Annotated in this window: 52 protein-coding genes, 5 pseudogenes and 1 riboswitch (1 of these 58 cut by a window edge); of the genes and pseudogenes, 29 read left to right on the forward strand and 28 right to left on the reverse strand. The window is 61.4% G+C overall.

Annotated elements, in window-relative coordinates; all coding sequences use genetic code 11:
• Positions 1-451: 451 nt before the first annotated feature.
• The 5 genes from XW59_RS23080 to XW59_RS23100 are packed head-to-tail and all read right to left on the reverse strand — an operon-like array spanning position 452 to position 5,251.
• Positions 452-1,561 carry a PatB family C-S lyase gene (locus tag XW59_RS23080; protein WP_047148076.1) on the reverse strand — a complete coding sequence of 370 codons (1,110 nt, stop codon included), beginning with the start codon at positions 1,559-1,561 and terminating at the stop codon, positions 452-454.
• Positions 1,562-1,563: 2 nt separating this feature from the next.
• Positions 1,564-2,292 (reverse strand): SDR family oxidoreductase, encoded by a 729-nt coding sequence (locus XW59_RS23085; RefSeq protein ID WP_047148077.1) that lies wholly within the window; start codon positions 2,290-2,292, stop codon positions 1,564-1,566.
• Positions 2,292-3,218: a dihydrodipicolinate synthase family protein gene (locus XW59_RS23090; RefSeq protein WP_047148078.1), complete on the reverse strand. Its 927-nt coding sequence runs from the start codon at positions 3,216-3,218 to the stop codon at positions 2,292-2,294. The genes XW59_RS23085 and XW59_RS23090 overlap by 1 nt, the downstream gene beginning before the upstream one ends.
• A 13-nt stretch (positions 3,219-3,231) precedes the next feature.
• Entirely contained in the window at positions 3,232-4,587 is a 1,356-nt protein-coding gene (locus tag XW59_RS23095) for a dihydroorotase family protein (protein ID WP_047148079.1), read from the reverse strand.
• A gap of 1 nt (position 4,588) precedes the next feature.
• A complete protein-coding gene (locus XW59_RS23100; protein ID WP_052958411.1) occupies positions 4,589-5,251 on the reverse strand; it encodes an aspartate/glutamate racemase family protein in 663 nt (220 codons plus the stop codon).
• A gap of 154 nt (positions 5,252-5,405) precedes the next feature.
• On the opposite strand from XW59_RS23100, the gene XW59_RS23105 reads away from it, so the two are divergent.
• The gene (locus XW59_RS23105) at positions 5,406-6,095 is read left to right on the forward strand and encodes a GntR family transcriptional regulator (protein ID WP_047148080.1); all 690 of its coding nucleotides are present in this window, start codon (positions 5,406-5,408) and stop codon (positions 6,093-6,095) included.
• Between the two features lies 1 nt (position 6,096).
• On the opposite strand, the gene XW59_RS23110 is transcribed toward XW59_RS23105, so the two are convergent.
• Complete coding sequence (locus tag XW59_RS23110) at positions 6,097-7,941, reverse strand: ABC transporter ATP-binding protein (protein WP_047148081.1); 1,845 nt, start codon at positions 7,939-7,941, stop codon at positions 6,097-6,099.
• A 68-nt stretch (positions 7,942-8,009) separates the two neighbouring features.
• On the opposite strand from XW59_RS23110, the gene XW59_RS23115 reads away from it, so the two are divergent.
• The 7 genes from XW59_RS23115 (at position 8,010) to XW59_RS23145 (ending at position 16,118) form a co-directional block, all read left to right on the forward strand.
• Complete coding sequence (locus XW59_RS23115; RefSeq protein WP_047148082.1) at positions 8,010-8,867, forward strand: rhodanese-like domain-containing protein; 858 nt, start codon at positions 8,010-8,012, stop codon at positions 8,865-8,867.
• A 265-nt stretch (positions 8,868-9,132) separates the two neighbouring features.
• A complete protein-coding gene (locus XW59_RS23120; RefSeq protein ID WP_246666185.1) occupies positions 9,133-10,677 on the forward strand; it encodes an ABC transporter substrate-binding protein in 1,545 nt (514 codons plus the stop codon).
• Positions 10,678-10,749: 72 nt separating this feature from the next.
• A complete protein-coding gene (locus tag XW59_RS23125) occupies positions 10,750-11,760 on the forward strand; it encodes an ABC transporter permease (RefSeq protein WP_047148083.1) in 1,011 nt (336 codons plus the stop codon).
• Positions 11,760-12,596, forward strand: coding sequence for an ABC transporter permease (locus tag XW59_RS23130; protein WP_246666186.1), 837 nt, complete (start codon positions 11,760-11,762; stop codon positions 12,594-12,596). Before XW59_RS23125 ends, XW59_RS23130 begins: the two co-directional genes overlap by 1 nt.
• Positions 12,596-13,960 carry an ABC transporter substrate-binding protein gene (locus tag XW59_RS23135; RefSeq protein ID WP_052958415.1) on the forward strand — a complete coding sequence of 455 codons (1,365 nt, stop codon included), beginning with the start codon at positions 12,596-12,598 and terminating at the stop codon, positions 13,958-13,960. The genes XW59_RS23130 and XW59_RS23135 overlap by 1 nt, the downstream gene beginning before the upstream one ends.
• A gap of 8 nt (positions 13,961-13,968) precedes the next feature.
• Entirely contained in the window at positions 13,969-14,352 is a 384-nt protein-coding gene (locus XW59_RS23140) for a VOC family protein (protein ID WP_047148247.1), read from the forward strand.
• Positions 14,349-16,118, forward strand: a complete 1,770-nt coding sequence (locus XW59_RS23145) for an SUMF1/EgtB/PvdO family nonheme iron enzyme (RefSeq protein ID WP_052958416.1) — start codon at positions 14,349-14,351, stop codon at positions 16,116-16,118. The genes XW59_RS23140 and XW59_RS23145 overlap by 4 nt, the downstream gene beginning before the upstream one ends.
• 267 nt (positions 16,119-16,385) lie before the next feature.
• Here XW59_RS23145 and XW59_RS29820 read toward each other — a convergent pair whose 3' ends face one another.
• Together XW59_RS29820 and XW59_RS23160 are read right to left on the reverse strand one after the other, a co-directional pair.
• Positions 16,386-16,679, reverse strand: coding sequence for a GTP-binding protein (locus XW59_RS29820; protein WP_082137765.1), 294 nt, complete (start codon positions 16,677-16,679; stop codon positions 16,386-16,388).
• Entirely contained in the window at positions 16,672-17,097 is a 426-nt protein-coding gene (locus XW59_RS23160) for a Fur family transcriptional regulator (protein ID WP_047148085.1), read from the reverse strand. The genes XW59_RS29820 and XW59_RS23160 overlap by 8 nt, the downstream gene beginning before the upstream one ends.
• 97 nt (positions 17,098-17,194) lie before the next feature.
• On the opposite strand from XW59_RS23160, the gene aztA reads away from it, so the two are divergent.
• The 10 genes and pseudogenes from aztA (at position 17,195) to XW59_RS23210 (ending at position 27,283) form a co-directional block, all read left to right on the forward strand.
• A complete protein-coding gene (gene aztA, locus XW59_RS23165; protein ID WP_137327081.1) occupies positions 17,195-18,004 on the forward strand; it encodes a zinc ABC transporter ATP-binding protein AztA in 810 nt (269 codons plus the stop codon).
• A complete protein-coding gene (aztB, locus tag XW59_RS23170; RefSeq protein WP_047148087.1) occupies positions 18,004-18,879 on the forward strand; it encodes a zinc ABC transporter permease AztB in 876 nt (291 codons plus the stop codon). Before aztA ends, aztB begins: the two co-directional genes overlap by 1 nt.
• 26 nt (positions 18,880-18,905) lie before the next feature.
• Positions 18,906-19,838, forward strand: a complete 933-nt coding sequence (gene aztC / locus XW59_RS23175) for a zinc ABC transporter substrate-binding protein AztC (protein ID WP_052958470.1) — start codon at positions 18,906-18,908, stop codon at positions 19,836-19,838.
• A 1,325-nt stretch (positions 19,839-21,163) separates the two neighbouring features.
• Positions 21,164-21,718 (forward strand): annotated as a pseudogene (locus XW59_RS29895) (metal-binding protein ZinT); the annotation flags it as partial.
• Between the two features lie 284 nt (positions 21,719-22,002).
• Positions 22,003-22,200, forward strand: a riboswitch (cobalamin riboswitch).
• A 152-nt stretch (positions 22,201-22,352) separates the two neighbouring features.
• A complete protein-coding gene (locus XW59_RS23185; protein WP_047148089.1) occupies positions 22,353-23,369 on the forward strand; it encodes an ABC transporter substrate-binding protein in 1,017 nt (338 codons plus the stop codon).
• A gap of 47 nt (positions 23,370-23,416) precedes the next feature.
• Positions 23,417-24,418: an iron ABC transporter permease gene (locus XW59_RS23190; RefSeq protein WP_206077743.1), complete on the forward strand. Its 1,002-nt coding sequence runs from the start codon at positions 23,417-23,419 to the stop codon at positions 24,416-24,418.
• Positions 24,415-25,179 (forward strand): ABC transporter ATP-binding protein, encoded by a 765-nt coding sequence (locus XW59_RS23195; RefSeq protein WP_047148090.1) that lies wholly within the window; start codon positions 24,415-24,417, stop codon positions 25,177-25,179. The genes XW59_RS23190 and XW59_RS23195 overlap by 4 nt, the downstream gene beginning before the upstream one ends.
• A 114-nt stretch (positions 25,180-25,293) precedes the next feature.
• Positions 25,294-25,422: a hypothetical protein gene (locus tag XW59_RS29825; protein ID WP_281406247.1), complete on the forward strand. Its 129-nt coding sequence runs from the start codon at positions 25,294-25,296 to the stop codon at positions 25,420-25,422.
• A gap of 45 nt (positions 25,423-25,467) precedes the next feature.
• The gene (locus XW59_RS23205; RefSeq protein WP_170990211.1) at positions 25,468-26,244 is read left to right on the forward strand and encodes a class I SAM-dependent methyltransferase; all 777 of its coding nucleotides are present in this window, start codon (positions 25,468-25,470) and stop codon (positions 26,242-26,244) included.
• Positions 26,245-26,272: 28 nt separating this feature from the next.
• A complete protein-coding gene (locus tag XW59_RS23210) occupies positions 26,273-27,283 on the forward strand; it encodes an ABC transporter substrate-binding protein (RefSeq protein ID WP_052958419.1) in 1,011 nt (336 codons plus the stop codon).
• Positions 27,284-27,473: 190 nt separating this feature from the next.
• On the opposite strand, the gene nadC is transcribed toward XW59_RS23210, so the two are convergent.
• The 9 genes and pseudogenes from nadC to XW59_RS23255 all read right to left on the reverse strand — a co-directional run bounded on the left by nadC (position 27,474) and on the right by XW59_RS23255 (position 35,878).
• The gene (gene nadC / locus XW59_RS23215; RefSeq protein WP_047148252.1) at positions 27,474-28,331 is read right to left on the reverse strand and encodes a carboxylating nicotinate-nucleotide diphosphorylase; all 858 of its coding nucleotides are present in this window, start codon (positions 28,329-28,331) and stop codon (positions 27,474-27,476) included.
• 1 nt (position 28,332) lies between these two features.
• Entirely contained in the window at positions 28,333-29,883 is a 1,551-nt protein-coding gene (locus XW59_RS23220) for an L-aspartate oxidase (protein WP_047148092.1), read from the reverse strand.
• Positions 29,880-30,854: a quinolinate synthase NadA gene (nadA, locus tag XW59_RS23225; protein ID WP_047148093.1), complete on the reverse strand. Its 975-nt coding sequence runs from the start codon at positions 30,852-30,854 to the stop codon at positions 29,880-29,882. Before nadA ends, XW59_RS23220 begins: the two co-directional genes overlap by 4 nt.
• A gap of 66 nt (positions 30,855-30,920) precedes the next feature.
• Positions 30,921-31,865 (reverse strand): hypothetical protein, encoded by a 945-nt coding sequence (locus XW59_RS23230; RefSeq protein WP_137327082.1) that lies wholly within the window; start codon positions 31,863-31,865, stop codon positions 30,921-30,923.
• A pseudogene (locus tag XW59_RS23235) lies at positions 31,862-32,717 on the reverse strand (DUF899 domain-containing protein). Before XW59_RS23235 ends, XW59_RS23230 begins: the two are co-directional and overlap by 4 nt.
• A gap of 98 nt (positions 32,718-32,815) precedes the next feature.
• The gene (locus XW59_RS23240; RefSeq protein WP_047148096.1) at positions 32,816-33,544 is read right to left on the reverse strand and encodes a DUF899 family protein; all 729 of its coding nucleotides are present in this window, start codon (positions 33,542-33,544) and stop codon (positions 32,816-32,818) included.
• 66 nt (positions 33,545-33,610) lie between these two features.
• The gene (locus tag XW59_RS23245) at positions 33,611-34,828 is read right to left on the reverse strand and encodes an MFS transporter (protein ID WP_047148097.1); all 1,218 of its coding nucleotides are present in this window, start codon (positions 34,826-34,828) and stop codon (positions 33,611-33,613) included.
• Between the two features lie 46 nt (positions 34,829-34,874).
• Positions 34,875-35,582, reverse strand: coding sequence for a thioredoxin family protein (locus XW59_RS23250; RefSeq protein ID WP_047148098.1), 708 nt, complete (start codon positions 35,580-35,582; stop codon positions 34,875-34,877).
• A gap of 2 nt (positions 35,583-35,584) precedes the next feature.
• Positions 35,585-35,878, reverse strand: a complete 294-nt coding sequence (locus tag XW59_RS23255) for a hypothetical protein (RefSeq protein ID WP_047148099.1) — start codon at positions 35,876-35,878, stop codon at positions 35,585-35,587.
• A gap of 106 nt (positions 35,879-35,984) precedes the next feature.
• On the opposite strand from XW59_RS23255, the gene XW59_RS23260 reads away from it, so the two are divergent.
• Both XW59_RS23260 and XW59_RS23265 read left to right on the forward strand, forming a co-directional pair.
• Positions 35,985-37,205: an HTH domain-containing protein gene (locus tag XW59_RS23260; protein ID WP_047148100.1), complete on the forward strand. Its 1,221-nt coding sequence runs from the start codon at positions 35,985-35,987 to the stop codon at positions 37,203-37,205.
• A 9-nt stretch (positions 37,206-37,214) separates the two neighbouring features.
• The gene (locus XW59_RS23265; protein WP_047148101.1) at positions 37,215-37,853 is read left to right on the forward strand and encodes a PQQ-binding-like beta-propeller repeat protein; all 639 of its coding nucleotides are present in this window, start codon (positions 37,215-37,217) and stop codon (positions 37,851-37,853) included.
• Between the two features lie 108 nt (positions 37,854-37,961).
• On the opposite strand, the pseudogene XW59_RS29700 reads toward XW59_RS23265, so the two are convergent.
• Positions 37,962-38,079, reverse strand: a pseudogene (locus XW59_RS29700) (VapC toxin family PIN domain ribonuclease); the annotation flags it as partial.
• A gap of 233 nt (positions 38,080-38,312) precedes the next feature.
• Between XW59_RS29700 and XW59_RS23275 the strand changes: the two are divergent.
• Both XW59_RS23275 and XW59_RS23280 read left to right on the forward strand, forming a co-directional pair.
• Positions 38,313-38,732, forward strand: coding sequence for a DUF2231 domain-containing protein (locus XW59_RS23275; protein WP_047148102.1), 420 nt, complete (start codon positions 38,313-38,315; stop codon positions 38,730-38,732).
• A complete protein-coding gene (locus XW59_RS23280; protein ID WP_047148103.1) occupies positions 38,725-40,230 on the forward strand; it encodes a sorbosone dehydrogenase family protein in 1,506 nt (501 codons plus the stop codon). The genes XW59_RS23275 and XW59_RS23280 overlap by 8 nt, the downstream gene beginning before the upstream one ends.
• Positions 40,231-40,241: 11 nt before the next feature.
• Here XW59_RS23280 and XW59_RS23285 read toward each other — a convergent pair.
• Positions 40,242-40,502: pseudogene (locus XW59_RS23285) on the reverse strand (transposase); the annotation flags it as partial.
• Between the two features lie 75 nt (positions 40,503-40,577).
• On the opposite strand from XW59_RS23285, the gene XW59_RS23290 reads away from it, so the two are divergent.
• Positions 40,578-41,603, forward strand: coding sequence for an IS110 family transposase (locus XW59_RS23290; RefSeq protein ID WP_047148105.1), 1,026 nt, complete (start codon positions 40,578-40,580; stop codon positions 41,601-41,603).
• A 333-nt stretch (positions 41,604-41,936) separates the two neighbouring features.
• Here the strand turns inward: XW59_RS23290 and XW59_RS23295 are convergent.
• Both XW59_RS23295 and XW59_RS23305 read right to left on the reverse strand, forming a co-directional pair.
• Positions 41,937-42,624: pseudogene (locus XW59_RS23295) on the reverse strand (IS630 family transposase); the annotation flags it as partial.
• 428 nt (positions 42,625-43,052) lie between these two features.
• Positions 43,053-43,730, reverse strand: a complete 678-nt coding sequence (locus tag XW59_RS23305; RefSeq protein ID WP_047148107.1) for a GntR family transcriptional regulator — start codon at positions 43,728-43,730, stop codon at positions 43,053-43,055.
• A 151-nt stretch (positions 43,731-43,881) separates the two neighbouring features.
• On the opposite strand from XW59_RS23305, the gene dctP reads away from it, so the two are divergent.
• The 5 genes from dctP to XW59_RS23330 all read left to right on the forward strand — a co-directional run bounded on the left by dctP (position 43,882) and on the right by XW59_RS23330 (position 49,682).
• Entirely contained in the window at positions 43,882-44,862 is a 981-nt protein-coding gene (gene dctP, locus XW59_RS23310; RefSeq protein WP_047148108.1) for a TRAP transporter substrate-binding protein DctP, read from the forward strand.
• Between the two features lie 67 nt (positions 44,863-44,929).
• Complete coding sequence (locus XW59_RS23315) at positions 44,930-45,478, forward strand: TRAP transporter small permease (protein WP_047148109.1); 549 nt, start codon at positions 44,930-44,932, stop codon at positions 45,476-45,478.
• The gene (locus XW59_RS23320) at positions 45,478-46,794 is read left to right on the forward strand and encodes a TRAP transporter large permease (protein WP_047148110.1); all 1,317 of its coding nucleotides are present in this window, start codon (positions 45,478-45,480) and stop codon (positions 46,792-46,794) included. Before XW59_RS23315 ends, XW59_RS23320 begins: the two co-directional genes overlap by 1 nt.
• A gap of 67 nt (positions 46,795-46,861) precedes the next feature.
• The gene (locus XW59_RS23325; protein WP_047148111.1) at positions 46,862-48,178 is read left to right on the forward strand and encodes a malonyl-CoA decarboxylase; all 1,317 of its coding nucleotides are present in this window, start codon (positions 46,862-46,864) and stop codon (positions 48,176-48,178) included.
• Positions 48,171-49,682, forward strand: a complete 1,512-nt coding sequence (locus tag XW59_RS23330) for a malonyl-CoA synthase (protein WP_047148112.1) — start codon at positions 48,171-48,173, stop codon at positions 49,680-49,682. Before XW59_RS23325 ends, XW59_RS23330 begins: the two co-directional genes overlap by 8 nt.
• Before the next feature lie 49 nt (positions 49,683-49,731).
• Here XW59_RS23330 and XW59_RS23335 read toward each other — a convergent pair whose 3' ends face one another.
• From XW59_RS23335 to XW59_RS23365, 7 genes are all read right to left on the reverse strand, one after another.
• On the reverse strand, positions 49,732-50,235 hold the full coding sequence (locus XW59_RS23335; RefSeq protein ID WP_082137767.1) for an RES family NAD+ phosphorylase: 504 nt from the start codon (positions 50,233-50,235) through the stop codon (positions 49,732-49,734).
• Positions 50,236-50,237: 2 nt separating this feature from the next.
• Complete coding sequence (locus tag XW59_RS23340) at positions 50,238-50,588, reverse strand: MbcA/ParS/Xre antitoxin family protein (RefSeq protein ID WP_047148113.1); 351 nt, start codon at positions 50,586-50,588, stop codon at positions 50,238-50,240.
• 117 nt (positions 50,589-50,705) lie between these two features.
• Positions 50,706-52,310, reverse strand: a complete 1,605-nt coding sequence (locus XW59_RS23345) for a gamma-glutamyltransferase family protein (RefSeq protein ID WP_047148114.1) — start codon at positions 52,308-52,310, stop codon at positions 50,706-50,708.
• Positions 52,307-53,038, reverse strand: coding sequence for a GntR family transcriptional regulator (locus tag XW59_RS23350; protein WP_047148115.1), 732 nt, complete (start codon positions 53,036-53,038; stop codon positions 52,307-52,309). The genes XW59_RS23345 and XW59_RS23350 overlap by 4 nt, the downstream gene beginning before the upstream one ends.
• Positions 53,039-53,062: 24 nt before the next feature.
• Positions 53,063-53,935 carry an ABC transporter permease gene (locus XW59_RS23355; RefSeq protein WP_047148116.1) on the reverse strand — a complete coding sequence of 291 codons (873 nt, stop codon included), beginning with the start codon at positions 53,933-53,935 and terminating at the stop codon, positions 53,063-53,065.
• Positions 53,932-54,732: an ABC transporter ATP-binding protein gene (locus tag XW59_RS23360; RefSeq protein WP_047148117.1), complete on the reverse strand. Its 801-nt coding sequence runs from the start codon at positions 54,730-54,732 to the stop codon at positions 53,932-53,934. The genes XW59_RS23355 and XW59_RS23360 overlap by 4 nt, the downstream gene beginning before the upstream one ends.
• Positions 54,732-55,745, reverse strand: a complete 1,014-nt coding sequence (locus XW59_RS23365) for an ABC transporter substrate-binding protein (protein ID WP_246666187.1) — start codon at positions 55,743-55,745, stop codon at positions 54,732-54,734. Before XW59_RS23365 ends, XW59_RS23360 begins: the two co-directional genes overlap by 1 nt.
• A 168-nt stretch (positions 55,746-55,913) precedes the next feature.
• Between XW59_RS23365 and XW59_RS23370 the strand changes: the two genes are divergently transcribed.
• Positions 55,914-56,446, forward strand: the 5' portion of a protein-coding gene (locus tag XW59_RS23370; RefSeq protein ID WP_137327083.1) for a fumarylacetoacetate hydrolase family protein. The gene runs 187 nt beyond the window's last position; only the first 533 of its 720 coding nucleotides appear in the window; the start codon lies at positions 55,914-55,916; its stop codon lies off the right edge, out of view.

Raw genomic sequence — 56,446 nt, forward strand, 5'->3', positions numbered from 1 at the left:
CCTCGGCAGGAGGCCCGCCCCCAATGCTCCCTCGCACAATGGCGGCTCACTTCCTCCAAACGAAAAAATCGCGCCTGCCTTTCGGCTGTGGGGCGATAGCTAAAGGGGCTCTCGATATGACAGGGATCGATCTTTCGGCAATTGAAGACGCCTTTACGTCTCCCCGGAAGCTTGCCACTCCTAAGGTTTAAGGTAGTTCCCGATGGTGGCGCGCTTGCCTGTTAATGCAGCTTGAGGAAACCTTCGTCCAACTCATGAAGCTATTTAGCCCGCCAACGCGTTATTTAGCGAAAAGCGATGGCCGATAAGAAACGTTTTGTTGATCTCGCCTCGCCGATGCGACGCAGCAGGTCCGCCATATGTTTCTGCGCATGGATCTGGCCCTATCAGGTGAGCGCAAGCTTAGCCGTGCCCACCGACGTTTGAATGCACACGGAAGGATGGCAGAGCTTCATAAACTGCTCGCCATGCGATCGACTGCCTCGATCAGAGTGGCGCGGGTGCAGCCGAAGTTGAGGCGGATGAACTGGCCGTAGGCGGTGCCGAAATCGGTGCCGGCGCTGAAGGCGGCCTTGGCGTGGTTGAGGAAATGCTCTGCGGGGTTGTCGAGGCCTAGACCCGAGCAATCAAGCCAGGCGAGATAGGTCGCCTCGGGTAGTTGCATGGTGACGCCGGGGAGGCGTTCCGACACGGCACTGGCAAGATAGTTGCGATTACCCTCCAGGTAAGTCACTACACCGTCGCGCCAATCCGTAGCGTCGCGGAAGGCGGCCAGCGTGGCTTCGAGGCCCAATATGTTGACGCTATCCACCATCCCGAGGCGCGAGCCTTCGAAACGCTGGCGCAGTTCCGGGTTCTGCACGATAGCAAAGGCCGTCTTGAGACCGGGAATGTTGTAGGTCTTGGCGGCCGACATAAGCGTGATGCAGCGGTCGGCTATGGTCGGATGCAGGCTGGCAATGGGGATGTGGCGCCGGCCATCATAGACCAGCTCGCAGTGGATTTCGTCGGAAATGATCGGCCTGTCGTTCGTCGCCTCGGCCAGCGCCAAGAGATCGCTGCGATCATAGACCTTGCCGGTGGGGTTATGCGGATTGCACAGCAACATGGCATCGGCGCGATCCAGCAGGCCCTGCTGTTCGGCGATGGGGCGATCGACCCGGATGTCGATCGCTTCGAGCGACCATTGCCGGGGCGTATTGAGAATAGGACGATAGATCGGGGTTTGGATGGCGAGACGCTGCCCGGGCTCGAGCAGTGCCTTGATGGCCATGTTAAAGCCGGGCTCCACCCCGGGCAGGAAGACCACGTCCTCCGCCCGGATCGACCAGCCATATTTTGTCGCCATGTCCGAAACGATCTGGTCGCGCAGTTCGGGACTGGCCGAGCAATAGCCGAATACCGGATGCTGGAGCCGTCGGGTGATGGCTTCGACGATGGCGGGCGCCGCGGCAAAATCCATGTCCGCCACCCACATTGGCAGCACGCCGGGAGGATATTTGCTCCACTTGTTGCTGCCGGTGTTGCGGCGATCGATGCTGGCGTCGAAATCGAAAGACACGGCTAAAGTCCCCGGATCAGGCCGCCATCGACGCGGAGCATGCTGCCGGTGACATAGCTGGCCTGCCGGCTGGCGAGAAAGGCCACGACGGCGCCGAATTCCTCGGGGCGGCCATAGCGGCCGGTCGGGATCTCTTGGCGCGACGCCTCTTGCACGGCTTCGATTGTGCTGCCGGTTCGGCTGGCCTTGCCGCTATCGAGTTCGCGCACCCGATCGGTGTCGATACGGCCGGGAAGCACCATGTTGACAGTGATGCCGTGCCTGGCGACCTCGCCGGCCAGGGTCTTGGACCAGCCGGCAATGGCACCGCGGACCGTATTGGAGAGGGCTAGGCCCGGAATGGGTGCGACGACGCCGGAGGATCCAATCGTGATGATACGGCCCGATTGGCGCTCGATCATCTGCGGCAGCAGCGCATCGGTGATGGCAAAGAGCGACATAGCCATGGCCTGGAAAGCCGCGAGCCAGTCGGCGTTGGTCTGTCCCTGGGCCGGGCCGGCCTTGGGGCCGCCGCTGTTGTTGACCAGGATGTCGACGCCACCCTCAGCGCGCACCCGTTCGATCAGGGCGGCGACCGAGGCGGTGTCGGTCAGGTCGACCTTGTAGGCGCCTGAGCGCGAGGCCGCCAGCACCGTTGCGCCTTCGGCTTCGAGCGCCGAAGCGATTGCGGCGCCGAGGCCGCGGCTGCCGCCGAGAACCAGGGCGCGCTTGCCCCCAAGACCCAAATCCATCAGCCGAGATCCTTCAATTTGCTTTCCTGTCGGGCAATAAGCCGGTCGACATCGGCCACTGCCTTCGGTGCCAGGGGCGCGCCGGGGCGGCGTTGCGCCGGGCTGGTGATGGCTCCGCGCTTGTGCAGCGTGTGCTTGCGGACCGCAAGGCCCAGGCCCGGCTGCTGTTCATAGCGCACCAGCGGCAGGTAGGCGTCGAAAATATCCTGCGCCCGCTCCATGTCGCCGGCCCCGGCAAGACGAACCACATCGACCATCATTTCGGGGAAGGCGAAGCCGGTCATGGCGCCATCGGCGCCGCGTTCCATCTCCTCGGGCAGGAAGACCCCGCCATTGCCGCAGAGGACGGATAGCCGGCGACGCCCCTTTGCCTCGGCGGCGCGAATGTCAGAAATCTTGGCGAGGCCGGGCCAGTCCTCATGTTTCAGCATGACGATGGAAGGCATGGCTTCGACGATCCTACCCAGCAGCGACGAGCTGATGTGAATTCCGGTGACAAGTGGGAAATCCTGCAGCACGACCGGCACGTCGGTTCCGATGGTGTCGATGACGGTCTGGTAATAGGAAAAGATCTGGTCGTCGGTCTTGAGCGTGCCAGGCGGGGCAACCATCACGCCAGCAGCGCCCAGATCCATCACCGCCTTGGTCAATTCGTCGATGGCGGCAAGACCGGGCGCGGAGACGCCGACGACGATCGGCTTGCCATTGGCGCGGGCCAAGGTGCGTCGGGTGATATCCAGCGCCTCGGTTTGGGTCAGCTTGGGCGCTTCGCCCATCATGCCTAGTATGGTCAGGCCATCGGCCCCTTTGTCGAAATAGAAATCGGTGGCGCTATCCACGCTCGCCATATCCACCGCCAAGGTGTCAGTGAACGGAGTGACGGCAATGACGAAAACGCCCTTGCTCTGGGGGGTGATCAACGGCATGGCACAGTCCTGTTCAGGCAAACCAGTGGGAATTGCGGCGCGGAGCATATTTGCCGTCGCCGGGTTTATTGACGATTTCGATGCCGTCCCAGGCGAGCTTACCGCCCACATAGGTGCGGGCTACCCGGCACTCGAAATACCGCCCATTGAAGGGGCTCCAGTTAAGCTCGTCATGCGCCCTGGTTTCGTCCCAGACCATCGGTTCGGGTGAAATCACGGCGATGTCGGCATCGGCCCCAGGTTGCAGAACGCCTTTTTCCGGCCAGAGCCCGAAGAAGCGGGCAGGGCGTTCGCAAAGCTGCTGCACCGTCAGTGTCAAGGCATCGAGATTGCGCTGCATGGCGCCGGTATAGAATGCGGGAAGCAGCGTTTCGAGGCCTGGGACACCGGCCCCAGCATCGAAAATCGAGGGAGTGAGCTTGTTGTCGATCGGCCAGCTGGAATGGTCGGAACTGACGAAGGCGACACGGCCTGACGCCACATCGTCCCAGAGTTTTTCGATCTGGCCGGGGCGGATGGGCGGATTGACCTTCATACGCGCGCCCAGGTCGCCATCCACGTCCGGATCAAACCAGAGATAGTGTACGCAGAGCTCGCCGGTTGAGCGGAAGCCGTCGCGGCGATAGTTTTCAACCAGATGGAAACCGCGTGTCGATGTCAGGTGCACGATATGGGCGTGGGCACCCGACAAGGCTCCGAGCTCGAGGAAATGCGCGGTGGAAGCTTGCTCGGCCGAGAGCGGCCGGCTCGATGAATGCGCCTCGATACCGTTGTAGCCGGCGGCACGAGCGCGTGCGATGCGGGCGCGGACGATTTCCTGGTCTTCGTTGTGAATTCCCAACGGCACGTCGGTCGGCGCCAGGGCTTCGAACAGGTCGAGCAATTGATCGGCGGCGATACGCGGGAATCGGGTAGGGCTCGATTCGAAGCCGGAAATTTTGAAGGCCACGACGCCACCTTCGATCAGTGGCAGGACGGAGGACATGTCCTGGCCCGGCATGACCGTGCCATAGAGGGCGACATTGGCGTGGGCATGTTCGGCAATGGCGCGCGTCTTGTCGTCTAGCCGTTCTGTGGTGTTGAGCGGCGCCGGGTAATCGTAGGGCATGTCGATGATGGTGGTGACGCCGCCGGCAACGGCGGAGCGCGTGGTCGAGGCGATGCCCGGAAGGCCGCCATAGCTGCCCGCATGGGTCTGGCCGTCGATGACGCCGGGGATGATATAGGCACCCTTGGCGTCGAACGTAATGGCGGCATCGGGCACCTGGCCGTTGCCGATCGCGGCGATCCTGTCCCCTTTGATTGCAATCCAGCCATCGGAAATCGGGCCGGTCGGCGTTACCACCGTCCCCAGGATCACCTCATCCATGTCAGTGCGCCTTCATGCGGTATTGAAGATCAAGGGTGGTGCAGGCAAGGGCGACGCCTGCCTGCACCGGATCGACGATGGGCAGCCCAAGGGCTTCTTCCATGGCCGCGCGATAGCTGCCGAGGCCGGCGCAGCCGAGAATGACGACGTCGGCGCCGTCTTCGTCACGCAGCTTGCGGCCCGTGCGGACCACGGTTTCGACCACGTCTGTCGCCATAAGTTGGGGAATAGTCATGTCGATGGAACGGTCACCGGCGAGCCGGCCATCGATCCTGAGCGTCTTGAGATAGTGCAAGTGTCGCTCAATCGAGGAGGGGCCGAGCGAGACGATGCCGAAATGCTGTCCAAGGCCGAGGGCGGCCAGATAGGCAGCTTCGGCGATGCCGATCACCGGGCGCGATGTTGCGGCGCGCACCTGTTCGATTCCGGGGTCGGAAAAACAGCTCAGCACATAGGCATCGGCCTGGTGCTCGCCAATCCGCTCGATGATGTTGGGGATGACCATTTCAACATGCGCATTGGTCTCGATGCCCGGCGGGGACTTGGCCAGCTCGGTTAGCTTGATGTCATGACGGCTGTTGCCGGTGACAATCGACAGACAGTCCTGCATGGACCGCGTCACCGATGGCGAACTGTTGGGATTGATGACAAGGATGGATGCCACAGCCGGAGTCTCGCATTGAATATTCCACGTAATATACTACAGTTCAGGGGGCGTCAAAGCAGTTTGCAGCCCTGATAGCCAAACCGTGATGCTTGCCTTATGTTGAGGCAATCACAGAAGAATCGGGCCTTTCCGGCCTTTTGAGGACGTTTCCGTGTCAATCACTGGTTCGCCGGATAAGCCCAAGAAGTCACTGACCGATCAAGCCTATGGAGCATTGCGGCAACGGATCATTACCGGGGTCCTGCCGCCCGGCCGGGAGATGAGCGAGCTGGAGCTGGCCGACGAATTGTCGATGAGCAAGACACCGGTGCGCGAGGCTCTGTCGCGGCTGGGCGTCGAAGGTCTGGTCGAAGCTTTTCCGCGCCGTGGCTATCGCGTCACCAGCGTGACGGTCAAGGACATGAACGACCTTTTCGCAGTGCGCGCCATGCTAGAGGGCACGGCCGGCGCACTGGCTGCCGTCAACCTCACCGAAGCGGAACTTGAGCGACTCGATGCCCTGGCCGATGCCAGCTATATCCGCGGCGAGAACATCAGCACTCAATCATTCGTCAAGGCCAACGAGGATTTTCACTCGGCCATTGCCCAGGCAACGCGCAATCCGCGCCTGCACAATCTAGTGGTTAGCCATCTTGAGGAATGCGGGCGGTTCTTTTACATGGGCGCCCAGGCGCGCGACGTGAATCCGGAAACGACCAACGATCATCATCGCATCGTCGCCGTGTTGCGCGAGCGCGATCCGGAGCGGGCCCGCACCGCCATGATCGAACACAACGAAAATACCCGCCAGGGCCTATTGCGCGCGCTTCTCGACCAATCGGACAGCACGCTGTCCTTCTAGCTCAGGCGGCGGCCCATTCGGCACCCGGCGTCTGCACGATGTGGCCGGGGGAGATTTCTCGATAGTCGCGGTTCGGCCGCACATAGCCGAGCGAGCGAACCGGGCTGCGGATTTCGTCATTGTCGGGCACGCGTCGTAAATGGCGGCGGGTAGGATCGGCCACGGGCACGGCCGACAGCAGCTTTTTGGTATACGGGTGCTGCGGATTGCCGAAAATCTCCGCCCGCGGCCCGATCTCGACGATCTCGCCAAGATACATCACCGCGACGCGATGGCTGACGCGCTCCACCACGGCCATGTCATGGGAAATGAACAGGTAGGCGAGGCCGAGCCGCTGCTGCAATTCCAGCATTAGGTTCACCACCTGCGCCTTGACCGAAACGTCGAGGGCCGAAACGGCTTCGTCGGCGACGATCAGGTTTGGGTTGAGCGCCAACGCCCGGGCGATGGCGACACGCTGGCGCTGGCCACCGGAGAACTCGTGCGGAAAGCGTTGCGCCATGTCCGCGCCGAGCCCGACGCGTCTGAGAAGTTCGGTGACCCGCTCGTTCACGTTCGCTCGTGTCTCCAGCTTATGGGCCAGAAGCGGTTCGGCAATGGCTTCGCCGATGCGCATGCGCGGATTGAGGCTCGAAAACGGATCTTGAAAGATCATCTGCATATGCTTGCGTCGCGCATTGAGCGTGCGCTTGGGCAGGCTGAGAATGTCTTCGCCTGCGACCCGGATCGTGCCGCTGATCGGCTCGATCAGCCGCAGCACCGAGCGCCCGGTCGTCGACTTCCCACAGCCGGATTCGCCGACTAGTGAAAGAGTCTCGCCCTTCCGCACGGTGAAGCTGACGTCCTCGACGGCATGGACACGGCCCATCACCTTGCCGAATATGCCAGAGCGAATATCGAAACGGGTGGTGAGATGTTCGACCTCGAGGGCGGGCTCGGGCTGCACCGTGTCGGTGCTCATCGGGGCAGGGGTAGTCACGCCGGTGGCGACGTCGATGATCGGAAAGGCGGTGGGTTGGCTCTGCTCGGCCATCGAGCCCAGTTGCGGCACTGCGGCCAGCAGGGCGCGCGTATAATTCTGCTGCGAGCGGGCGAAGATGTTTTCGGTCGTGTCGGTTTCGAGTGCATGCGAGCGGAACATCACCACGGTGCGGTCTGCGATCTCGGCAACCACACCCATGTCGTGGGTGATGAACAGCACGCCCATATTCTCTTCGCGCTGCAATTGCTTGATCAGCTCGAGGATCTGCGCCTGAATGGTGACGTCGAGTGCGGTGGTCGGCTCGTCGGCAATCAGGAGCCTCGGCTTGCAGGCCAGGGCCATGGCGATCATCACCCGTTGCAGCATACCGCCCGAGAGCTGGTGTGGATGTTCGTCGAAGCGCCGTGTGCCGGATGGAATGCGGACGCGGTCGAACAAGCGGATCGTTTCGGCGCGCGCCTCCCCCTTGCTCATGCCCCGGTGGCGGATCAGCGTTTCCGCCACTTGCCGGCCCACCGTCAGCACCGGGTTGAGGCTGGTCATGGGCTCCTGGAAGATCATGCCGATGGCGTTGCCGCGCACCCGTCGCATCTCGGCTTCCGGCAAGTCGAGCAAGTTGCGCCTTTCGAGCAGCACCTTGCCGGTCACGCGGCTGGTTTTGGGCGGAAGCAGGCCCATGATCGAGAGCGCCGTGACGCTCTTGCCCGAACCGGACTCGCCGACGACGGCCACGATCTCGTTGGCGCCGATATCGAAGCTGACGTCGTCGACGACCTTGTTCCACTTGCCATCGCGACGCAACTCTGTGGTCAAGTTCTGAACGGAGAGAATGGGCACGGGTTTGTCCTGGTCAGTAAGCTTCATACAACAACCAGCCGATGGCCAGTGTCAACATAATATGCTACGTGATATTTTAGATCGGAGTTTTTGCCATGACCGACCCCATTCGCAGCACGGTGCTTGTCACTCCGGCCGAACTCAGGGCCATGATGGACGAGGAGCGCGATCTGGTGATCCTGGCGGTCCAGTCGATCAATCCCTATACCGGCGCCGACTCCATCCGCACCATAAGGGTGCCGGGCGCCATCGACACCGAAGCCTATAGCGATTTCCAGTCGCCATCTTCGCCAGAGCGCGGCGCGCGGCCATTGCCCGATATCGTGGACTTGCAGACCAAGGCACGGCGCTGGGGGCTTAGGCCGGAAGCCACGATCGTCGTCTATGACAGCGACCGCAGCATGGTTGCGGCCCGTGCTTGGTGGGTGTTGCGCTGGGCGGGCCTGCCCGACGTGCGCGTACTCGATGGCGGAATGCCGGCATGGATCGCTGCGGGCTTGCCTGTAGATGAAACGCCCGGCGTCGCGATTCCAAGCCAGATCGTCCTCAGCCCAGGACACATGCCCGAACTCAACGCCGACACTGCCTTGGCGTTGGCAGGTGACGGCGTTTTGCTCGATGCGCGGATCCGCCCCAATTATGTCGGTGGCCCGACCACTGCCGGCATGCCGGCGCGTGGACATATTCCAGGGGCCGTCAGTGCGCCCGCCCCGGACAACGTCACCGATTACGGCAATTTCGCGGATAGTGTCGCCCTCAAGGGCATCTACGAAGCCTTGGGGGTCGATGGTACCAAGCCGGTCGGTGTGTATTGCGGCGCAGGGATGTCCGCCGCCCATTCCGTTCTGGCGCTTGCCGCCATTGGCGTGGAGGCGAGTCTCTATGTCGGCTCGTGGTCGCAATGGGCAGCGGATGCGGCACGCCAGGTCGTCCGTGGTGGTCGCCCGCGCTGAAGAATTTTCATTCCTGACTTACGTGCAACAGGGGATGAAATGTTTCAACCTGTTGGCAAGAACGCAAATTTTGAGGCGACAAAATATCGTCACGGCGCACACTATTTGTGCAACAACCGAACATTACTCAAAATGAGAGCAGGCTCGCTTTACAGGCCTCGTTTCGTGGGATATTTCGTAGTATATCAGTAGAGATATGAAGCCAGCTGAAGCCGCAGTTCCTCGCTAGACCGCGAAAGGGTCACCGATGAAGCTCCTCAAATTCTTGGCCGGTGCCGCGATTGCCCTGCCGTTGGTGCTGGGCACGGCCCACGCCCAGAACACCGATCCGCTCAAGACTCTTGTCGTTGCCGTGCCTTCGGACGCCGTTGGCCTGGAGCCCGGCGCCAACAAGGCAGAGCCTATCGGCAGTGAAGTCATCCTAAATGTTTTCGACACGCTGGTTGCTTGGACCGCCCCGGACTTCGCCGAGCTCGAAGGCCGCCTCGCCGATAGCTGGACCGTCTCCGACAACGGCACCGTGTTCGATTTCAAGCTGCGCGAAGGCGTCAAATTCCACGACGGCACCGACTTCGACGCCGAAGCGGTCAAGTTCTCGCTGGAGCGCACCAAGGAGATCAATTCCTACGTCGAGGCGACCTTTGGACTCATCTCGGACATTTCCGTGGTATCGCCGACCGAGGTGAAGATCACCCTCAGCGAACCCTATCCAGCGTTCCTTTCCATCCTTGCCCAGCCGCAGGCCGCCATTGTCAGCCCCACGGCGGTCGAAGCCGAAGGCGGAGGCTTTGCCACCCATCCGGTGGGCACCGGCCCCTTCAAGTTCAACAGCTATCAGGCCGATACCAATATCGTGCTCGATGCGAACCCCGACTATTTCCGCGGCGCGCCCAAGCTCGAGCGCATCATTTACCGCGTCATTCCCGACGCCTCGACCCGCCGGCTCGAGCTCGAAAATGGCGGCGTCGACGTGGTTCAGCAGCAGGGTCAGCTTTCGGCCATTGCCGCCGAGGATTTTACCGCGCTCCAGTCCAATCCGGACGTGACCATTCTGGAAGCCCCCAGCCAGATCATCCGCCAGCTCGAATTCAACAACAACAACCCCGACAGCCCGGTTGCCAATATCAAGGTTCGCGAGGCCATCGTGCACGCCATTGACTATGATGGGCTGCTACAGGGCGTCTTCGGCGGCACCGCGGAGCGTGTCTATGGTCCGTTGACCACCAATAGCTGGGCCTTCAATCCCAAGATCAAGGACGAAGCCCCGACCTACGATCCCGATCTAGCCCGGTCGCTGCTGGCCGAGGCTGGTGTCGATCCCGCTAGCCTGAACTTCACCCTCTATAGCTTCCAAGGCCCGCTTTGGGGTGCCGTGGCCACCTTTGTCCAAGCCAACCTGGCCGATATCGGCATCAACGCCACCATCGCGCAGACCGAATTCCCGGCCTATCGCGCCCTTCAGACCGCCGGTCAGTTCGACCTTGCTCTCGATGGTCGACAGCCCTGGTACAACGACCCCGATGCGCACATCACCATCGGGTACCTCTCGAGCCTTGCCGATACGGCAATGACCTTTCGCATGCCCCAAGACGCCGACCTTGATGGCCTCATCACCAGGGCACAGCAGGAAGTCGACCAGGAAACCCGCAAGCAGCTCTATTTCGAAATCCAGGAAAAGGTCGCTGCCAAGGTGCCCGGCGCCTATCTCTTCAGCCCCAAGCTGATCGTCTTCACCCGCGCCAATGTGAAGGGCCTGCTGATCAACAGCGCGCCTCCGCTCAATGAATATTGGGGTGTTTCCAAGGAATAGTATTCCCGCTCCTCCCGCGGCCCCGTCCGCTGGCCGCGGGAAACTCTTGTATTCTCAAAACCGAGGCAGGCCATGGGCAGCTTTCTCCTACGCCGATTGCTGGCGCTGATCCCGGTCCTGGCTCTGGTTCTCGTTATCGTATTCTCGCTCGTGCGGTTCATTCCGGGCGATCCGGCCGTGACGCTGCTTGGCCCTGGCGCTACCGATCAGCAGATTGCCGGCCTCCGCGCGCAGATGCGTCTGGACGAGCCGTTCTACCTCCAGTTCTTCAACTATGTCGTCGGCCTGCTGCATGGCGATTTCGGCACGTCGTTGAAGAGCGGCACCCCAGTATTTCAGGAAATCCTGCTACGCCTTCCGGCGACGCTCGAGCTCTCGATCTGCGCCACGCTGGTGGCCATCATCGTGGGCATTCCGATCGGCGTTCTGTCCGCCACCCGGCCCAATTCGCTGTTCGACCACTTCACCCGCGTGTTCTCTCTGGTCGGGGTTTCCATGCCGGCCTTTTTGCTGGCGCTGATCCTGCAGCTCATCTTTGCCACCTATCTCGGATGGCTGCCGGTCTCGGGCCGCATGAGCCCCTATATCGTCATGCAGCCCATCACTGGCTTTGCCATTCTCGACGGTCTGCTCACAGGCAACTGGCAGGCGGCGTGGAGCGCGGTCCAATACCTGATCCTGCCCACCGCCGTGCTGGCCTCGTTCCTCGCCGCGACCCTGGGGCGTTTCGTCCGCAACACCATGCTCGAGGTGATGTCGGAGGATTTCATCCGCACGGCCCGTGCCAAGGGGCTATCGCAGGGACAAGTCGTGCTCGAACACGGTTTGCGCAATTCGCTCCTGCCGGCCATCACGGTGGTCGGACTCAAGTTCGCGGAGATGCTCGGCGGTGCCATTCTTACCGAAACCATCTTCGCCTGGCCCGGCATCGGCCGGTTCATGTTCGAGGCCATCAAGAACCGGGACTATCCGGTAATCCAGGGCACGACACTGATCTTTTCGCTGTTGTTCGTGCTGACTTCCGTCTTGGTCGACCTCCTATACGGCGTGCTCGATCCTCGCGTTCGCAAGAGGATGAAATGATGCCGCTCGTTTTCTTTCTCCGGCGCAATACGCTGGCCACGCTCGGCCTCATCGTCCTCGTACTGATAGTTCTGGCTGTAGTCTTCGGCCCGATGATCAGCCCCTATACGCCCACCAAGCTCGATGTGCTCAACAAGCTGCAAGGCCCGAGCCTGGCGCATTGGCTCGGCACCGACAGCCTAGGCCGCGACGTCCTGACCCGTGTCTTGCATGGTGGCCGCTTTACCCTTGCCATCGGTATCGGCGTCGTCGCCATTGCCTTCCTTGTCGGCGTATTCTTCGGAACGCTGGCGGGCTTTATCGGCGGCGCGGTGGATATGGTCATCATGCGCTTCGTGGATGCCATGCTGTCCTTTCCAGCCTTGGTTCTGGCGATTGCGCTTGCCGCCGCTTTCGGGCCCAGCCTCAACAACGCCATGCTGGCCGTTTCCATCACGCTCGCCCCGCAATTTGCCCGCGTGGCCCGCAGCCAGGCGCTGGCGGTTTCAGTCAAGCCCTATGTCGAGGCGGCCGTTTCGCTGGGTCTGCCCACGTCGCGCATTCTCTGGCGCTATATATTCGCCAACGGGCTTGGCCCTCTGCTGGTGCAGGCGTCGCTGAGCCTCGGCAGCGCCATCCTGCAAACGGCAAGTCTCGGCTTTCTGGGCCTTGGAGCGCAGCCGCCGCTGGCCGAATGGGGCGCCGACGTGTCTAGCAACCTGCAATATCTGCGCGAGAGCCCCTGGGTGGCCTTGTCGCCGGGCATGGCGATCCTCCTGGCCGTACTCTGCTTCAACCTCATCGGAGACAGTCTCGCCGACTGGTTCAACCCGCGCCGCCGCAACGAGCTCGACTGATGCTGACCATCGCCCTTGAAAAGCTCGACTTCCTGCCGGCCAACCGGGTGACCGACGATACGTCCATCCTGACGCTCAAGAACCTGGTGTTCGAACCGCTGCTGCGCTGGCACAAGGGTGGGCTTGTGGCTCCGGCCCTGTTCTCGCATTGGACGCATGACGCGGCGGGCCGGCACTGGCGCTTCTTCATTCGTTCCAATGCCCAGTTCCACGACGGAGAAACCTGCCGGCCGCAGCACATCATCGACTTCATCTCGGGTATCCTCAATTCCACCGACATGTTCGGCATGAAATGGTCCTATGCCCGGTACCTTGCCAATGCGCAGATCACGGCCGGGCCCGACAATTCGGTGCTGGTCGACAATCCCGAGCCCTTGGCCGACATCCTCGACATCTTCTCGGAATTCTACATCTGTCGCGAAAATGCGGTCGGACAGGCGGTTTTGGGCACCGGCCCTTATCGCGTCGACGCTTTCGAGAGCGGCGTCTCGGCCGTGCTTTCTTCGACCGACGATACTATAGCCGTACGCTGTGAGAAGAGCACCGAGGCCCGTTACGACCTGCTCAAAGCCGGGCAGGTGGATGCGGCGCTCAACCTAGAGCGCATGCATGGCCCGATCGATTTCGACCCCAAATGGCAATGGGGCAGGGCGGTCAACACGCTCTCGGTCATGTACTACCTAAATTGCAGCAGCGGGCTCTTTGCCGCGCCTGAGGCTCGCTTGGCTGCCAATCTCGCCGTGGACAAGGTGCAACTGATCGATACTCTGTTTCAGGGCCTCGGCGCTCCGGCGTCGACCGTGGTCAGCCCATTTCATCTCGGCATGTCCCAACCTATCGCGCCGATCCCCTATAATCCCGATGCCTCCCGGCGCTTGCTTGATAGGGCTGGCGGGCCGTCCGAGATCATCCTGCGCACGCCGCTCTATATGCCCGAACGGGCGCCGCAGATCAGTGATTTCGTTGCTGAAGCGCTGGGCGCGGTCGGCCTCTCGGTCCGCATCGAAACGGAAAATGATCGGCCGGAATATGCCCGGCAGGTAGGGCGCAAGGAAATAGGCGACATGGCCATTTTCGACTCCTCCCCGCAAAGCACCTATCGGGTGCTCAACGACAAGATTTCGAGCGTCACCCGCGCAGTCTGGTGGCAGGGCAATGACGACGCCGAAACCGAGCGGCTGATCGCTGCAGCCAATCATGCGGTGTCGAACAGGGATCGCGAGGCGGGCTACGCCGCGTGTCTGCGACGTCTCAACGCCAACCCACCCTGGCTCTATCTCATGCATCCCACCGACATTTTCGCCGCCAGGCCGGACGTCACCGGTCTTGGCATCGACCACAAGGGTATCCTCGTCATCCAATGAGCAAAGACATGGCCAAAGATTACGGCATCACCTTCTTCTATTATCCCGATATCCATGCGGTGACCGAATTCTACGAGACCGTCCTGGGGTTCGAACTGGTGCTCGACCAGGGCCTGGCGCGCATCTATCGCATCGCGCCCAACAGCTATTTCGGCATCGTGGACGGCAATCGCGGTCATCTCCGCCATCAGGAAAAAAGCGCCGTGTTGCTGACCATCGTGGCGCAGGACGTCGAAGGCTGGCACGAAAAGGTCAGTGCCGCCGGTGTCGCCGGGCTCACCGAAATTCGGCGCGGCAATTACTGCGACCATTTCTTTTTCGAGGATCCCGCCGGTTATGCCCTCGAAATCCAGCGCTTTCACAACCCCGACGTCGCCAAGCTCTTCGCATGAGCGCCCCGCCCTTCACGCTGCGGGTCAATTTCAGCCACGAGGACAAGGCGGCCAAGGGCCTGCGTTCTCTGCGCGACCCCCGAGCCGCGCCGCAGGCACCGGTCTATTTCACCGCCCGCGAGGCGGTGGAGATGTTTCCGCGCCTGCTGTTGTTCGGCCCGCGCGGCAGCGGCAAGTCGGTCTTTGCCCGCCAGCTCGCCGATGAAACCGGCGCTCAACTCGTCACCATCCATGGCCCCGACAGCCTCTCCGGCGTTATGCCGGCGGAGAGGCTGCTCATCCTCGACGGTATTGATCGCCTTGGCCCCGATGGCGAGGCGCTTCTGAACGACATCCTCGCTCAACAGGGGGAGCGTTCCTTGCTCCTGCTCGGCGATGGTGCCGTGGTGCGGGGCTGGCGCATGCCCAGCGGCATCGCCGTCCACGCCCTGCGCCCGCTGACCGTGGCGGAACGCGCCGATTATCTCAAGGCCCACGCCATCGTCGCGCCTGCGGCCCTCTCCGATGCAGCATCCAATCCCGCGCTGTTCGCGCTGGCGCGAACCGTCTCGTCACCGGCCGATACGCCCGGAGCGCTGATCGATATCTGGCTGGCCGGCCAGCCGCCTGAAGCCGCTAAAGCCGGCTTTGATGCCCTTGCGGCTGGTACCTCGTCCAATCGCGCTGTCGATGGGCTCTTGGCCGCCCGTCATATGCGGAGCCTTGCCGCCACCGAGGTGGCCCGGCATTTCCTGGCGGCCCCCGATCTCTGGGGCGACAGCCTTGCATGCCTTCTCGCAGGCGACCCGTCTTTGCGCGCGCCGCTCTCCGCGCTGCTGCTGGCCGGTGATGAGGACGCCGCTCTCAAGGCTGCCTTGCTGCTGGCCGGGCCGGAGGAGGACGCCGCCGTTGCCGGTAAGTTCCTGCACCTGATCGAAACCGGGCGCCTCTCGCCATTCGACCGCGACCGCGCGGCGCGCTTCCTCGCTCTTTGGGGCGATCCGCGCGATCTCGACGCCCTCTGCGCCGTGCCCGGCGGCGCCTTCACCATGGGTTCGGATACGCATCCCAATTCCCAGCCGGTGCACAGGGCGACGGTTGGCGATTTCCGCATCGGGCGCTATCCGGTCACCAATGCCGCCTACCACCGCTTCGTCACCGCCACTGGCCATCAGTGGGTGTCTCCTGAAGCCGGTGTCGCCGAGCGCCGCAATGCGCCGGCCACCGATCTCACGTGGCGCGATGCCCGTGCCTATTGCGATTGGCTAACCCAGGTGTGGCGCACTGAAGGCCGCATCGCCGCCACCGAATATGTGCGTCTTCCCACCGAGCCCGAATGGGAACGCGCCGCGCGTGGCGACCAGGGCGATGGCGGCGACGACATCGTCTATCCCTGGGGTCAGGGCTGGAACCCGGCGGCGGCCAATTCGGAGGAGAGCGGCCTCAATGCCCAATGCGCCGTCGGTCTGTTCCCGGTCGGCGCCTCGCCCTATGGCTGTCTCGACATGGCGGGCCAGGTCTGGGAATGGACCACGACCCTTTGGGGCGACGGAATGGCTACGCCGTCCTTCCACTACCCCTATGCCGACGACGGTCGCGAAGACCCCGAAGCCCGCCCCGCCATTCGCCGCGTCCTCCGCGGTGGATGTTTCTCCAGCACAAGCCTGAAAGCCTGCTGTACCTACCGCGGTAGCCTCGAACCCGACGGCTTCTGGCGCGGTAACGGCTTCCGCATCGTGGTGGCGAAGGAGGATCCGACAAGCAGAGGCCACAAGGCTGAGTGCTGACTAGCACGGAGATCCATCATCTGAATCAAACTGGGTTTGAATGATGCCTTTATGTCAAAAGCTGACAGCCTGTTCCCACCCCATCTCTGTCATTTCCACATTTATGAGTTCACGGCCGAGCAAGCTCATCGGCGAAATCACGACGGGGCGCATTGATGTCCGTCAGGAGTAGGCCGGAAGTTGTCTGTCAGGGTGGCTTCAAAAAGCTGCCGTACCGGCTCCGGATCGATGCCGTCGGTGATGAAAACAAGACGGGTTTGGCGATCCTCACTGGGCCAGGTGTCCACGACTGTCGGAGGAAAGACAGCATGCTAAACGACACATGGATGATGCGTGGCCGTTCCGGCTCGTCCTGGTCCAGCACCAGGCCCTTCCCATCGTGGTACGGGCGATCTGCGCCTTGCCGATATGCACGAGATCATGGTCGAGCGCGACATCACCGAGTTCGTTGATGATTATAGCCGTGTCGGCGAAGGCCGGATCTGCAAGAACGCGATTGAGAAGCGTGGATTTTCCAGCTCCCAGGAAGCCTGTCAGCACAAAAACCGGTGTCTTATCCATGCGCGCAGCTCTCGCACAGTCCCGAAAGCTCCACGGTGGTTGCCGTTGTGCGAAAGCCCTCTTTCCTGGCTAGTCGCCGCAACAACCGGTCCAGTTCTGCATCGTGGAATTCGCTGGTTCGCCCACAGTTCCTGCAAATCGCAAAAGCGGCGTGACCATGGTTGCCGCACTCGGCCGTACAAACCGCGAAGGCGCTCAGACTTTCGATCTTGTGGACAGCTCCATCGTCGATGAGCTGCTCCAGGGCCCGATAAACCTGGGGCGGGGAACGTAGCCCATCATCGCGCAAAAGCTCGAGAAGCTCATAAGCCCCCAGCGGCTTTTGCGCTCGCTCCAGGGCATCGAGAACGAGCTGGCGATTGCGCCCGGGTCGGCGGTTGGAGTGCGCGTTAGCGGTGACGGTAATAGCGCCGCTCATCGGTTATGCTATAACATTTTTCATTGACGAATGTTCTAACATAACATAGTCGGTCGTCAAGGCTGGAGCCGACCGGCTTCGACGAGGACGGAACGAAATGTCTGCATGCGTGACCTTCGATGACCTGACGCTGGGCTACAACAGTCATCCGGCGGTGCATCACCTGAACGGAGTGGTTGCCAAGGGGTCGCTTACCGCGATCGTCGGAGCCAATGGATCGGGCAAATCGACCCTGATGAAAGGGATCGTGGGGGTGCTCAGACCGATGGCAGGGGCCTGCAAGGTCGCGCCAGACGTTTCGCTGGCCTATCTGCCGCAACAGTCGGAGCTGGACCGCTCGTTTCCAGCCCGCGTCGTCGATCTGGTCACGCTCGGCCTGTGGCCAAGGCGCGGCCTTCTCGGCCGCTATCGCTCGCAAGACCGAGAAACGGTGACAAAGGCGCTATCGGCGGTCGGGATGGAGGGTTTCGAGAAACGGCCGATCGACACCCTGTCGGGTGGGCAGTTGCAGCGTGCCTTGTTTGCGCGTGTGCTGGTGCAGGACGCCGATATGATCCTGCTCGATGAGCCATTCAATGCCATCGACGCCAGGACGATCACCGACCTGATCGCCTTGATAAAGCGCTGGCACGGCGAAAAGCGCACCATCATGGTTGTGGTGCACGATCTCGATCTGGTCAGACAGCATTTCCCGGAGGCGCTGCTACTTGCCCGTCAACCGATAGCCTGGGGCGACGCCCGCAAGACGCTTGCGCCGGAAAATCTCCTGCGTGCGCGGCAGTTCCACGAGGCATGGGATGAGAACGCGCCATGGTGCGCGCCCGAAAAAGCCCATAACCACTACAATCCGGCTCATGTAGACAGCCATGGCCATGTGGTTCATGCAAGTCACAATGGCGCTGCCTGATGCTTGCGCTCTTCAACTACGTGATTGCGCCTTTTGTCGAGTTCGCCTTCATGCAGCGGGCGCTGGCCGGCGCTCTGATGCTTTCAGTCAGCGCCTGCCCGGTCGGAGTGTTCCTGATGCTTCGGCGCATGAGCCTGACCGGCGACGCGATGGCGCACGCGATCCTGCCGGGCGCCGCCGCGGGTTTCCTGCTCTATGGCCTGCAGATCGTGCCGATGACAATCGGCGGGCTGATCGCCGGCATCGCGGTCGCGATCGGCGCAGGTACGGTGGCGCGGCTGACAATCCAGAAGGAAGACGCGTCCATGGCCGCCTTCTACCTGATCTCGTTGTCGCTCGGCGTGCTGATGGTGTCGATGCGCGGCTCAAGCGTCGACTTGATGCACGTGCTGTTCGGAACGGTCCTTGCGCTTAACAACGACGCGCTGACGCTGATCGGTCTGGTCGCGGCACTCACGCTCGGCATACTCGCCATCTTCTGGCGGGCGCTCGTCGCCGAATGCCTGGACCCTCTTTTTCTGCGCTCAGTGTCGCGGCTGGGGTCGCCGGTGCATTTCATCTTTCTGGGGTTGGTGGTCGTCAACCTCGTGGCGGGCTTCCAGGCACTCGGAACGCTGCTGTCGGTTGGGCTGATGATCCTTCCGGCCGCCGCGGCCCGCTTCTGGACCCAGAGGGTCGAGATCATGTGCTTGCTGGCGATCGTACTCGGGATGCTGTCGTCGGTCTGCGGACTGCTCCTTTCTTACCATGCCTCGCTGCCTTCCGGCCCGGCGATCATCCTTTCGGCGGGCGTGGCCTATCTCGCGTCGGTGGTTGCAAGCCCGCGCGGTGTGCTGCTCACCCGCCGCCAACGCATGGCGCATCGAACTGCCTGACATCAAAGGGTACCGGAATGAAAAAAATGAAACTGACAAGAATTGTCGCGAGCCTCGGTATTGCAATCTCTGCGCTTGTACTGCCGGCTCGTGCCGAGACCGAAAAGCTCTCCGTCATCGCCACGTTTTCCATCATCGGCGACTTCGCGCGAGTTGTCGGAGGCGATCTGATCGAGCTCAGAACTTTGGTCGGCCCCAACAGCGATGCCCATGTCTATGAGCCGAAGCCGGCTGACGCCATCGCTTTGGCGCGCGCCGACGTCATATTGGTTAATGGGCTGATGTTCGAGGGCTTCCTTCAGCGTCTTGTCGAGGCGAGCGGCACATCGGCAGCGATTGCGACACTGACCGATGGTGCGAATGTCGTTCATGACCCTGATGGCGGTCACTACCACTACGTGAACGGCGAGGCGATATTCCACGAGGCGCCGAACGACCCCCATGCCTGGCAGTCGGTCTCCAACGCGAAGGTTTATGTCGAGAATATTGCCGGCGCCTTTTGCTCCTCCGATGCCGAAGGTTGTTCGACCTATGAGGCGAACGCTGCAGCCTATCTCGACGAACTGAGCGCTCTCGACACGGAGATCAGACAGGCTATCGCGGATGTTCCCGAGGGCCGCCGCGTTGCCGTTGTTGCCCACAACGCCTTCCGCTATTTCGAGCGTGATTACGGCGTGATCTTTCTTGCACCCCAGGGTGTGTCAACGGAATCGGAAGCTTCAGCCGCGGATGTCGCCTCGCTCATTCGCGAGATTCGCGAAAAGCGCGCCGCAGCCGTCTTCGCGGAAAACATCTCCGACGCGCGCCTCGTCGAGCAGATTGCCTCGGAGGCAGGTCTCGCACTTGGCGGCACGCTCTATTCCGATGCGCTTTCGCCAGCCGGCGGCCCAGCCGCCACCTACGTCGATCTGATGCGCCACAATCTGGCAATCCTCACGGCGGCGCTGACTGCCGATTGAGAGTTGGCCGCTTGCCGGCGGCAGCATCGTGCTTGCCGCGCTTCCACATTTTTTTCACTGAAGGAGTAATGAGAATGTTGCGACAACTCGCTTACACAACGGGGCTCGCGCTCATCTTGTCGGGCAGCGCCCTCGCACAGGAGGAAGCGCATAATGATGAAGACGTCACCCTCTACCGCGTCTTCGTCGGCGACCATGCCGCCCCCAGGATTACGGCGTTCGATCTGGAGACGCCCGACAATCGCTGGACTTTCGAGACGATTGGGCAAAACAAGCTCTATGGCGTGAACGATGGCGCTGCCGTGGTGGCGGTCCAATCCGACAACGATGCGGTTCATTTCTTCAACAGCGGTATCTCGCTGCATTCACATGGCGATCACTCCGATATCGAGATTGCCGACCCGGCTGCCGTCAAGGAGACCCTGACTGGCCCACGTCCATTCCACGTCATCGATCACGGCGGCAAGGTGGTGATCAATTTCGACAAGGGAGGGTATGCGGAGATCATCGATGCGCATGAACTCTCGCATGGTGAGTTGGAGTCGAAGCGTTTGCCTCAGGCACGTGCTCACCACGGCTTCGTCGCTCCGATCGGCGATGCGTGGGTGACAAGCGTCACCTCGGACGCTCCCGTTGAAGGGGATGCAGCGCCCAAGCGTATCGGCCTTCAGCCGGTCAACGAGGACGGCACTCCGGCTGGTGATGTCGCAACCTGCACGGCGATCCATGGTGAAGCCTTTTCCGGCGCCTATCTCGCAACAGGCTGTCAGGAAGGCGTCCTCACGGTCATGGCTGGCAAGGATGGCCTGGTGACCGAAATGCTTGAATATCCAGCGGAATTGCCGAGCGGCCAAAGCACGGGCACCCTGATTGGATCAAAAAGCATGCAGGTCTTCCTCGGCAATTACGGTGCCAAGGGCCTGGTGGTCGTCGACCCCGTCGATGAGCCGCATTTCCGCTACGTCGAATTGCCGTTTCGCCGCGTCGATTTCGCTCTCGATCCAGCCAATGCCCGTTTCGGTTACGTGCTGACCGAAGACGGAACCCTGCATCAGGTCGACGTGCTGGATGCCAAGGTCGCCAAGAGCGCCAAGGTAACGGAACCCTATTCGATGGACGGGCACTGGAACGACCCACGTCCACGGCTCGCCATGGCCGGCGACGAAATCGTCATGAGCGATCCCAAGGCAGGAGTGGTGCGACGCATATCCAAGGAACAACTCGAGGAGGTCGGCAGTATCGAAGTCGAAGGTATGCCCTACAATGTTGCCGTTGTCGGCGGCAGCGGCAAGGTTCACGAAGGACACGGAGAGAGCGGCCACGCCCACAGCCATGATCATGGCGAGGATCAAGTTTACAAGGGCTACTTCGAAGACAGCCAGATCAAAGACCGTGCCCTGTCCGACTGGGAAGGCGACTGGCAGTCGGTCTATCCCTATCTGCAAGACGGCACGCTTGATCGGGTCATGGACCATAAGGCCGAAGAGGGGGACCAGACTGCGGAAGAGTACAAGACTTATTATGAAATCGGCTACCGGACCGACGTGGACCGGATCGAGATTCAAGGCGACACTGTGAAGCTCTTGACGGACGGGAAGCCTCTCGAGGCCCGCTATGCCAGCGACGGTTATGAAATCCTGACCTACAAGAAGGGAAATCGTGGCGTCCGATTCATCTTCAAGAAAACCGAAGGGGATGACGCCGCCCCGCAATACATCCAGTTCAGCGATCACAAGATCGCGCCGGAAGCGGCCGACCACTACCATCTATACTGGGGCGACGACCGTTCAGCGTTGCTGGAGGAAGTGACGAACTGGCCGACCTACTATCCATCCTCCATGGGCAAGGAGGAGATCGTGCGCGAGATGATGGCCCACTGACCCAGCTGTCTGACTACAGCGGCTGCGCCCGGCTCGTGCGGCCGGGCGCGTCGCCCTTCGCATGTGCGCAAAATGAGGCCCATTGAGACGCAGCGGATGATGCCCTCCGGATCGGTGATTTCTCTGCCGAAGCGCAATCAATCCTGTCGGAGGATGCTTTGTTGTTCTGCTGCATTTGCCGCTTTCCTCAAGTAATCAGGCTTGGTTGGATATGTAGCAACATTACATCCGAGGCATGCAATTTCGGGTTTTGAAAAGGCATGGCTTGATGCCAGCCAAGTGATTGGCTAGGAACGGTTGTCGGTTTCCGTAAGGAAATAACAGGGAATTCGGCGCGGCTTTCATCGGCTGCGAAACGAAACTGCCCCCGCAACTGTAGGCGGAAAGTCCATCTCGATCATGCCACTGGGATTAGCCCCGGGAAGGCCGAGACAGACGATGACCCGTCAGTCAGGAGACCTACCGACACCCGTAACTAAACGCGCCGGGCGGGGTGTCCGGGGAGGTTGTCAATGACGCTAGCCATATATGAAGTGCAGCCGCATTTCGTCCGTTGCGACGCGATGAAGGTTGACGCCGTCCTGACACGAATCCTTCGGCCCCTGCCAGAAACCGACGGGAGTTTATCCGCGTCATGACTATCTCACGTCTTGTATTTGCCGCCACCGGCATCGCTTTCCTCAGCGCCACAGCGGGGGCTGAACCCACCAAGTACCCGCTGACCCTTGAGAATTGCGGGGAGACAATCACCTTCAAGGCGGCGCCTTCGTCGACCGTGACGATCGGCCAGGCGGCAACCGAAGTGCTCTATTCGCTTGGCCTCGGTGACAAGGTAAGCGGCACCTCCGTCTGGTTCAACCAGGTCTTGCCCGAGTTCAGTCAGGTCAACGATCGTGTCGAACGCTTGGCTGACAACGATCCGAGCTTCGAAAGCGTGCTCGCGAAGAAGCCGGAGTTGGTGACTGTTCAGTTCATCTGGCATGTCGGTCCGGAGGGGATCGTGGCGACCCGCACCCAGTTCCACGACGTCGACATCCCGAGCTATGTGCTGCCGACCGACTGCGTCGCCAAGGACAACACGGTCGGTGTCGATGGCACGCGCAGCAAGCTCTTCTCGACCGACGCCATCCATCAGGGCATCCGCGAACTGGCGCAGATCTTCGACATCCAGGACAGGGGCGAGGAACTCGTCGCCAGCCTGACCGAGCGCGAGGACAAGGCGGTGGCCGAAGCCATGGCGTTGAACCTCAAGGACGTGTCGGCGGTGTTCTGGTTCTCCAGTGCTGAAATGGACATCGACCCCTATGTCGCGGGGCGCAAGGGCGCGCCAGCCTACATGATGGGCAAGCTCGGGATCCAGAACATCGTCCAGTCCGACGAGGAATGGCCAGTGGTCGGTTGGGAAACCATCGCCAAGGCGAACCCGACGCTGATTGTCATCGCCAAAATGGACCGACGCCGTTTCCCGGCAGATGACCACGAGAAGAAGCTGGAGTTCCTGAATTCCGATCCGGTCGCCAGCCAGATGGACGCCGTGAAGAATAACCGGATCGTCATCATGGACGCACATGCAATGGACGCGACCATCCGCACGATAGCCGGCATCGAGGTCCTGTCCAAGTCGCTCAAGGATTTTGGGCTGGCACAGTGAGCTCTATCACCTCGCAAACGATCAATGTCTCGCGGCTCGGCAGGGGGATCCTAGGCATCGCCGCGCTCGTCGCGGCAGCGCTTGCTGGGGTCTGTATTGGCGAGACGCCAATCCCTGTCACGATCGTCCTGCAGACTTTGGCCAACAAGATTTTCGGTTCGGCTTATCAGCTCGACCCGATCGACATGGGGATCATCTGGAACTACCGCCTGCCGCGCACGATCGTTGCAGCCTGTTGCGGGTCGGGGCTGGCGATCTCCGGCATGGTGCTGCAGTCGCTGCTGCGCAACGCGCTGGCGGACCCCTATCTTCTCGGCATTTCCGCAGGTGCCTCGACTGGCGCGGTCGCGGTGACTGTCGCCGGATTGGGGGGAGGGGCGATTTCAATGTCGCTTGGAGCTTTCGGTGGAGCCGTTGCGGCCTTTGCCATGGTAGCGATGCTGGCGCGTGCTGCCGGCGGTGGCGTGACGCTACGTGGCACGGGGCAGATCGTGCTGGCAGGGATTGCGGGATCGCAGCTCTTCAATGCGCTGACCTCCCTCATCATCACCAAATCCGCGAATGCCGAACAGGCCCGCGGCATCATGTTCTGGCTTCTGGGCAATTTGAGCGGCGCCCGATGGCCAGACGTCTGGCTGGGGTTGCCGGTTGCTCTGGTCGGGCTGGCCGCTTGCATCTGGTATGCGCGTGCGCTCGATGCTTTTGCTTTCGGCGCGGAGTCGGCATCGTCTCTCGGTGTGCCGGTGCGCACCGTGCAAGTTGTCCTCATCGGGTTCACCGCGATGGTGACGGCCGTAATGGTGAGCATCGTCGGCTCGATCGGCTTTGTCGGTCTGGTCATCCCGCATGCCGCAAGGTTTCTGGTCGGAGTGCGCCATGGTAGGCTTGGTCCTCTAACGGCTCTCATCGGCGCTGCCTTCCTGATCGCCGCAGACGTGTTATCGCGCACCATCATTCCCGGTCAGGTACTGCCAATCGGCGTCATTACGGCGCTTGTAGGTGCGCCGGCGTTCGCGCTGATCCTGATCCGCGGGCGACGGGCACGATGAAACTTGAAGCGCGTAATCTCGGTTGGTCGGTGCGGGGAAGACCGATCGTTACTGGCGTTGATCTTGCAGTGAACAAGGGAGAAACGCTTGGGCTGGTCGGGCCGAATGGTTCCGGCAAGTCGACGCTGATGAAGCTTCTGGCGGGCATCCGGCAGCCGACGTGTGGTGATGTCCATATTGATGGTAAGGCGCTTCATCGGATGCCGCGCCGTGTCGCCGCGCAGCTTGTTGCATTCCTTGAGCAGCAGACCGAAACCACCGAAGCCATCACCGTAAAAGATGCGGTGGAGCTTGGTCGCACGCCGTGGCTGACGCCGCTGCAGCCATGGTCCCCGCAAGACGATTTCATCGTAGCGCAAGCGCTGGCTGACGCCGACATGGAAGGGTTCGAACACCGTTCCTGGATAACCCTGTCGGGTGGCGAGCGCCAGCGTGCCCATTTGGCGAGGGCGCTTGCTCAACAGCCTCAGATCCTACTGCTCGACGAGCCTACAAACCACCTCGATATCCAGCACCAGCTATCGATACTCGAGCTGGTCGCGGAATTGCCTGTCACATCAATAGTGGCGCTCCATGATCTCAATCAGGCACTCTCCTGCGATCGTGTCGGCGTGCTTTCCGGCGGCCGGCTCGTCGCGCTGGGCTTGCCGCGCGAGGTGCTGACTGTTGAGCGGATCGGCGCGGTATTCGGCGTTCGCGCGAGCATTCTCACCGATCCGACCGACGGCGCCCAAATGTTCCGTTTCTACCCAGCTTTCTGAAGGGGCAACTCATGCGCTTGCGAATTCTGAGCTTATTCCTATCGCTCGCAACGTCGTCCGCTTTTGCCGAGACATACGAGATCAAGATGCTCAATCGCAACGAGGTAGGATCCCATGGTCTACGAGCCTGACCTTGTCCAGATCACACCAGGCGACACCGTAAAGTTCATCGCGGTAACAAGCGGCCACAATGCTGCGATTATCGACGGCATGGCGGGCGTGCCGGCGCAAGCGATTGAATGAGATCCTCGCCCGAAATGGTTTCGACAAATGACCGACGAGTACGTATTGTCCCGACCTAATTTCGACCTCAAGGACGAGATTCATGAGTATTGGTCGCACCGCGCAGAAACGTTCGATCTTGCTTTCGGCCACTACATAGCCGCCGGCCGCGAGGCCGAAGCCTGGGCTGCCCCTATCCGCGATCAGCTCGGCATGTCGCCTCGCAAGGTGCTGGAGCTTGCCTGCGGTACCGGTGAGGTGACTCGGCTCCTGCATGACCTCGGTCATGACCTGACCGCGCTGGATTTCTCCGAGGCCATGCTGGCGAAGGCGCGCGCGAAACATGCAGGAAAATCTGGCCCGCGCTTCCTGCTTGCTGATGCCGGCGACACCATGGAGCCTAATGCATCCTATGATGCGATCGTCTGCCGGCATCTGGTCTGGACGCTGACCGATCCGGCTACGGCATTCGCGGACTGGCTGCGTATTCTCCGCCCAGGGGGGCGGCTCATTGTCTATGACGGCGATTGGACGAAGCCGAAGGCGTCTATGCTGTGGGTGGCAAGATTGCTCTCGTTTTGGGAACGGGTTTCGCCGGATCCCTATTACGACGGGGCCATGAGCGAAAAACATGCCGAGATCATGCGGCGGCTTCCCTTCAGAGAAGGTCTCACCTTCGATCGTCTAGCGTTGGAATTGGCAGCGGCGGGCTTTGTCTCCATCCGAGAACTATCGCACCAACCTATCGCCCGCGCGCAGCGCAGAGGCCGTGGGTTGCGCAATCGGCTACGAACTCTTGTCTATGGCCGTTTCATCCTGATCGCCCAAAAGCCCGGTGGCTAAAATCTCCAACCTGTCCCAGGAATGCATCATGAACATTCGGCCCGCTCTTGCCGGTCTTGTCCTATCCGTTCTGTTGACCCCGGTCGCCATGGCGCAGTCTACGAACTATCCGATGACGATTGAGAATTGCGGACGGATGCTAAGGCTTGATGCAGCACCACAAAAGGTGGTGTCACTCGGGCAGGCCATGCACGAGATTCTGTACGCGCTGGATCTCGGAGACAGAATGGTGGGGACAGCGGTCTGGCTCGGCCCAGTCAAGGAACAATATGCGGCGGCAAATGCCGCGGTGCCACGCATAGCCGACGAGGCTCCCAGTTTTGAAAGCGTCATATCTTCCAAGCCTACTTTGGTTTTGTCAGAATTCGAATGGCATGTTGGACCACAGGGAGCAGTGGGGACGCGGGAACAATTCGCCGACGTTGGCATCCAGACTTACATCGCGCCCATGGACTGCACGCGAAAAGACAATTCCTCGGGCGGCAATGGAAGGCGCGTCGAACCCTTTACGATGGATCAAGTCTATCAGGCGATAACAGAGCTTTCGCAGATATTTGATGTCCAGGATCGCGGCAAAGCTCTGGTTACCGGCCTGCGTGAACGCGAGGCGCTAGCTGTGGCGAGCGTAGCAAAGGCAAGGGATATCCCGGTGCTGGTTTGGTTTACCAGTCCTGAAATGGACATGGACGCCTCGGTCGCCGGCACCAACGGGGCGCCGCAATACATCCTATCGAAGCTGAATGCCCGTAATGTCGTGACTTCCGATGAGGAATGGCCATGGGTGGGTTGGGAAGTGCTCGCCAAATCCAATCCTGCGGTTATCGTGTTGGCTGGAATGGATCGTCGCTTTAATGTCGGGGACGATCCCCAGAAGAAGATCGACTTCCTGACCTCCGACCCGGTTACCAGCCAGATGTCGGCGGTAAAGGCCCGGCAGTATTTCGTTATGCGAGCAGAATCGATGAATCCAAGTATGCGGACCGTCGATGGAATTGAGCTTTTAGCCGAAAAGATGCTGGATTATGGTCTTGCCGAGTGATCGTCGCGAAAGCGGTCGCCTGGTGGTGGTGCCGCGCCCGCGATGCAGAAGGTAGCAGTCGCATCTGTCTACTCGACGCACGTTGCAGACGGTGATCGTCATCGTCGATCCATCCCAAATGCTCTACAAGGTCTGCTGTCGTTGTTTTAGCTGCAAACAAAGGTGCGGTCGTCATAAACTCGCAACGAGGCTATCGGCCCGCAATGAAGTCCAGCCCGATGTCGAGGATCGGCGCGCTGTGGGTGATCCAGCCGACGGAGATCAGGTCGACGCCGGTGGCCGCGATTGCGGCAGCGGTTTCAGCGTTGATACCGCCGGAAGCCTCGGTAATCGCACGGCCAGCCACCATCCGAACCGCGCGAGCGAGATCGTTGAGCGACATATTGTCGAGGAGGACCGCGTCGACGCCGAAAGTCAGAACTTCCTCGAGCTGGTCGAGCGTGTCGACCTCGATCTCGATCTTCACCACGTGACTGGCATGGGCCCGCGCGCGCTCGACCGCCGCAGCCACCCCGCCCGTGATTGCGATGTGGTTGTCCTTAATCAGGATCGCGTCGTCGAGGCCGAAGCGGTGGTTGGAGCCGCCTCCCGCGCGTACGGCGTGCTTCTCGAGCGCGCGCAAGCCGGGCGTGGTCTTGCGCGTGCAGACGATCCTGGACTTGTGCCCGCGCACGGCTCGCACCAGTGTCGCCGTTGCTGTCGCGATGCCGCTCAGGTGGCAGAGGAAGTTGAGCGCGGTGCGCTCGGCGGTGAGTAGGCCGCGCGCCGAGCCGCTGACAGTGGCGATCGTCTCGCCGGCCGTGACGGCGTCGCCGTTCGTCCGATGCACCTCCAGCCGGATCGCCGGGTCGATCAGCCGGAATGCGAGCGCGGCGACATCGAGCCCGGCGATGATGCCGAACTGACGGGCGACGAGCGTCATGCTGGCATCGGCATCGAGGGGGATGATCGCATCGCTCGTCAGGTCGCCGGCCCGGCCGAGATCCTCCAGAAGGGCGATCCGAACGATGGGTTCAATAATGATCGAGGGCAGGGGAGGCAGTGTCATCTCAGGCGGTCCGTTCGAGGGGAGGGACGGGTTCTGCGGCGAGATCGGCGGCGGCTTCCAGCGCATGCGCCATGGTCAGGCGTGAGCGGCCGGCCGCGTCCGCTCTTGCCGGAAAGTCGACGCGGAAATGCGCGCCACGGCTTTCGGTACGTTGTGAGGCGGCAACTGCGATCATCAGGGCTACCATTGCCGGATCGGCCTCGGGCCCGTCGCTACTGGCCATGGGTAAGAGGGCGGTCAACGCTTGTGCCATGTCGCGGCCGCTGCGCTCGAGGCCGAGGGCCGCCGAGGCGATGGGGCGCACCAAGGCAGGATCACGCGGCGCGGGCAGATCGTTTAGCACCGAAAGATGGTTCGGACCCGTCGGCGCACCGGCAACGCTGCGCGCTACGTCGCGGGCAAAGACCGCGGCTTCCAGGAGCGAGTTGCTGGCGAGCCGATTGGCGCCATGGAGGCCGGTGCACGCCGCTTCACCGCAGGCCCACAGACCAGCCACCGAACTGTGCCCGGCAAGGTCGACGGCGATCCCACCCATGTGATAATGCGCGGCCGGGAGGATCGGAATCGGCATACAGGCGGGGTCGAGTCCCGCGGCCTTGCAGGCTGCGTCGATGGCGGGAAAACGGTCGGCAAAGGCGTGGACCGGCCAATCACGGGCGTCGAGATAGACACGGTGTCCCTTGGCCAGATGTTGTGCCACGGCCCGGGCAACGATATCCCGCGGTGCGAGTTCCTCACCCGAAACATCGGCGAGGAAGCGTCGGCCTGTCTCGTCGATCAGCATCGCGCCTTCACCACGGACGGCCTCGCTGATGAGCGGCATTGGCCGCGATGGCGTATCCAGCGCCGTCGGATGGAACTGTACGAACTCCAAATCGGCCAGAACCGCGCCGGCACGCGCGGCCAGCGCGAGGCCCTGGCCGAATGAGCCCATCGGATTGGTAGTGTCGAAAAAGAGCCCGCCGATGCCGCCGGTTGCGATCACGACACGACTGGTCGGCAGGACGGCTGCATCCCCAGGAGCGGCGACTAGAAGTCCCGATACCGCGCCGTCATGCATGACGAGGCGGCGTGCATCCGCGCCCTCGATGGAGGTGATCGATGGCGTGTTGCGCACCGCTTCAACCAACGTCCGGATCAGCTCGCGGCCGGTGCCGTCGCCAGCCGCGTGCACGATGCGCCGGCGGCTGTGCGCCGCCTCCAGGCCGAGCCGCAGGTTACCGTCGTCATCGCGGTCGAACTGCGCACCGAAGCTGGACAAGGCATTGATCGCGTCGGCGGCGGCCTCGGTCACGCGATCGACGACCTCGGCGTCGCAGAGCCCGTCGCCGGCTGCGATGGTATCGACGGCATGGAACGAAGAATGATCGTCTGGTCCGAGGCTTGCAGCGATGCCGCCCTGCGCCAACAGGCTGGAAGACTGAAACCCCAGTGACGCCTTGGAAAAGAGCACGACGGGCTCAGGCGCCAGATGGAGCGCCGTCATGAGTCCCGCGATGCCACCGCCGATTATGACCGGCTGACCGGCGAGCGCGCCGAAGTGCCGATTCATATAGCTAGCATCCGCTCGACGGCGCGGCGCGCTGGCTCGGCCAGTGCCGGCTCGATCGTCACTTCGTGCCGGTTCTCTTCGAGCGCGGATCGGATATTGGCAAGCGTGATGCGTTTCATGTGCGGACAAAGGTTGCAGGGGCGCACGAAATCGACCTCTGGATGGGCGACGGCAACGTTGTCGCTCATCGAACATTCGGTCAGGAGCACGACGCGGCCGGGCTTTTCTCGTCCCACATAGTCGGACATGGCGGCTGTGGAGCCGGAGAAATCGGCTAGGGCGACCACCTCTGGCGGGCACTCGGGATGGGCGAGCACGACAACACCGGGATTGTTCTCGCGCAGATCGCGGATGTCGGCCGGCGTGAAGCGCTCATGCACCTCGCAATGCCCCTTCCAGGCAATGATCTCGACATCCGTCTCGGCGGCGATGTTTCTCGCCAGATATTCGTCAGGCAGCATCATGACACGGGATACGCCGAGCGATTCGACGACTGCCTTTGCATTGCCCGAGGTGCAGCATATGTCGGATTCGGCCTTCACGGCGGCGGAGGTATTGACGTAGGTGACGACCGGCACATCAGGATAATGCCGCCGCATTAGGCGCACGTCCGCAGGTGAGATGGACTCGGCCAGTGAGCAGCCGGCTTCGAGGTCGGGGATCAGCACTGTCTTGTCCGGATTGAGCAGCTTCGCCGTCTCTGCCATGAAATGTACGCCGGCCAGAACGATCACGTCGGCCCGGGTATCGGCCGCCTTGCGAGCCAATGCTAGGCTGTCGCCGACGATGTCTGCTACGCAGTGGAAGATTTCCGGCGTCTGGTAGTTGTGCGCCAGGATGACGGCGTTGCGCTGCCGCTTCAGCGCAAGGATCGCCTCGATGTCGTCGACGAAGACCGGCCATTCGATCGAAGGGATGACGCGCTTTACCCTGTCATAGAGCGTTCTTGCCGGCATCGGTACATCGAGCATGGAAACCTCCTGATATGCTCAAAGTGAGTATAAACAGGCATATGCTTACTTTGAGCATAAGAAGAGTCAAGCCTTAGCGATGGGCAATTTCGTGCCTGCGACAGTTCGTTCCACCAGCACGGCGGGGCGGAAGCGGAACAGCTTGGCGGGGCGCCCGCCGGTCTCGGCTGTGGTCTTGCCGGTTTCCTCGACCAACTCCTGCTGCTCAATGAGGCGACGGAAATTCTGCTTGTGAACCGGCCGGCCGGCGAGCGCCTCGACGGCGCGTTGCAGGTGGAGCAGGGTGAAGACCGGTGGCATCACCTCGAACACCACGGGTCGATATTTGATCTTGGTGCGGAGCCTGGCGATGCCGGTCGCCAGGATGCGGCGATGGTCGACCGCCATCTGGTTGCCCGGCACCGTTTCATCGCGACCAGCCTCGCGGTTCCGCCGCGCTTCAGGCACCAGGCCCGCTTCATAGAGCAGTTCATAGCGCTGCAGTACCAGTTCCTCGTTCCAGGCGCGCCCGTCGAGCCCAAAGCAAAGCGCGACACGTTGCCAGCGTTCCTCACGGTTGCCCGCGCCGGCCTCGTCGGCCCAATGCCTCAATCGCGGCAGGATGGTCTGCTCGATCACGGGCGGCTGCGCCGTGCGGTGGTCTTCCCACGGAAAATAGCCGTACCAGCTTCGCCAGTCGCGTTTCGACTGGTACTCGGTGTTTTCGTCGCGGGTGAGGCCCAGATAGCTGATCGAGATCGCCCGGCGCGCATGGTCTTCGGCCATGCGGTCGCGGTCGGCGAAGGTGTAGAGTTGCTCGACATAGCCCAACGGATGGCCCGTCTGCTGTTCCACCCAATTGCGCAATCCCGCCTGCAGCGACCGGTGCCCGAGTTCGAACGGTCCCGATGGCAGCGCGCTTCCCCGGCTGATGGTCAGAGCGACTGGCTGACCATCGATTATAGCGGTTACAACGGCAATCAGCTCGACCTGTACGTCGTGGCGTTGATCGGTTTCGTCTTTCGCGTTCATCCGTATCGCACGGCCCCTGTTTCTGAGCGTCGTGGTGCAGGATGTATCAGGAGGAAGGAGAGGGCGAAACTGCGGTTCCGCAACGCCCCCTCGCCGATATTTGACGCCTCGACCCACCTAAACTTTATCACGATCAGGATCCGTCATCGCATCGTCATGCCAGATCCACCATTCGTAAGGTGGGGTCTGAGGATAGCCCTTGGCCGAGTCTTCCCACGTCTCTTGGCGACCAAGTGCGGTGATGTCGAGGTAGTTCCAGGTGTTCCCCATTTGCTCGTCGCCGCGGCCGTTGATGAAGCCGGTGCGGAACACGACGTCGCCGTCACGGATGAACGCGTTCGTGCCGTGCCATTCGTCCACGCCGAAGTCGGCATCGAAATCGTCCGTCAACGTGTACCACGGGATATGTTCCCAGCCCATCTTTGCCTTTAGGCGCTGAAGGTCGTCTTGCGACCCGCGCGAGACGAAGGCGAGGCTGGTGTCGCGGGCGCCCAGATGTGCCGGATGCGCGACCTGATCGGCGACCATGGAGCAGCCGATACAGCCGCGTTCCGGCCAGCGCCCGACGCCGGGCTCCATGAAAGCGCGATAAACGATCAACTGTCGGCGGCCATCGAATAGGTCGAGCAGACTCACGCGGCCATTCGGCCCTTCAAAGGCGTAATCCTTCTCGACCGCCAGCCAAGGCATCCGCCGGCGTTCGGCGGCCAGGGCGTCGCGGGCCCGCGAATGCGCCTTTTCCTTCACGTGCAACTCCTCCCATGCGGCCTTCCACTCCTCAGCCGACACGACTGGCGGAGTCTGCATTCCGACCAGTTTGTTTCCTCGGTCATTTTCAGATGATGTGGTCATGGTTCTCGATCCTCCAGGTTAGGTGCGTTCGAGCCGAGATCTCACGTGGTCTGTTCGGTGCTGCTCGCATTGAAGCAACAACGTCAGCCGTTGTCCGCTCACAAATTGTCGGAATGTCCCGACTCCAAGCGACGCCATTGAGAAATGGGCCGGCCATCGCGACGAAACGGATGGTTGGTTTCTCCCCAGTGCTGTGGCCAGCCGGCGGGCGAATCTTCAAAATCCTCCTGCCGCCCATAGACGGTCAGGTCGAGCAGACGGTAACTGTTGTCCATCGCCTCGACGCCGCGCCGGGTCGTCCAATAGGTCTCGAACACGTCGGATCCGCGCCGCAAGTAGCAAACGAGGTGCATCATTCCGATGCGGCGGCCGACCAGCAGCGTGCCGAGCGAATCTTGGGCCGAGTACCAGGGCATCTTCCAACCCATGAAGTCGCGGTATCGCAAGCTCTCCTCAAACGACCCCTGGGAGAAAGTGGCGTAAGTGACGTCGCGGGAGTGAATATGGGAGAGTTCGCGCACCTGCGTCGTGAAGAAGGTGCAGCCCTCGCATTGCTCGGGCGCCGGCTGGCCATCGAACCACATGTAATAATACGCGATGAGCATTTGGCGCCCCTCGAAGGCATCGAGCAGCGTCGTAGCTCCATTTTCGCCTATGAGCGGCGTGGCGCCATCGACTCTAACCATCGGCAGCCGCCGACGAGCCGCTGCGATCGTGTCGCCTTCTCTCATGTGTGCCTTCTCTCGAACCCGCAATGCGTCCAATTCTGCTTGGAATGTGGCGCGATCGACGACTTCAGGGGCTGCATAGTCCATCTTCTGGGGCATGATCGTCTCCTCTTGGTTCTGAATGGAAGTGAAAGGGTGCGGCCGCGGTAGGCGCCGCACCCATGTTCACTCGGCAGGGGCCAAAGCCGAAGCAGAATCCTGCGAAACCCCATCGGGGCCCCGTTGCGTTGCGATGAGTACAGCCGCAAGAATGGCACAGGTCGCGGTCACATAGAGTGGAGCGCTCGTCCCAACGAGATCCATAGCGATACCGCCAGCGATGGCACCCAGAGTGACGCCGAACTGAATGACGGCCAGAAAGAGCCCACCCACGCCCTCGAGCTGATCGGGCGCGGCGCGACCCATCCACGTCTGGGTCATCACCGGTCCCGCGCCTATGGCTATGCCCCAGGCGGCGGCGAAGACGAGGATCGCAATGTAAGCGCTGTCGAGCGTCAACAGGCCGACCGTAGCGATCGCCAGAACCAGGAACGTGGCGCCAAAACCGTCGCGCAACATGCGATCGGCGAATACGCCCGCGATTCCACTCCCCGCCAGACTGGCTAGGCCGAGGGTCAACAGAACGGCGGCGATGGCAGTTGGATCGAGCTTGCCACTCGTTTCCAGATAGGGCCGCATGAAGGTGAAGCCGCTGACTTCGCCTCCAAAGAACAGCAGTCCAACGACCAGTCCCACCCGCACAGGTCGCCGTTTCAGCAGGCCGAACAGGCTCGAAAGACTCGTTGCGTTTGTCGCCGGCACGCTCGGCAAGCAGACGATCTGCAACAGCAGCGCGAGCAAACCGCACCCGGCCGCGGCCGTGAATGCCGCTCGCCAGCCGAACGCTTCTCCGATCAGGGTGGCAAGCGCCGGAGCGACAACGAGCCCCGCCGAGAGCCCCATGAAGACGATCGACATGCCCTTGCCCATGTCCTCCATGGTGACGAGCCGGACGACAGTTGCGCCAGCCAGGGCAAAAAATCCGCCGATGGCCACGCCCAGGAGCATGCGGGCGACCAGCAGCACGAAATAGTCGGATGTGAAGGCTACCGCGATGTTGGATGCGATCACCAGGGCGCAGAGGGCCAGATTGATCAGCTTGCGATCCAGGCGGCCGATGATGAGTGCCACTGTGGGCGCTGCGATGCCGGCAAACAGCGCCGTGAGGGTCACCGCCTGACCGGCGGCGCCTTCCGTAACACCGAGATCGGCGGCCATTGGCGTGAGTACTGCCATGGGCAGTAGTTCGCTGCTGATCAGAGCAAAGCTCCCAAAGGTAAGGGAAACGACTGACAGCCAGGTCGATATCGGCCATACGCTGCTCTTGGGGACAGTTTGGGACATCTTATCCTCCTAATTCGATTGCCGCGGCTGCTGGCGGCGCGCGTAACTATTCTGCTTGCGGGTACTCATCATGCAGACGAAGCCAGCTCATGGTGCCTCCGGTCTCGTTGCGGCCCCTGGGCGTTAAATCGAGCCAGTTGAAGGCGCCCATCAGCAGTTCGGTGCCGCGGTGATAGGTCGAATAGGTATGGTAGATGTCGCCATCTTCGTCCTTGATGAAGACGCTGACGCCGAACATGTCCGGGGACTTTTGGATCCTGATCTTGTCGTAGTTGTAGAACGCGCGGCCGGCGGCACGATCTGCCTCGGTAAACGACACGCCGAAATCATAATTGAAGTCGCCGTCTCCGGACGAGATCCAGCGAAAGGCCCAGCCCATCCGGGCCTTCACCTGCTCGATCCGCGCGATCGGCGCCCGTGATATCGCGGCGAAGGCCAGGTCGGCCTGCTCGAAATGCTGCCGCGCCGCATCGACGTGATCCATCGTATACGAGCAGCCTGGGCAGATATGATCCGAGCCGGGCGTGAGCATGAAGTGATAGATGGCGAGCTGGCTGCGATCGCCGAACAGGTCAGTCAAGGTGCATTTGCCGTCAGAGGCGTCGAAGACATAGGATTTTTCGATCTTGAACCATGGAAGACGCCGGCGTTCGGCGCGCAGGGCGTCGAGCGCATGGGTCATCTCGAGCTCCTTGGCCAGAAGCGCCTTGCGCGCCGCAAGCCAGTCTTCGCGTGAAACGATGGTCGGATGCATGATCAGTCCCCTTGAACCTGCGGGTTGGGTCGAGTGAATTGTCGCGAGAGAGCGGAAGCGAGCTTCAGCCAGGGCGACAGGTGGAAAAAGCTCATCAGCAGGTACATCCACACCATGCCGCCGATCGGCAGAATGCCGGTTCCCGACGCGCAAATCATCGCTTGCATGTCATTCGTCGAAATCCAGGCCATCGAAGCGAAGGTTGGCGAAGCTGCAAGAGCGAGCCAGCCTCCAGCATCGCGTGACTGCTGGGTATCGGGAGGGCGTTTTCTTGCTAGTATGGACGTCGTCGTCATTTCGAACTTCCAGTTGAGTTTCGCCGATACTTTTCGGCGCTGAACCTGACAAAGATGTACTGCTGACGAGCGGGAGAACGTGAGTAACAAGTGTGACAGGATTTGAATGGACGCTCTGACTACCGCCGCGGCGCGCGCGCTCGCGGCGGGCGATCCGCTCGCGGCGCTCAAGTACATCGCCTTACGCGACGATGCCCCGGCGCTTGCCCTGCGCGGCATCGCCATGGCGCAGCTCGGCGACCTTGCGCGTGCGAAAGAGCTGCTGGCAAACGCGGCGCGCGCTTTCGGCTCCAGGGAGCCTATGGCGCATGCGCGATGCAACGTGGCCGAGGCCGAGATTGCATTGGTCTCGCGCGACCTCGGCCGGCCTATGGAGGGGCTCGGCGCTGCCCGGTCGACACTGGAGGCGTCTGGAGACCTCGCGAACGCCGCGCATGCCGGCTATCTCGCAGCAAGGCGCTTGCTGTTGATCGGCCGTCTCGACGAGGCGGAGCGGATACTCGACGAACTTGATGTGGGTGCGTTGCCGATGACATCGCGAGCGGGCTTCGAGTTGGTGGCCGCGGGCATTGCGATGCGCCGCATACGCGCGAAATCGGCCCGTGAGGCGCTCGTTCGCGCAGAAAGTGCCGCGGCCGCCATCGGCAATGCTGCATTAAAGGCTGAAGTTGATCGGGCTGTGCAGGCCTTCGAAGCGCCTGCCGCGCGGCTGGTAGCGGGCGATCGGGAACGGCTCCTTCGGCTTGAGGAGGTCGAGGCGCTGATCGCATCGGATACGCTCGTCATTGATGCGTGCCGGAATGCAGTGCGTGCCAAGTCAACCATCGTTTCTCTGGCCAGTCGCCCAGTTCTATTCGTACTTGCCCGACTGCTCGGTGAAACTTGGCCGGAAGATGCATCGCGGGAAGAGCTTCTCGTCCGCGCCTTTCGCGCCCGGGAGGCAGATGAATCGCATCGTGCGCGACTGCGGGTCGAGATCGGGCGCTTACGCGAGGCGATCAGACCCCTGGCGGAGATACACGCCACCGAACGAGGGTTCGTATTGGAACCATATGGGCCCGGCGCGGTCGCGGTGCTTGCCCCGCCTGTTGAAGACGAGCATGGCGAAGTGCTGGCACTTCTCGCTGATGGCGAGGCCTGGTCAAGCTCCGCGCTGGCGCTGGCGCTCGACGTCAGCCCGCGCACGGTGCAGCGCGCGCTCGACACACTTGCGGAAAACGGCAAGGCGGAATGGTTTGGCCAGGGACGCGCACGCCGTTGGATCGCCGTGAGCGTGCCGGGTTTCCCGACAAGCTTGTTACTCCCCGCCATCGGCGTCGTGGGCTAGGATGAGCACATGAAACACACAGCCGCCGAAATCATTCGTGAGTATGGTCCCTTTCCTGGAGTGGATCGCGTCCATGGGGTCAGCTTTGACGGCCACCAGGTTTGGATGGCGACAGGTGCCAAGCTGGACGCGTTTGATCCGGACAGCGGGGAGATATTGTGCTCGCTCGATGTTGCTGCCGATGCCGGTACGGCGTTCGATGGCGAGCATTTGTTCCAGATCGCGGAGGCGGTGATCCGCAAGATCGATCCAAAGACCGGCGAGGTGCTCGCCACGATCCCGGCGCCAGGCGATGGTGGAGATTCCGGGCTTGCCTGGGCTGAAGGCTCGCTCTGGGTCGGGCAACATCGCGGACGCAAGATCCATCAGATCGATCCCGAGACGGGAAAGGTGTTGCGCACGATCGAATCCGATCGCTTCGTCACCGGCGTCACCTGGGTCAACGGCGAGCTCTGGCATGGTACGTGGGAGAACAACGTAAGCGATGTCCGCCGCATTGATCCTTCGAGCGGTGAAGTGCTGGAGCGATTGGATATGCCTGCAGGGACCGGGGTGACGGGCCTCGAGTCCGATGGCGGCGATCGCTTTTTCTGCGGGGATGGAATCATCCCCAGGGTGCGCTCGATCCGCAGGCCAAGGCGAACTTAAGTAGCCATGTGAGGCGACAAGAAGCCCCTGGACGGATTTGTTCACTTTTTGCGCGAGAAACGGCTTGAGATGGGATCGGGGGTTCCTTTCGAATGTATCGCGTCGGGAAGATTGCCTGCTCGGGATCAGATGGAGCATAGCCTTGCCGCCCTTTCGCTGCGGGCGATAATTTGCGGTCAAAGGTTGCGAGTTGGCCTCCATGATATTTGGCAAGCGCAAGCAGATAGGCCCTCGCCAAGGCTCTGGCGAGCATCGGAAAGAACGGTGCGACGCTGAAGGTGCCGCATCGGCCGAATGATCGTGTGAAAACCGACCACCGCGATGCGCAGACACTGGCCAGGCTTTGCGCGCGAGGCTTCAATTCCGGAGCCGTTGCCAAAAAACGCGACCGCCTTGGAACCAATAGCTTCGACGATCGTATGAATTTCGTGTCGAGATTCACAAGGCGGCGAGAGATTTATGACCGAATACCAAACATTGCGATATTCATCCTCGCCTGTGCATTCGATCTATTTAGCTCTCGTCGCCTTTCCCATTGCCTGCTTCAGCCTCACCGTTCTGAGCGACATCGCCTATTGGCAGACATCCAACCTGATGTGGCTACATTTCTCGGAATGGCTGCTACTGGCAGGCTTGGTGTTCGGCGTCCTTGCCGCTGCCGTGCGGGCTTTGGACTACCTTCTCTACAGAACGAGGCCTGTTTGGCTCGCGGTGCTCGGTGGAGTCGTTGTCTTGTGCCTGGCAGCCCTCAATAGCTTCGTCCACACGGCGGACGGTTGGACTGCGGTCGTTCCATATGGCCTCATCTTATCGATCGTGACCGTGCTCGTGATGATTGTCACAGGGTGGCTCGGCTGGAGGGGAGGGCGCCATGCTTAGGAACTCGCTGCTTCGAGGAACCACACTCGCGAGCGTTTGCATCGTTCTCGTTGCCTGCGGCTCCGAAGACTTCGACACAACCCAGCAGATCGGTCCTGATCCGGTACTTCCAGAACCCACGCAAAGCCTCTGGCCAGACCTCAAGGTTGCAGAGGTGGTGGGATGGCAGGAAGGAGAAACGCCGACCGTTCCCGACGGCCTTGTCGTTACCCCCTATGCGCGGGACCTGGCCAATCCACGGACGGTTCACACGTTGCCGAACGGTGATGTACTGGTTGTCCAGTCCAAAGCGCCGCCCGGCAAGCCCCTCAATCGCCCCAAGGACATCATCCGCGACTACATCATGGCGATGGCGGCGGGAAGCGGAGGCGAGGAGCAGGAAACGAACCTCATCACGCTTCTGCGCGACACAAATCGAGATGGCGAAGTCGATGAGCGCGTCGACCTTCTGACTGGCCTGACGTCGCCGTTTGGCGTCGCATGGCACGACGGAACGCTCTATGTCGCGGCGGCCGATGCAATTCTCGCGTATCCGTACCAACTCGGCGACACGGAAATCACTGCCGAACCTTCCGTCCTCACGCCGCTTCCCGGTGGTCCGATCAATCATCACTGGACCAAGGATCTGGCTCTGAGCCCCGATGCTCGCTTCCTCTACGCGTCGGTGGGCTCGAATTCGAACGCTGGCGAACGTGGCCTCGAAGCCGAAAAAGGGCGCGCCGCGATCTGGCAGGTCGACAGAGAGACAGGCGCCTCGAGGGTGTTCGCGTCGGGACTGCGTAATCCCAACGGGCTGAACATCCATCCCGAAACGGGAGAGCTTTGGACCGTTGTCAACGAGCGTGACGAACTCGGCCCCGACCTTGTCCCGGACTATATGACCTCCGTGCAAGACGGTGGCTTCTACGGGTGGCCATGGAGCTATTACGGTCAGCACGTCGACGAGCGGGTACACCCACCTCGGCCAGATTTGGTCGAAACCGCGATATCGCCCGACTATGCCTTGTCCAGCCACGTGGCTGCGCTCGGTCTGGCCTTCACCAACGACTCCGCCATGCCGGAAGAATTTCGCGCCGGTGCCTTTGTCGGTAACCGCGGAAGCTGGAACCGAAACGCATTCAACGGCTACAAGGTGATTTACGTCCCGTTCGAAGATGGGAAACCATCCGGAACGGCGCAGGACGTGGTGACCGGGTTTCTCGATGGCGACAGGGCGAGGGGGCGGCCAGTCGGGCTAGCGATCGACGGTACCGGTGCGCTTCTTATCGCTGACGACGCAGGCAACACCGTCTGGCGGGTGGCCGCCGCCGATGGCTCGGTCACGCCTGAGCCAATTCCAACGGACCGGGTGTCGGTCGAGGCTCCGCCTGTGGAAGGCGCAGTCGGTCCCGGTGGTGCTCCTGCTGAAGGATCGGTCGCTGCGGAACCACCTCAAACCGACATCGCACCAGCGGTATCGCCCGAAGACGGTGCACAAGAGCCGCCAAGCGAGAATTAGGCTAGACCGTTTCAGGTTTTGACGGAAGCGTAGCCTGCATTGATGAGATAGTTTCGGCATTCGTCAGGCTCGATGGTCGAGACGAGATGTCCGAGATGCCGCCATGTGTCGGTGATCGTTCGTTTCTGGGCGTGGCGCATCCAGTGTTTGATCTTGGCGAAGGCTTGCTCGATGGGATTGAGGTCGGGGGAGTAGGGCGGCAGGAACCAGAGCCTGGCCCCGGCCGCGCGGATCATCTGGCCGACGGCGACCGACTTGTGTGAACCGAGATTGATGGGGTGGACGCCCCCTGACGGCATCGCTGTGCCAAAGTGGTGTCGTTGATCATCACTTGAACGGAGGCGTCCATGTTGAAAGTTAGCACAATCGGGTTGGATCTGGCGAAGAACGTGCTCCAGGTGCACGGCGCGGCTGCATCAGGAGCTGTGCTCTTCCGCAAGAAGCTGCGCCGCGACCAGGTGCTCAAATTTCTTGCTTCGCAGCCGGCTTGCACCGTCGCTATGGAGGCCTGCGCCAGCAGCCACTACTGGGGGCGCGAGATCGCAAAGCTGGGACATGAAGTGCGGCTCATTGCGCCAGATTACGTCAAGCCTTTCGTGAAGCGGCAAAAGAACGATGCTGCTGACGCCGAAGCGATCTGCGAAGCAGCCCAGAGGCCGACTATGAGGTTCGTGGCGGTAAAGAGCGAGGAGCAGCAGGCTGCTGCGATTGTGTTTCGTGCCCGCGATCTTGTGGTGCGTCAGCGGACCCAAACCATCAACGCGATCCGCGGCCATCTGGCCGAATTCGGGATGGTAGCGGCGCAGGGCCTCTTTCACGTCGCCAAGCTCGTGGCGGCGATAGAGGACGACCGCTCCGGCATCCCTGAGATGGCCCGACCGATCCTGCGCCTGCTTGTGGAGCAGTTGCGATTCCTGGACGAAAGGGTGGCGCGGCTGGATCGGGAGGTCGCGCGGCGCGCCAAGGAGGATGCAGAAGCCCGACGATTGATGACCATCCCTGGTATCGGACCGATTACCGCGACGGCTATTATTGCGTTGGCCCCTTCGGCCCAAACCTTCAAGAAGGGGCGCGACTTCGCGGCATGGCTCGGTCTCACACCGCTGCAACGATCCTCAGGTGGAAAACAGAAGCTCGGAGAGACGTCCCGCATGGGCGAGCGAACCCTGCGCCGGCTGCTGATCATCGGGGCTAGCGCTGCCGTTCGCTGGGCCATGCGAAAGGGCTCTACGGCGGATCCCTGGCTCTCGCGCATGCTTGAGCGCAAGCCGCCCATGCTGGTGATCGTCGCCTTGGCCAACAAGACGGCGCGTATTGCATGGGCCTTGATGGCCAAGGGCGGGGCCTACCGAGTACCGGCCTTGGCGGGATAGTCCGCTCCCTCGAGCGGACTGCCAAAGTGTGAGAAGGTCAAACGGAGAGTATGGCGCAACGGTCAATGAGACGGGATCGGGAAAACCAGATCATGGATACGCGCCTTGAGCGCGCGAGGTTGAATTGGACCCGCTCCGCGAACTCCCATACGGGCCCGCGGCATGTGATGGCCGCATCAGAGGCCGGACACATGTCAGCACCAGACCACGCTCCGAACTCTTCAAAAGATTCTTCTTGCGCCAACGGGGGCGTCCACACATGCGCCAACGGGGGCGTCCACACATGCGCCAACGGGGGCGTCCACACATGCGCCAACGGGGGCGTCCACACATGTCCATGACGACGGTGTCTCCGGGTTCGAGCACGGGCACGAGTTGCTGCTCGACATAGGCACGGAAGCATTGGCCGTTGATCGGTCCGTCGAAGACGCAGGGCGCCGTAAGACGATCACACCGCAGCGCGCCGATGAAGGTCAGTGTGCGCCAGTGGCCGTGTGGGGCGAAGCCCCGCAGACGTTGGCCCTTAGGCCCCCATCCTCTGAGCGGTGCCATGTTGGTCTTGACCCACGTCTCGTCGATGAAGACCAGCTTGCGCGGATCGAGGCCGGTCTGCCAAGCGCGCCAGCGCCGCCGCCGCCGCGCGATGTCGGCGCGCGCCTGCTCAAGGGCGAACAGCGTTTTTTTTGAACCGAAGCCCCTCGCGCCGAAGGAAGCGCCACACCGTGTCGTGCGAGACCTTCACGCCACGCAGTGCCAGTTCGTCCTTCAGTCGATGCAGCGACAGATGCGCTTCCTGATTGATGCGCTCGATGATGAACGCACGGTGCGGCTCCAGCACGCGCTTGCGGTGCCCGCCCATCTTGCCGGGCGCAACCGACCCGCTCGCGCGAAAGCGCTGCGACCACTTCACCGCCGACGAAGCCGCAATGCCGAACCGGGCCGCCACAGAGCGACAGCTTTCGCCAGCCTCGACCGCCGTCACAACCCGTTCACGAAGATCCCTGGAAAGAGATGCCGTCATCAGATGCTGGCCTCCAATCCAGCAAGCATCTTGAATCACAAAACACACCAAATCGGAATCCCAAATCGATTCCATCAATCACTGAAACGGTCTAGTGATAAGGCGCTATATGCGAACAAGGAAGTCGCCGTCGGCATGGCGGTTGGAATCGCAACAGGCGCGGCCATCGGCTCGAGCACGGATGATATCGGAATTGGGGTTGGCGTCGGTCTGGCACTTGGCCTTGCCCTCGAACGCCTTGGAGACCTCGACATCGACACACCCGAAGGTCGCGCGATCTTTCTCGCGGCACGCCGTCGAAACATTCGGTTAAGCCGCGGGCATGGACTGAGGAGCACAACGCGGACACTGGTGGCGGGTTCGCTTTCCCGCTGCCGAGGAGGATAACCTCCGCGCGTGCGGACGAGGCATACGATTGCTTGCGATCCTCATCGGGGTACTTCAGGTTCCGTCCGCTGCGTGGCCCGTCGGTAGTTGACGATCAGATCGTTGAATTTGCCTCCTTGCACGGCGACGTGGGAGCGCAATGTCTCCGATGCGATCTCGGCGTCGCCGTCGATGAGGGCATCGAGGATCCTGCGATGTTCCGCCAGCGATTGCGCCATGCGCCCGCGCACTTTCAATTGCAGGCGCCGGAACGGCTTCAGCCGGCGGTGGAGCCTCGCCGCCTCGCCGGCGAGAAACGCATTGCCCGACGCTTCGTAGACCAGGTGATGGAAGGTCTCGTTGGCCCGATAGTAGATGTCGATGTCGTCGTCCGCGACGGCTTGCTCGCATGTTGCGACCGTTTCGGACAATCTCGTAATCAGGACCGGGGTCATCCGACGGCTGGCAAGCCGCCCGCAGAAGGCTTCCATTTCCGCCATCACCTCGAACATCTCGATCAGTTCCTCGAACGCGGGGTGGCGGACGAACGCACCGCGGCGTGGCTCCAGGCTCAAGAGGCCGGACGCGGCAAGCGCCTGAAATGCCTCGCGAAGAGGCGTTCGAGACACGTCGAAACGCTGAGAGAGTTTAACCTCATCCAGCCGCTCGCCATTGTGGAAGACGCCCTCGACGATCATCTGTTCGAGTTTTTCGCGAACCGTGTCCGAGCGACTGCTCATCTACATTTCCTATTCTTGATCACGTGCAACAACTCCATTCTTGCATACAAAATAGTTGACATAAAATGCAATCAACGATCTGATCGCGTCAGGATGCGAGATCGGGAGGCACTCTGCCCAAATTGTTGGGAAATCTCTGGGAGGAGAAACGATGCTGAAATCTCTTGCGGCGACAGCCGCCATATCGATTGCCGTGTGCATGAATGCCGGCGCCACGGAATTGCGACTTTCGCACCAATTCGCCCCGAACGACATACGCCACAAGATCGCGCAGATGGTCGCCGACGACGTGGAGGCGGCGAATGTCGATCTTTCGATCAAGATCTTTCCATCGAGCTCGCTGTTCAAGGCGAACGAGCAATACATCCCACTTACACGCGGCCAGCTCGACATGACCGTTTTCCCGTTGTCATACGCCGGCGGACAGCGGCCCGAATACAATCTCACCCTGATGCCCGGCCTCATCAAGGATCATGATCACGCTGCGCGAATGAACACCAGCCCGTTCATGAAGGCGCTCGAGGAGATCATGGCCGAGGACGACGTCATGGTTCTCGTCCATGGCTATCTGGCGGGTGGGTTCGCTTCCAAGGAAAAGTGCATCACCAAGCCCGAAGACGTGAAGGGCATGACGGTGCGCGCGGCCGGCAAGGCGTTCGAGCAGATGCTGGAGGGGGCGGGCGCCTCGATTTCGTCCATGCCCTCGTCAGAGGCCTATAACGGTATGCAGCAGGGCATTCTGCAAGCGATGAACACGTCCTCCTCGTCCTTCGTTTCCTTCAGGCTCTACGAGCAGGTCGACTGCTACACGCCGGCATCGGACGTTGCGTTGTGGTTCATGTACCAGCCGATGCTCATCAACAAGACGACATTCGAAGGGCTGACGCCGGAGCAGCAGGAAGCATTGCGTACCGCAGCCCAGAAGGCGGAAGCCTTTTATCTCGAGGAGGCGAAGAAGGAGGATTCGGCGTCGATCGAGCCATTCCAGAAAGCAGGCGTGGAGATTGCGAAAATGACGCCTGAGGACTTCGATGCCTGGAAGAAACTCGCCGAGGAAACATCCTACAAGGCTTTCCTGACCGAGGTTCCGGAGGGGCAAAAGTTACTCGATATGGCGTTCGAGGTTCAGTGATCCGGACCACCGGGCGCATCGCCGTCGGTGCGCCCGAAAAGCCAACGCGTAATCCTGGAACATCGCTATGGACAGTCAGATTTCGGCCACCGGAATCCGCAGGGGTTCTCATCCTGTATTGAACTTGATCGGCGCTATCTCCACCTTGTGCGGCTGGTTTGCCGCGGCGCTCATCGTCGCGTCGATCTTCGTCACGTGCCAGATGGTCTTCGTGCGATACGTACTCGGACAGTCGACGATCTGGCAGACGGAGGCGGTCATCTACATGATGATCGCCACGACGACCATAGGTCTCGCCTATGTTCAGCGGCTTCGCGGACATGTCAATGTTGACCTGGTTCCCGCCATGTTGCCGATCCGAGCACGGCGCGTCCTGGCCTATGTGGTGCTGATCCTCACCATCGCGATTGTCGCGACGATCGCCTGGTACGGACTGCATGCATGGTACGAGGCGTTCACGCGCAACTGGAAATCAAGCACCGTTTGGGGCGTTCGCCTATGGATTCCATGGCTGGCTTTGCCCGTCGGATTTGGTCTCTACCTACTGCAGCTGCTTGCTGATCTTGCCGCGCTCTATCTGCGGATCGATGAACCCTTCAGTCTGGAGCAGCGCTGATGGATCCCCTGACGCTTGGCCTTCTTGTGGCCGCTGCCACGATCGTCGTCTTGTTTTCGGGCGCATCGGTAGCCATCGGCCTTCTGGTCGTATCCGCCTTCTTCCTCCTCGTTTTCGACGGAACGCGTTCGCTTCAAATGCTTCCCGAGGTCTATTTCGCCGATCTCAACAGCTTCACCATGCTGTCGATCCCGATGTTCATCATCATGGGCGCCGCCATCGCCTCGACGCGTGCGGGCGGCGACCTGTTCGAGGCACTCGAGCGTTGGATGACCCGGGTGCCGGGCGGTCTGGTGGTTTCCAATCTCGGCGCCTGCGCGCTGTTCTCCGCCATGTCCGGATCAAGCCCCGCGACCTGCGCCGCGATCGGCAAGATGGGCATTCCGGAAATGCGAAAGCGCGGCTATTCGGACGAGGTTGCCGCCGGGTCGATCGCTGCCGGCGGTACGCTCGGCATCCTCATTCCGCCATCGGTCACGATGATCGTCTACGGCATCGCGACCGAGACGTCGATCGGCCGGCTTTTCCTCGCGGGCGTCCTGCCGGGAATCATGCTCGTCGGGCTGTTCATGGCCTGGACGATCTACAGCACTTGGAGGAGCGGGGCCTTCCATCTCCTTTCGCAGCGTCGATACTCGCTCGCGGAACGTCTGGAGATCATGCCGCGCGTCGTCCCATTCCTCCTTGTCATCCTTGGCGTGCTCTATGCGATGTATGGGGGCGTGGCCACGCCTTCGGAAACAGCGGCTATCGGCGCGCTGCTTTGCTTGCTCATGGCAATCGTCATCTACAAGATGTGGCAGCCCGCAGCGATCTGGACGGTGCTGCGCGATTCGACCAAGGAAGCCGTGATGATACTTTTCATCATCGCGGCGGCCGGCGTCTTCGCCTATATGATGTCATCCCTGTTCATCACGCAGTCGATCGCCCAGTGGATCGCGGAACTCGATGTCAACCGCTGGGTGCTGATGGCGGTGATCAATCTGTTCCTGCTGGTCGCCGGCTTTTTCCTTCCGCCGGTCGCTGTCATCCTGATGACCGCGCCCATCTTGATGCCGATCCTCACCGCGGCGGAGTTCGATCCCTACTGGTTCGCCGTCATTCTCACGATCAACATGGAAATCGGTCTGATCACGCCGCCGGTCGGCCTCAATCTCTATGTGATCAATTCCATCGCGCCGGATATATCGCTGAAGACGATCCTTAGGGGATCGCTGCCTTATGTACTGTGCATGGTGGCCGCCATCGTAATCCTCTGCTTCTTTCCGGGGATCGCGACCTGGCTGCCGGATATGGTGATGGGACCGGCGATATAGCAACGGTACGAGGGCGGCAGGCGCCACTGCCGTTCCCAATCCGAACCGGCTTGAACGAGGTGAGGCGATGAAGGCATCGGGCTTTTTCGGTGAATTGCTGGCGACACTTTTCGAGCGCACTCCGTGGATGGAAGGACTGGCGGGCGAGCGACCCGTGGAGGAGATGTGCGAAGCGCTGATGTCCGGCCATGGCGAGGTGTCGGGCATGCGCATCGCCCGTGCCATTCTCGAACGCTATCGCGCGATGAGCGATGCCGACAAGGTCGCATTCTTCCAATACCTGACCGAAGGGCTCGACGTGGACGCCGCTGCGATCGAGAATGCCGCCAGGGAATATGCGGCAAAGCCGGACGGCTTTCGGCTTGATGCATTGAACCATGCTGCGGAGCCGCGTCGCCAGGAGCTTCTGCGCCGTCTCAATCAGGCGCCTGGAGCAACGGGCGAACTCGTGCGGATGCGGCTCGACCTGCTCGCAATGGTGAAGGCGCACCCCGAATTCGCCCGCACCGATCTCGACTTTGTCCATCTCTTCAAGTCGTGGTTCAACAGGGGGTTTCTGGTTTTGCGCCATATCGACTGGCGCACGCCGGCGAACATCCTGGAGAAGATCATCGAGTATGAAGCCGTTCATGCGATCAGCAATTGGGAGGAATTGCGCCGTCGGCTGCTGCCTTTTGATCGCCGATGCTTCGCTTTCTTCCATCCGGCCATGCCGGACGAACCCCTGATCTTCGTCGAAGTGGCACTGTCGAACGGCATTCCCGGTTCCATACAGTCCGTTCTGGCGGAAACACGTCGTCACATAGAGCCGAAGCTGGCGGACACGGCCGTGTTCTATTCCATTTCCAATTGCCAGGAGGGCCTGCGCGGCATCTCTTTCGGCAACTCGCTCATCAAGCAGGTGGTGGAGGAACTTCATCAGGAAATGCCGCATCTGCAGAACTTCGTCACCCTGTCGCCGATACCGGGATTGGCACGCTGGCTGAGCGGGCGAGCCGAGGATGGCGACGAGCGGGCGGCGCGCATTCTGGCGGCCGCGCAAAAAGGTCCGAAATCGCTGGAGAGCACGCGCGATGAATTGCGCGAGATGGCAGCGATATATCTGCTGGATGGCAAGCGCGAAGACGGCTTGCCGCTCGACCCGGTCGCCCGTTTCCATCTGGGAAACGGCGCACTGGTGCATGAGGTGCATGCATTGGCCGATCGTTCGGCCAACGGGCTGAAGCAATCCTGCGGCGCGATGGTCAACTATCTTTACGAACTCAAATCCGTGGAGCAGAACCATGAGAATTTCGTTGCGCGGCGGATCGTGGCAAGCTCGCGCGGGATGAAGACCTTGTTGAAGGCCGCATTGGTGGCAAAGGGAAGAAGAACGAATGCCTAACATGCTTTATCATGCCTTGTTTGCACCTCTTGCTGGCCGGGAGACGCCTTTTCTCTATGGGCCCGATGGTTCGGTGACGACCGGTGTCCAGTTTCACGACATGATTTTGCGCTTTGCCGCGACACTGGCCGCCCTCGGCCTGAAGCCCGGCGATCGGCTTGCCGTTCAGGCGGCGAAGTCGCCTGACTCCCTGGCGCTTTACGGGGCAGCCGTTGCGGCCGGTGTCGTCTTCCTGCCGCTGAATACGGCCTATACTGCCGCGGAAGTCGCCTATTTCGTCGAGGATTCTGGCGTGCGCCTGCTCATCGGCGATCCTGCCCGCGAGGCGCAGCTCAAGGACGTGGCCGACAAGGCAGGTGCGCGTTTTCTGACCATGGATGCCGATGGCCGTGGTTCCTTCGCCGACGAAGCAGCGAACCGGACGGCCGATTTCGCCGTGGTCGACCGGGAACCGGAGGATCTGGCGGCGTTTCTCTACACTTCGGGCACCACGGGCCGTTCGAAAGGCGCGATGCTGTCACAGCGCAATCTCCTGTCGAATGCCGAAGTGCTCGTCGATCAGTGGCGTTTCACCGAGAAGGACGTCCTGCTCCACGCCCTGCCGATCTTTCATACGCATGGATTGTTCGTCGCGTCGAACGTTATCCTGCTCGCCCGTGCGTCGATGATCTTCTTGCCGACCTTCGATCCTGAAGTGATCGTTCGTCTGATGCCACGGGCAACGACGATGATGGGCGTGCCGACCTTCTATACCCGCCTTCTGGACGATTCCCGCTTCGATCGGGAATTGACCGGACATATGAGACTCTTCATCTCCGGATCCGCCCCGTTGCTTGCTGAAACGCATGTCGCGTTCGGGGCACGCACCGGCCACAAGATACTCGAACGCTACGGCATGACCGAGACGAACATGAACACTTCCAATCCCTATGACGGGGAACGGCGTGCCGGGACGGTCGGTTTTCCATTGCCGGGTGTCGAACTCAGGATCACGGATCCGGCAACGGGGGAAGCGGTTCCGAACGGCGAGCCTGGCATGATCGAAGTGCGTGGGCCGAACGTCTTCCAGGGCTATTGGCAGATGCCGGAGAAGACCAAGGAGGAACTGCGCGACAACGGGTTTTTCATCACTGGCGATATCGGCCAGGTCGATGCGGACGGCTATGTCAGCATCGTTGGTCGGCAAAAGGATCTGATCATCACCGGCGGCTACAATGTCTATCCGAAGGAGATAGAGACCATCTTCGACGAGCAGCCGGGGGTTCTGGAATCCGCCGTCATAGGCCTCCCGCACCCCGATTTCGGTGAAGCGGTGGCCTGTGTTCTCGTGCCGGAGAAAGGCGTGGCACTCGATACCAGCCTGCTTGTCGAAGCAATCAGGGATCGCGTCGCCCGCTTCAAGCAGCCGAAAGCGCTGTTCGTCGTCGATGCCCTGCCGCGCAACACGATGGGCAAGGTGCAGAAGAACGTGCTGCGCGACACCTACCGCACGCATTTCGGATGAGATGACCGATCTGGTGATGTGCGCGGCCCGGCTGCATGGCCGCGCGTCGTCACCTCGACAAGCGTTGCTCGTCATCAATCAGAACGAGGCGGGAGGGGGCTTTCTCGCCCCAATTCCACAACACGATGTTCAGATCGTTTTTGGTCGTTCCCGCCGCGAAGCTTCTTACCAGCAAACCATTGCAGCCTTTGGAAATGAGACGCCGGGCAAATGTCTGCGTTCTTGCCTCTCCGCCGGCCTTCATCTCATCGCGCCAGCTTCCGCTGGCGAGTGTCGCGGCGTCTATCCCCTCAACGTGGAGGGTTTCTTCATCCCGGCTGTCGAAGACATTTTCGATCTCGGCGTGATAAGAAACCAGGGTCGTTGGCTGGAGATTGCCGACCTGATTGGCTTCACGCAGCGCTGTCACGATCGAAACTGAACAATAGAGCGCGGCTATGCCCTTGGGGTTGAAGCGGCCGCCATACAGTTCGGCGCCCCGACCGGACAGCGGTTCGCGGGCATAAATCGGGTTAAGCGCTCGATAGAGCTTGCCTCGGTAAATGAACGGCACGGTCAGGCGTAAACGCCGGCATCGACCGCGTCGATATAGTCGAGCACCTCATTGGCTCTGCCGGAAAGCACGAGTTGCATCGCCGTCTGACCGGAAAATCCCGGCAGCGGCTCGGAACGATACCAAGCATAGGCCATGAGCGCCGAGCCGAAGCGGGGCTCGACCTTGTTGATGATCTCGATCATCTCACGCAACCGGCGCTGGGTCTTGTCCGAACGAACCCGATCCTTGCGCTGGATCGCGTCCTTACCCAATCCTGCCGTACGGGCAACTTCCTCGCTGGTGGTGCGCAGGGCATCCGCGATCTTGCGGGGCGCAAAGAGCCCATTGTCCGAATATTGCGCGAGGCCCATGGCGTTTACCCCTGAATGCCTATTATTATGACGCAATATAGCGTCAGTATGGACGGCATTCAAGGTCGGTTGCAATCAGCTTCGCCTCCTATAGCTGACCGGTAAGGGGTCTCGCTCTCAAAAGCCTCCTGCACAACCGTCCTTGCGAGGATCGGAGCCGGCGACATAGCCGCCTTCAATGCGCTGGACGAGTTGCGCGCCACCGAACCCGAAATTCGCATCCGGTGTTTCGGAAACGACCGCATGCCCGAGTTCGGAAAGCCGCGCGACGGTCGCGGGCGCCATGCTGCTTTCGAGCGCGACATCGAGCCCGGAAATGACGCGCCAGCGCGGGGCGTCGGCGGCCGTTTGCGGATCCTGCTCCCAGACCTGGGTGCGCAGCATCATCTGGAGATGGCCCTGGGCCTGGATCGGTCCGCCCATCAGTCCGAACGCCATCAGCGGCCCGGAGGGACCCGTCACGAAGCCGGGAATGATCGTGTGGAATGGTCGCTTGCTCGGACCGACCTGGTTGGGATGGCCTGGCGTGGTGGTGAAACCGAATGCGCGGTTCTGCAGGCTGATGCCGGTCCCCGGCACGACCACGCCGGAGCCGAAGCCGGCATAGTTGGACTGGATGTAGGAAACCATCATCCCGTCCGCATCGCCCGTTGCAAGACAGACCGTCCCGCCGTCGCGCGGTGCGCCGACGGGGAAGGACGAAGCCTTGCGGGGGTCGATGAGCTTGCCTCGCGCAGCGAGATAGCCGTCGTCGAGTAGATGCGAGGCCTTCACCTCATTCATGTGAAGTTGGTCGGCCACGAAGGCATGGATGTCCATGAAGGCGAGCTTGATCGCTTCTATCTGCAGGTGGAGCGCTTCCGGGCTGTCCGGGTCGAGCTCGGCGATGCCGCTTCCCTTGAGCATGCCGAGCGCCATCAGCGCGGCTATTCCCTGTCCGTTCGGGGGGATCTCGTGGAGCGTGGCGTCGCCGAAATCCTTGCTGATAGTGCCGCACCAATCATTGCGGTGAGCTGCCATGTCCGCGGCCGTCAACGCGGCGTCGTGTTGCTTGGCAAAGGCTTCTATCCTTTCGGCCAGTTCGCCACGATAGAAGGCCTCTCCCTTGGTCTTGGCGATCAGGCGAAGCGTGCGCGCCATCGCTTCGCTGTGGAAGAGTTCGCCAGTGGCGGGCGCACGGCCGCCGGGCATGAATGCCTCCGCGAAGCCCGGCTGCGACTTCAGCTCCTCGGCGCCGCGCTGCCACTGCTCGGCGACGATCGGCGTCACGTGGTAGCCGCGTGAGGCATATTCGATCGCCGGTTCGAAAAGCGCTTCGAACGGCAGTTTTCCGAACCGGCCCGAAAGCTCCACCCAGGCCGAGACCGCGCCGGGCACCGTGACGCTTTCCCATCCGCGGCGCGGGACGCCGGGCTTTCCGGCAAAACGGTCCGGGGTCCAGGCGGCCGGCGACCTGCCGGACGCGTTCAGGCCATGCAATTCCTTTCCGTCCCATAGAATGCAGAAGGCGTCGGATCCGAGCCCGTTGCCGGTCGGTTCCACTACGGTCAGCGTGATCGCCGCGGCGAGCGCCGCGTCGAGCGCATTGCCGCCCTTTCTGATCATCGCCAGTCCGGCTTCGGTGGAAAGCGGATGCGAGGTCGCGATCGCGTTGCGCGCCATCACCGGCGAACGCCGGGACGGGTATTTCGGATTGACCGGATAATGCCTGGCAAGAGTCATGATGGGACTTTCGAAATGAGCACGGAAAGGGGGCCGGCTGCGTCCTCTTGCGGCCCGTCGGAAAGCTGATCGCGGTCGAACAAGTCCTCGATCATCTGCAATGTCTTTGTGTAATGCGCCACAAGCAGTTCGCAAGCCTCGTCCTCGCTTCCGTGAAGAACCGCCTTCATGAGGGCTTCGTGTTCGCCTTGCCCGTCGCGCGGGACCTGGCGATAAGCATTGGAGATCGACACGTAGCGCGCGGCATGGTCGGCTAGGATGTCGCAGAACTCGATCAGCCAGCTCGAGCCGCAATTGGCGAGCAGCGAGCGATGGAAATTACGGTGCGCATCCTCCCAGGCTGCCCTGTCCTCGGCGTTTTCGGAGCGAAAACGCGACAGGCGATGGAAAGCAACCACGATCGCCTCCTCCCACGCATCGTCGCGGTGGCGCATGGATTCGCGCAGGACGTGTGCTTCCAGGAAGCAACGGGTCTTGACCAATTCGCGCCAATCATCGAGCGCGATCGTCGGCACGGAGAAGCCACGCTGCTCATGGCGTTCCACCAGCCGCTCGGAGGATAGACGAGACAGCGCCTCCCTTACCGCGTTGCTGCCGACGTCGTACATGGTGGCGATGCCTTCGATGCGCAGCTTCTCGCCCGGCCTGAACACACTACGGATGATGTCGGATCGCAGCTTCTGGTAGACCGTCGTGGCGAGAGTGGTCTTGTCTGTTTGCTTTGACATATGCGCTTCGTTCCTGATCGCGGATTATTTTCCCGCCCTGCTGGCGATATCGCCGCTCGTACGATGCCAGAAGACAAATTTGTACTGCATCCAGGAAACCATACCGAACATCAACAGGCCGAGAAAACTGAGATAGATGATCAGAGAGAACACGCGCGGCGTGTCAAGTTGCGCTGCCGCGACGCGGATCAGTTCCCCGAACCCGCGCCCGCCGCCGAGGAATTCGCCCGCAATGGCGCCCGACACCACGCTGATCGCCGCGATCTTGAGCCCGGTGAAGAACTGCGGCAGTCCGGTCGGGATCTTGAGCTTCAACAGGGTCTGCAGCCTCGAAGCACCGATGCTCTTGAAAAGCATGCGCGCATTCTCGTCCGCTGCATGCAGGCCTGCCGCAGTGCCGACCACGATCGGAAATACCGAGATGAAGGCGGCAAGCGCAACCTTCGACGAAATGCCGAAGCCGAGCCAGGCGACGAAGAGCGGCGCGAAGGCGAGCTTCGGCATGGTGTCGATGGCAACGATGTAAGGCATGACCGCACGCTCGCCAATCGAGGTTTCCCCGACCAGGATGCCGAGGGAAACCCCGATCGCGAGCGCGACGACGAAACCCCAGATCACCTCCTGCGCCGTCACCCAGAACGCCGCTAGCATATAGCTGCCGGAAAGAAGGCTGCGGCCGACAAAGCCCAGGTCGACGATGGTGGCGGCCGGCGAGGGAAGGATCAGCGGCGAGACGATGCCCGCCGAGGTGACGAGTTGCCAGAGCCCCAGAAAGCCCACCAGCAATATCAGCATGGAAACCCAGCGCGGCACCGCTGAGCCCAGTGACGTCCTCTCGGTCCAGATGGTGTCACCATCCGGGGAGGCAGCAGGTCCGGCCGCCGACAGTTCGCTCATAGGAACGCTCCCTTGTCGAGAAGATTTCGGATCGTACTCACATGCTCGCCGAAGGCCGGCAGCGTCGTCATTTCGAGTGCGCGCGGGCGCGGCAGGTCGATCTCGACCGTGCGGACGACCCGACCTGGGCGCGCCGACATCACATGCACCACGTCGGACAGGATGACCGCCTCTGAAATCGAATGCGTTACCAGGAACGCCGTGGCATTGCGTTCCATGCAGATGCGCTGCAGCTCCATGTTCATGAAATCGCGGGTGATCTCGTCGAGCGCGCTGAAGGGCTCGTCGAGGAGCAGCACCTCCGGCTCGGAGACGAGCATCCGGCAGATCGCCGCGCGCTGGGCCATGCCGCCGGACAGTTGCGATGGATACGAGCTTTCGAAACCCTTCAGTCCGACGAGCTCGAGAAGCGCCGTCGCACGCGGCCTTGCTGCGTCCGCCGCCGCCTGCCCCTCGCGTATCTCGATGGGCAGCAAAATGTTCTGCAAGGTCGTTCGCCACGGAAAGAGCGTTGCCTGCTGGAACATCATCCCGATGTCCGGGCGAGCGCCCATCACGGGCGTGCCCGAGAGAATGACGCGTCCCTTGGAAGGCGGGGTCAGCCCGGCCATGATCTTCAGGAGCGTGGATTTTCCGCATCCGCTGGAGCCGATGACGGAGTGGAACTCGCCCTTTCGAAGTTTGAGGTCCACGCCCTCGAGGGCGACGACGGCGCGGTCTCCGTAGTGTTTGGAGACGTTTGACAGCTCATAGATGGGCGGCCGGAGTTCGCTTCCGGCCGTGATTGTCGCGGACATCACTTCGCGTTCCACGCTTCCACGAACTCATTCGTGTAGGCTTGTGTCAGGTCGGGCAGAGGTCCGTCGAGGTCGCCCGACGCGACAAGCGTCTTCTGCCACAGCTCCCACGATTTCGGTTGCTGGTAGCCGTAGCCCTTGCCCGGGTCGAGCGGAGCCGTGAGATTGAAATAGACGTCGAGGAGAGCATTGGCGAACTCCATGTCCTCGAGCTGCTGCGGATTGCCGAGCTTGGCATTCTCCAGCGTCGCCTCGCGGTTTGCCGGATCGATCCCGAACTTGATCCCCTTGACGAGCGCGCGCCCGAAGCGCTCCAGAACGTCGCGGTTTGCCTCCAGATATTCGCGCGTGACGACATAGCCATTGCCGAAGAACGCTTGAAACTCCGGCGGAGTGAGAATGCGCAGATCCACGCCGCGCAATTGCAAAGTCGCGACGCCCGCGGTGTCCGAAGCGTAGGCGTCGATCGATTTCTGCATGAAGCCGGCGACTGCCATTCCGCCTTCGCCCACCGTTATGAAAGAATAATCGTCACCTTCCTTCATGCCTGCGGCATCAAAGATCGAGCGGACGAACGCAACCTCCGCGCCGTCGGCGGTTCCCACTCCGATCACCTTGCCCTTGAGGTCGGTCGGCGATTGATAGGGCGAGTCTTCCGGGACGACGAGGTTGAACTGGCTGCGGGTGAAATAGTTGTAGATGTAGACGAGATCGGCACCGCCTTCGCGCGCGTTGAGAAGAGGGCCGGGACCCGGATGGCCCAATTGCGCCTGACCAGCAAGCAGCGCCTGGATGACCTGCGACGATCCATTGACGCTCTGCGGTTGGATGACCAGGCCTTCTTCCTCCAGATAACCTTCTCCCATTGCATTGTAGAGCGCGAAATAGCCGAGGCCGCCGGGGCTCGGCAGTGCGAGCGTCAGCTCCTGCATCTCCTGCGCGAAAAGCTGCGACGCCGACATCAAAAACGACAGCGACGCGGCCGCCGCGATGAATTCCCTGCGCTTGATCATTGTTTGTCCCCTTCTGGTTGTCTGCTGCAACCGCGACAGGATGCATCAACCAAACAGGCTGTCAACAGAAATTCATATTTTTGATAACCGTATCATAATATGCATATTTAACTGGACAGGGGCAAAATCCTGCATATGCTCGCGTCGATTGAAATCATGGGAAAAACGATGACGACCAACGAGAAGCTTGCTGTTCCGGCACCTTTCCTGCCCACCCTTCCGATCGTGGGATCGGATGCGCGATTTCCTGTGCGCCGCATCTATTGCGTGGGCCGCAACTACGTGGCCCACGTGCGGGAAATGGGGGGTGACGAGACGCGAGACTTCCCGTTGATTTTCCAGAAGCCCGCCGATTCCGTCGTGCATGACGGTGGGGTGGTCCCATATCCGCCGAAGACGGACAATTTCCACTATGAATTGGAGTTGATGGTGGCGATGAAGTCAGGCGGGTACAATATTCCCGAGGCCGAAGCGCTTTCCCATGTCTTCGGCTATGGCATCTGTCTCGACATGACCCGACGCACGGTGCTCGATACGCCCGACAGTCTTCGTCTTCCTTGGGAGCTTAAGAAATCCTTTGACCATTCGGCTCCCTGCGGACCGATTTTCCCCGTCGAACAGGTCGGTCATCCTTCGAGTGGGAGCATCCGGTTGGAGGTCGACGGAGTTGCCAAGCAGGATTCCGACCTTGGTTTGATGAT

This window comes from Aquamicrobium sp. LC103, from assembly GCF_001014615.2.
GTDB lineage: Bacteria > Pseudomonadota > Alphaproteobacteria > Rhizobiales > Rhizobiaceae > LBCQ02.

What these genes read in the sequence shown, in the direction of transcription:
- XW59_RS23255 (WP_047148099.1), bottom strand. Translation starts at nt 35,878, where the DNA reads ATGACGACGACGTCCATACTAGCAAGAAAACGCCCTCCCGATACCCAG.
- XW59_RS23090 (WP_047148078.1), bottom strand. Translation starts at nt 3,218, where the DNA reads ATGCCGTTGATCACCCCCCAGAGCAAGGGCGTTTTCGTCATTGCCGTC.
- XW59_RS23110 (WP_047148081.1), bottom strand. Translation starts at nt 7,941, where the DNA reads ATGAAGCTTACTGACCAGGACAAACCCGTGCCCATTCTCTCCGTTCAG.
- XW59_RS29820 (WP_082137765.1), bottom strand. Translation starts at nt 16,679, where the DNA reads ATGGATAAGACACCGGTTTTTGTGCTGACAGGCTTCCTGGGAGCTGGA.
- XW59_RS23275 (WP_047148102.1), top strand. Translation starts at nt 38,313, where the DNA reads ATGACCGAATACCAAACATTGCGATATTCATCCTCGCCTGTGCATTCG.
- XW59_RS23340 (WP_047148113.1), bottom strand. Translation starts at nt 50,588, where the DNA reads ATGGGCCTCGCGCAATATTCGGACAATGGGCTCTTTGCGCCCCGCAAG.
- XW59_RS23355 (WP_047148116.1), bottom strand. Translation starts at nt 53,935, where the DNA reads ATGAGCGAACTGTCGGCGGCCGGACCTGCTGCCTCCCCGGATGGTGAC.
- XW59_RS23245 (WP_047148097.1), bottom strand. Translation starts at nt 34,828, where the DNA reads ATGTCCCAAACTGTCCCCAAGAGCAGCGTATGGCCGATATCGACCTGG.
- XW59_RS23210 (WP_052958419.1), top strand. Translation starts at nt 26,273, where the DNA reads ATGAACATTCGGCCCGCTCTTGCCGGTCTTGTCCTATCCGTTCTGTTG.
- XW59_RS23260 (WP_047148100.1), top strand. Translation starts at nt 35,985, where the DNA reads ATGGACGCTCTGACTACCGCCGCGGCGCGCGCGCTCGCGGCGGGCGAT.
- XW59_RS23140 (WP_047148247.1), top strand. Translation starts at nt 13,969, where the DNA reads ATGGCCAAAGATTACGGCATCACCTTCTTCTATTATCCCGATATCCAT.
- XW59_RS23145 (WP_052958416.1), top strand. Translation starts at nt 14,349, where the DNA reads ATGAGCGCCCCGCCCTTCACGCTGCGGGTCAATTTCAGCCACGAGGAC.
- XW59_RS29825 (WP_281406247.1), top strand. Translation starts at nt 25,294, where the DNA reads ATGGTCTACGAGCCTGACCTTGTCCAGATCACACCAGGCGACACCGTA.
- XW59_RS23330 (WP_047148112.1), top strand. Translation starts at nt 48,171, where the DNA reads ATGCCTAACATGCTTTATCATGCCTTGTTTGCACCTCTTGCTGGCCGG.
- XW59_RS23290 (WP_047148105.1), top strand. Translation starts at nt 40,578, where the DNA reads ATGTTGAAAGTTAGCACAATCGGGTTGGATCTGGCGAAGAACGTGCTC.
- nadA (WP_047148093.1), bottom strand. Translation starts at nt 30,854, where the DNA reads ATGCTCGATGTACCGATGCCGGCAAGAACGCTCTATGACAGGGTAAAG.
- XW59_RS23265 (WP_047148101.1), top strand. Translation starts at nt 37,215, where the DNA reads ATGAAACACACAGCCGCCGAAATCATTCGTGAGTATGGTCCCTTTCCT.
- XW59_RS23365 (WP_246666187.1), bottom strand. Translation starts at nt 55,745, where the DNA reads ATGATCAAGCGCAGGGAATTCATCGCGGCGGCCGCGTCGCTGTCGTTT.
- nadC (WP_047148252.1), bottom strand. Translation starts at nt 28,331, where the DNA reads ATGACACTGCCTCCCCTGCCCTCGATCATTATTGAACCCATCGTTCGG.
- XW59_RS23115 (WP_047148082.1), top strand. Translation starts at nt 8,010, where the DNA reads ATGACCGACCCCATTCGCAGCACGGTGCTTGTCACTCCGGCCGAACTC.
- XW59_RS23305 (WP_047148107.1), bottom strand. Translation starts at nt 43,730, where the DNA reads ATGAGCAGTCGCTCGGACACGGTTCGCGAAAAACTCGAACAGATGATC.
- XW59_RS23230 (WP_137327082.1), bottom strand. Translation starts at nt 31,865, where the DNA reads ATGAACGCGAAAGACGAAACCGATCAACGCCACGACGTACAGGTCGAG.
- XW59_RS23250 (WP_047148098.1), bottom strand. Translation starts at nt 35,582, where the DNA reads ATGCATCCGACCATCGTTTCACGCGAAGACTGGCTTGCGGCGCGCAAG.
- XW59_RS23125 (WP_047148083.1), top strand. Translation starts at nt 10,750, where the DNA reads ATGGGCAGCTTTCTCCTACGCCGATTGCTGGCGCTGATCCCGGTCCTG.
- XW59_RS23195 (WP_047148090.1), top strand. Translation starts at nt 24,415, where the DNA reads ATGAAACTTGAAGCGCGTAATCTCGGTTGGTCGGTGCGGGGAAGACCG.
- XW59_RS23325 (WP_047148111.1), top strand. Translation starts at nt 46,862, where the DNA reads ATGAAGGCATCGGGCTTTTTCGGTGAATTGCTGGCGACACTTTTCGAG.
- XW59_RS23220 (WP_047148092.1), bottom strand. Translation starts at nt 29,883, where the DNA reads ATGAATCGGCACTTCGGCGCGCTCGCCGGTCAGCCGGTCATAATCGGC.
- aztA (WP_137327081.1), top strand. Translation starts at nt 17,195, where the DNA reads ATGTCTGCATGCGTGACCTTCGATGACCTGACGCTGGGCTACAACAGT.
- XW59_RS23350 (WP_047148115.1), bottom strand. Translation starts at nt 53,038, where the DNA reads ATGTCAAAGCAAACAGACAAGACCACTCTCGCCACGACGGTCTACCAG.
- XW59_RS23085 (WP_047148077.1), bottom strand. Translation starts at nt 2,292, where the DNA reads ATGGATTTGGGTCTTGGGGGCAAGCGCGCCCTGGTTCTCGGCGGCAGC.
- XW59_RS23315 (WP_047148109.1), top strand. Translation starts at nt 44,930, where the DNA reads ATGGACAGTCAGATTTCGGCCACCGGAATCCGCAGGGGTTCTCATCCT.
- dctP (WP_047148108.1), top strand. Translation starts at nt 43,882, where the DNA reads ATGCTGAAATCTCTTGCGGCGACAGCCGCCATATCGATTGCCGTGTGC.
- XW59_RS23240 (WP_047148096.1), bottom strand. Translation starts at nt 33,544, where the DNA reads ATGCCCCAGAAGATGGACTATGCAGCCCCTGAAGTCGTCGATCGCGCC.
- XW59_RS23320 (WP_047148110.1), top strand. Translation starts at nt 45,478, where the DNA reads ATGGATCCCCTGACGCTTGGCCTTCTTGTGGCCGCTGCCACGATCGTC.
- XW59_RS23135 (WP_052958415.1), top strand. Translation starts at nt 12,596, where the DNA reads ATGCTGACCATCGCCCTTGAAAAGCTCGACTTCCTGCCGGCCAACCGG.
- XW59_RS23130 (WP_246666186.1), top strand. Translation starts at nt 11,760, where the DNA reads ATGCCGCTCGTTTTCTTTCTCCGGCGCAATACGCTGGCCACGCTCGGC.
- XW59_RS23280 (WP_047148103.1), top strand. Translation starts at nt 38,725, where the DNA reads ATGCTTAGGAACTCGCTGCTTCGAGGAACCACACTCGCGAGCGTTTGC.
- aztB (WP_047148087.1), top strand. Translation starts at nt 18,004, where the DNA reads ATGCTTGCGCTCTTCAACTACGTGATTGCGCCTTTTGTCGAGTTCGCC.
- XW59_RS23345 (WP_047148114.1), bottom strand. Translation starts at nt 52,310, where the DNA reads ATGACTCTTGCCAGGCATTATCCGGTCAATCCGAAATACCCGTCCCGG.
- XW59_RS23185 (WP_047148089.1), top strand. Translation starts at nt 22,353, where the DNA reads ATGACTATCTCACGTCTTGTATTTGCCGCCACCGGCATCGCTTTCCTC.
- XW59_RS23160 (WP_047148085.1), bottom strand. Translation starts at nt 17,097, where the DNA reads ATGAGCGGCGCTATTACCGTCACCGCTAACGCGCACTCCAACCGCCGA.
- XW59_RS23360 (WP_047148117.1), bottom strand. Translation starts at nt 54,732, where the DNA reads ATGTCCGCGACAATCACGGCCGGAAGCGAACTCCGGCCGCCCATCTAT.
- aztC (WP_052958470.1), top strand. Translation starts at nt 18,906, where the DNA reads ATGAAACTGACAAGAATTGTCGCGAGCCTCGGTATTGCAATCTCTGCG.
- XW59_RS23095 (WP_047148079.1), bottom strand. Translation starts at nt 4,587, where the DNA reads ATGGATGAGGTGATCCTGGGGACGGTGGTAACGCCGACCGGCCCGATT.